Raw genomic sequence first — 54,887 nt, 5'->3', positions numbered from 1 at the left:
AAGACCCGGGAAGCGATGCTCCTCGTGTCGCGGGCGTGGGTCATCGCGTCCTTCCGATCGTCGGTGATCGCGGAGTCCGGGATACCGGTGGTGACCAATACGACCACAAATGGTGCTGCCGAGGGAAGTCCGCGACGGTGAGCTTACCGAAGGCGAGGGCGCCTGCGGGCATGAGACGACGACGTTCATGATCAAGGAGGAAAACATGGCCATCACGACAGGGTTCTCGCTTCCCGGTTTCCACTGGCGGCGGGGCAAGCAGGCCTGGGACAGGCACACCTGGCTGTACGTCTCGGTGATCATCGCCGTCGTGCTCGGCGCGGCGGTCGGCCTGATCTGGCCGGAGGTGGGCCAGAGCCTCGAGCCGATCGGCAAGGGCTTCGTGTCGCTCATCAAGATGATGATCGCGCCGATCATCTTCTGCACGATCGTGGTCGGCGTCGGCTCGATCGCGAAAGCGGCGACGGTCGGCAAGATCGGCGGCCTGGCGCTGCTCTACTTCATGGTCATGTCCACGTTCGCGCTCGCGATCGGCCTGGTCGTCGGCAACATCATCCACCCGGGTGCCGGCCTCGACATGGCGAACTCGAGCTACGACGCGACCGACACCGAGGCCAAGACCACCACGGAGTTCATCCTCGGGATCATCCCCACGACCTTCTTCTCGGCGTTCACGGGCGAGAGCGTCCTGCAGGTGCTGTTCATCGCCCTGCTGGTGGGCTTCGCGCTCCAGGGACTCGGGGAGAAGGGCGCCCCGATCATGGATGCCGTCAAGAACCTGCAGAAGCTCGTGTTCCGCATCCTCGGCATGATCCTGTGGCTCGCGCCCCTCGGCGCCTTCGGAGCGATCGCGGCGGTGGTGGGCAAGACCGGCATCGCGGCCATCTGGAGCCTCGGCGTGCTCATGATCGCGTTCTACATCACGTGCATCCTCTTCATCGTCGTGGTGTTGGGAACGCTTCTCTACGCCGTCACGCGGGTCAACATCTTCAGCCTGGTCAAATACCTCGCACGTGAGTACCTGTTGATCGTCGGCACCTCGTCGTCGGAGTCCGCGCTTCCGCGCCTCATCGCGAAGATGGAGCACATCGGCGTCTCCAAGCCGGTCGTCGGCATCACCGTGCCGACGGGGTACTCGTTCAACCTCGACGGAACCGCGATCTACCTGACCATGGCGTCGCTCTTCATCGCGACGGGAATGGGACAGCCGATGTCGATCGGTGAGCAGATCGGACTCCTGGTGTTCATGATCATCGCCAGCAAGGGTGCCGCCGGTGTCACCGGTGCGGGGCTCGCGACGCTCGCCGGTGGTCTGCAGGCCTACCGTCCTGATCTGGTCGACGGCGTCGGCGTGATCGTGGGCATCGACCGTTTCATGTCCGAAGGGCGCGCGCTCACCAACTTCACCGGCAACGCGGTCGCCACCCTCCTGATCGGCACGTGGACCCGTCAGATCGATCGCGACCGCGTGCAGCAGGTGCTCAGCGGTGCGCTGCCCTTCGAGGAGTCGCAGCTCGACGGCGTGGACGAGCACGGGATGGCCGACGAGCGGGATGCCGTCGACGTACAGGGCCTGAAGGAATCGGCCCTCGACGAGATGGCGGCGAAGGAGGAGCGGGCTCGGCTTCGCGCCACGCGGAACTGACCCTCAGCGGAAAGAGGGATGCGGGGGTCGACGTGTCGTCGGCTCCCGCATCCGTATGGTCAACCGCTCTTGCGTCGGAACTCGCGCCGCGTCTGCGGGGCCGGCGCGCCGTGGACAGCGGAGTCGCCGTCCAGGTGGGCCTCGCCCTGCCGGTGGTGCGCGTTCTTCTTCTCGAGCGCTTCCTTGAACTTGCGCTTCATCTCCTCGCTGGAGGAGGCGCCTTCTTCGGTGCTCATGTTCGCCAGCCTAGGGCACGCCTCTGATGGGTGGGGAGGATTACCGCCGTGCTCTGCGGAAGGCGAGATCGATCACCGCACCGAGACCGAGTGCGACCGCCACGGACACCCCGACGGCCACCACGGGGCCACCGGGAACGAGAGCGGCGACGACGGCGCCCACGGATGCCTGATACGTCGCCCACCCGAACGCCGCCACGGTCACCAGACTCAGATACCGACCGGGATGTATGCGCGACGCGCCGGCGACGAGGTTGATGGCCAGACGCGCGAAAGGAACGAAGCGGGCCGTGAACAGCACCGTGGCCGTTCCGCCGTCGAGTCGGCGTCGCGCCCAGGCGAGAGCCTGACGAACGCGAGTCGCCCGCATCCATCGCCAGCGTTCCGTCCCGACCGTGCGACCGATCAGATAGCAGGCGCTGTCGCCCGCCGCGGCCGCGACTCCGGCGCAGACGATCACCGCCCACAGGGGAGGCACGCCCGACGATGAGGAGACGGCGCCGAGCGCGGTGACGGCGATCTCACCCGGCACGACGACGAAGAACGCGTCACCGAGCACGAGGAGGCTCATGACGGCGAGGGCCCAGGGGCCGGTGAGCAGATCGGACACGGCTCCAGAGTGCTCGGCGCAGGTGAACGGGAACCAACGTCCGGATAGCCGGTGACGCGCGATCCAGCATCCGGTGAACTTCTGGTGATTCAGGTCACTTCGTGGCTTCGGCAGGCGTCGTCGACGGCATCCTGAGCATGTGAGAGTCGCGATCGTCACAGAGTCCTTCCTTCCGCACATGAACGGTGTCACCGGATCCGTCCTGCAGATCCTGAAGCACCTCGAGCGCACGGGCCATGAGGCGCACGTGATCGCACCCGATGCCGTCGGCATCCCCACCGAGATCAGCGGCGCGGCGATCGAACCCATCCCGAGCCTTGCGCTCCCCGGGTACCGCAACGTGCGGGTGGGGACCTCACCCGCCCACCGCGTCGCGGCATCCCTTCGTCACTTCCGACCCGACGTCGTGCACCTCGCGTCGCCCTTCGCGCTGGGCTGGCGAGGAACGCTCGCCGCAGAGCGTCTCGACGTCGCCGCGGTCGCCGCCTACCAGACCGATGTCGCCGCGTACACGGAGCGATACCGGGTCCCCGCGACGACCGGCATCGCGCATTCGCACATCGCGCGGCTCCACCGTCGGGCGACCCTCACGCTCGCGCCGTCGGCCGACTCCGCCGAGCGTCTCGCCTCCCTCGGGGTCGATCGGGTACGCCGGTGGGGCAGAGGGGTGGACGCCGAGCGGTTCCAGCCCTCTCGCCGCAGCGACGAGATGCGAGCGCAGTGGGGTGGTGATGTCGTCATCGGATACGTCGGCCGACTCGCGCCCGAGAAGCAGGTCGAGGACCTCGCCGCGCTGCAGAGCATCCCCGGGGCCAGAGTCGTGATCGTCGGGGACGGACCCAGCCGAGCGAGGCTCGAGTCGCTGATGCCGCACGCGATCTTCCTCGGTCACCTCGACGGGGGAGCGCTCGCCGCCGCGATGGCCTCGTTCGACGTGTTCGTGCACCCGGGAGAGAGCGAGACGTTCGGACAGACGCTGCAGGAGGCGCATGCGAGCGGGATCCCCGTCGTCGCCACCGGACGAGGCGGCCCCCTCGATCTCGTCAGGATGGGGATCGACGGATGGCTCTACCGCCCGGGTGACCTCGACGACCTGCGCATGAGGGTCGCCGACCTCGCCGGAGACGAGCGTAAGCGCAGAGCATTCGGTGCGGCCGGACATGAGGCCGTGCAGGGGCGCAGCTGGGCGAGCGTGTGCGACCAGCTGCTGGGGCACTTCGACGAAGCGAGGATGCTCCGCGCCGTGGACTCAGGGCTCCGTGCCCGTCGCCTGACCCGCCCGGAGATCACCGCCCCCGTCGAGGCCCGTCGCTGGCAGCGCTACGTCGCGATGGGGGACTCGCTCACCGAAGGCCTCTGCGACCCGGCGCCCGACGGCGCCCTGCGCGGATGGGCGGATCGCCTCGCACTCCTGCTCGCCGCCCGGGGCGGCCTGCACTACGCGAACCTCGCGATCAGGTCGAAGCGCGTCCGGGACGTCTGCGAGATCCAGCTCCCCCGTGCCCTCGAGCTCGAACCGGACCTCGTGTCGATCCTCATCGGCGCGAACGACCTGGTGAAGCCGACCGTCGACATCCCTGCGCTCGCCGCAGAGGTCGAGGGGGCGGTGAGGCGGCTCCGGGGCATCGGAGCGGATGTCGTCCTGGTCACGCCGTTCCTCCCTCGTCGACGGGCGGCGGCGATGTACTCCCGGCGCTTCGCGGCCTTCGCGACAGCGCTCGCGGGCATCGCCGCCCGCACAGGGGCGATCCTGATCGACACCGACCTGCATCCGACCCTTCCGGATCGGCCGAACTGGGGCGAGGACCTCGTGCACCTCAGCAGCCGCGGTCACCGCTTCCTCGCGTACCGAGTGGGCGAGGTGCTGGCCGTCCCGCACGCCGACGCTCTGGGCGCTCTGGACGCTGCACTGCACGAGCACGAGCCGATCGGCGCGGGGCTGTGGTGGCGCAGACACGCCCTGCCCTGGGTGTGGCGCCGGATGCACGGTCGTACCGCCGGTGACGGGCGCACGGCGAAGCACGACGACTACGTGTACCTGGGACGGTCGAACTCGCGCAGCGGTGTGCGGGTGGGCTGACGGGCCCGAGGCGAGCGCGCCTGTCGCTCGAGTGGCCGGGTCGGGCCGTGACGCATGGACCCGCGTGCGATCAGCGGCGCCCCATGCCGTGATAGGTCCATCCGGCAGCGCGCCAGGCGGCCGCGTCCAGACAGTTCCTGCCGTCGATCATGACTCGTCCCGCGACGAGGGATCCTGCGTGCTCGGGGGTCATCTCGCGGCGGTAGAGGTCCCACTCCGTGACGATCACGACGGCGTCCGCGTCTCGCAGCGCATCATCGCGCTCGGCGGCGTAGCCGAGCTGCGGGTGCGCGACCATCGCATTGTCGAGAGCGGCAGGGTCCGTGACGATCACGTCCGCGCCGAGACCGCGCAGTCGCACCGCCACATCGAGGGCGGGGGAGTCGCGGATGTCATCGCTGAAGGGCTTGAACGCGGCTCCGAGCACCGCGATCCGCCGTCCGAACACGAGCCCGCCCAGGGCGTCGACGACGAGCTGGACGGCTCTGTCACGTCGCCGGAGGTTGATCGAGTCGACCTCGCGCAGGAATCCGACGGCCTCGCCTCGCCCCAGCTCCTCGGCCCGTGCGGCGAAGGCGCGGATGTCCTTCGGAAGACAGCCGCCGCCGAACCCGATGCCCGAGCCCAGATATCTCCGTCCGATCCGGGTGTCGTGCCCGAGCGCGTCCGCGAGGAGGGCGACATCTGCACCCGCGGCCTCCGCGATCTCGGCCATCGCGTTGATGAACGAGATCTTGGTCGCGAGGAAGGCGTTCGCGGCGCCCTTGACGAGTTCGGCCGTCGCCAGATCGGTCACGAGGAACGGCGTCCCCGCCTCGACCGCGGGGCGATACGCCTCGCGGAGGAGGTCGGCGGCTCGTTCACCATCGTCCCCGGAGGGAACACCCACCACGAGGCGGTCGGGCGAGATCGTGTCGTGTACCGCCCAGCCCTCGCGGAGGAACTCGGGATTCCACACCAGGGTTGCGCCGGAGTCGGCGACCGCGGTGCTCAGGCGCTCGGCCGTGCCCACCGGCACCGTCGACTTGCCGGCCACCACGTCACCGCGCCGCAGATGGGGGAGCAGCGCGTCCACGGCGGCGTCGACGAAACGAAGGTCTGCCGCGTGCCCGCCCGAGATCTGTGGAGTGCCGACGGCGATGAAGTGGACGACTGCCCCGGACGCATCCGACATCTCGCTGCTGAATCGCAATCGACCTGAGGCGAGGCCCTCCTGCAGGAGCTCAGCGAGCTGCGGCTCGAAGAACGGCGCGGCGCCGCTCGCCAGCGCCGCGATCTTCTGCGCGTCGACGTCGATGCCGACGACGTCGTGTCCGAGAGAGGCCATCGCTGCGGCGTGCACGGCACCGAGGTACCCGCATCCGATCACTGACATGCGCATGATGTCAGGACAGCGGATGCCGCTCACGCGCCGGCATCCGATCGGTGAACACCGCATGGCCGTCGCGTGTCCGAACATCCGGATGGCGCAGTCGCGGGGGTTTCCGGGGTGCCGCTGATAGGCTGGACGAGGTCGACGTCTGTCGGCTGCACAACTTCATATCGACTCATGGAGCGATCGGCGGAGAGCTGGTCCCCTGTGGTGGGTTCCTCGGCGGTTCGTCGGGTGGCTTTCTACTGGTGGCCAGCGCAGGTGACATTCGCGGGATTGCCCGCGCGCCCGTATCCGGCTGCATCCGCTCCTTCATGACACACGCTCGCGCGTCATACGGATTCGCGAGTCTAAACAAAGAAGGAGAGACCTCTTGGAAGGTCCTGAAATCACCGCCACCGAGGCCGTTCTCGACAACGGCCGCTTCGGCACCCGCACCATCCGCTTCGAGACCGGCCGCCTCGCGCAGCAGGCTCAGGGCGCAGTCGCCGCCTACCTCGACGGCGAGACCATGCTCCTCTCGGCCACGAGCGCAGGAAAGCACCCGCGCGAAGGCTTCGACTTCTTCCCGCTGACGGTCGACGTCGAAGAGCGTTCGTACGCAGCCGGCAAGATCCCCGGCTCGTTCTTCCGTCGTGAGGGTCGCCCCTCGACCGAGGCGATCCTCGTCTGCCGTCTGATCGACCGCCCGCTGCGTCCGTCGTTCGTCGACGGTCTCCGCAACGAGGTCCAGATCGTCATCACCGTGCTCTCGATCGCTCCCGGCGAGTTCTACGACGCTCTCGCGATCAACGCGGCCTCCGCGTCGACGCAGATCTCGGGTCTCCCGTTCTCTGGCCCCGTCGCCGGTGTGCGCCTCGCGTTCATCCCGGGCCAGGGCGAGCACGCCGACCAGTGGGTCGCGTTCCCCACCGCCGAGCAGGTCAGCGAGGCAGTGTTCGACCTGATCGTCGCCGGTCGTGTCGTCACCAAGTCCGACGGCACCGAGGACGTCGCGATCATGATGGTCGAGGCTGAGGCCACCGAGGGCAGCTGGAACCTGATCAAGGCCGGGGCCACGAAGCCCGACGAGGCCGTCGTCGCGCAGGGCCTCGAGGCATCCAAGCCGTTCATCGCCCAGCTCGTCAAGGCTCAGGCCGAGCTCGCCGCCACCGCGGCGAAGGAGCCGGGCGTGTACCCGGTCTTCCCGCCGTACTCCAGCGAGGTCTACGACTTCGTGGCCGAGCGCTCCTACGACGACCTGGTGAACGTCTACCAGATCGCCGACAAGCAGGAGCGTCAGGGCAAGGACGACGAGGTCAAGGACCGCGTCAAGGCGCAGCTCATCGAAGCGGTCGAGGCCGGCAACCTGCCTGCGGGCGCTCCGCTCGAGTTCTCCGCGGCGTACAAGTCCGTCACGAAGAAGATCGTCCGCGGTCGCATCCTCACGGAGAGCGTGCGCATGGACGGCCGTGGCCTGGCGGACATCCGTCCGCTCGACGCCGAGGTGCAGGTCATCCCGCGCGTCCACGGCTCGGCGATCTTCCAGCGGGGCGAGACCCAGATCATGGGTGTCACCACGCTGAACATGCTCAAGATGGAGCAGCAGATCGACTCGCTGTCGCCCACGACGAGCAAGCGCTACATGCACCACTACAACTTCCCGCCCTACTCGACCGGTGAGACCGGCCGGGTCGGTTCGCCGAAGCGTCGCGAGATCGGGCACGGCTTCCTCGCCGAGCGCGCACTCGTGCCGGTGCTGCCGAGCCGCGAGGAGTTCCCCTACGCGATCCGTCAGGTCTCCGAGGCGCTGAGCTCCAACGGCTCGACGTCGATGGGCTCCGTCTGCGCGTCGACCCTGTCGCTCCTGAACGCGGGTGTGCCGCTGCGCGCAGCCGTCGCCGGTATCGCGATGGGTCTCGTCTCCGACGAGGTCAACGGTGAGACGCGCTACGCCGCACTCACCGACATCCTCGGTGCGGAGGACGCGCTCGGCGACATGGACTTCAAGGTCGCCGGCACCAGCGAGTTCGTCACGGCCATCCAGCTCGACACGAAGCTCGACGGCATCCCGTCGTCGGTGCTCGCCGGCGCGCTGACCCAGGCTCGCGACGCACGTCTGACGATCCTCAACGTCCTGAACGCCGCGATCGACGCTCCCGACGAGATGGCGCCGACCGCGCCGCGCGTCATCAGCGTGCAGATCCCGGTCGACAAGATCGGCGAGCTGATCGGCCCGAAGGGCAAGACGATCAACGCGATCCAGGACGAGACCGGTGCGCAGATCTCCATCGAGGAGGACGGCACCGTCTACATCGGCGCGACCGACGGCCCCTCGGCCGAGGCGGCCCGTGCCCAGGTCAACGCGATCGCCAACCCGACCAACCCCGAGGTGGGCGAGCAGTTCCTCGGAACCGTCGTCAAGATCGCGACGTTCGGTGCGTTCGTCTCGCTGCTCCCGGGCAAGGACGGCCTGCTGCACGTCACCGAGGTGCGCAAGCTCGCCGGTGGCAAGCGTGTCGAGAACGTCGACGACGTGCTGTCCGTCGGTCAGAAGATCCTCGTGAAGATCACGAAGATCGACGACCGCGGCAAGCTGTCGCTCGAGCCCGTGCTCGACGACGCTCCCGCAGCGGACGCAGCTCCTGCTGAAGAGGCCGCAGCCGAGTAATCGGAGCGCTTCGATACGAGGCCCGGGCTCGTCCTCACGGACGGCCCGGGCTTCGTCGTATCCGATGTGACCAAACCGTTATGGGAAGTTCTTGCGCCGTTCCCCGGATTGGTCGGCGAGTTCGCGGATGTCGCTTACTCTCGAAGTACGCACCGGGGGGTGCATTTCAGGCAGCGACGCAGGTCGGAACGCACCGACCGACGCGGGGGTGAGGATATGCGGTTGTTCAGCGTAGGCGCAGGCACGTCGGGCGAACGCGCGCAGCAGGGCGCGGCAGAACACCCGTCCGCGCCCATCCCGATCGTCGGGCCCGGGATAGGGGAGAGCATCCGCGTCCCACTCGGCGAGACCGGCCTCGACACTTTCCCGCTCATGCTCGGTGCGGCCGAATTCGGCTGGAACGTCGACCTCGAGACGAGCCACGGAATCCTCGACCGCTACGTCGAGTTCGGCGGCAACGCGATCCATACCGCAGACGGCTTCTCGGGCGGACGCAGCGAGCACATCATCGGACAGTGGCTGCGGTCGCGCGGTCAGCGTGAACGCGCGCTTCTGAGCGTGCGGATCGGCGCGCACGCCGACAACCCCGGTCTCGGATCCGTCAACCTGGTCCGAGCGGTCGAAGGATCCCTCACGCGTTTGGGCGTCGAGCGCATCGACGTGCTCTACCTCGATGCGACCCTCGACAAGACCACCAATCTTGAGGACACGCTCGCGACCGTCGAGTGGATGGTCGAAGCGGGCAAGATCGGTGCCCTCGGCGCCTTCGGATTCGCGCCGGAGCGACTCGTCGAGGCTCGCATCCTCGCCTCGGCGGGGTACCCGCGCATCGAGGTCATCGACTCGCCTTACAACCTCGTCCGCCGACAGCCGTTCGAGGGTGATCTGCGCCTCGTGGCGGGTGCGCAGGGCCTCGCCGTGACCCCGTCCCACGCCCTGGAGCACGGGTTCCTCTCCGGGAGGCATCGCAGCAAGGCGCTGACCTCGAGAGGAGTGCGTGGCGAGCAGCTCCGCGGTCATCTCAACCGTCGGGGGACCAAGATCCTGCGTGCGCTCGACCAGGTGGCCACCGAGCTCGATGTTCCGGTGGCGGCGATCTCGATCGCCTGGCTGCTGGCGCAGCGAACGATCGCGGCGCCGATCGTCAACACCTTCGCGACCGATCACGTCGACGAGCTGATGCAGGGCGCAGGGGTCACGCTGTCGCGTGCCCAGGTCGCTGAGCTCACCCGCGCCGGCAACTGAGCGTCGTAACGCCCCTGTCACAGACCTGGCATAGGGTGGAGTGAATCCCGGCAAGCGCTGTCGATGAAGCGAGCGAGTTTGTGACGCATTACATATATCTGGTCAGACATGGTGAACATCAGGACGCCGAGCACGGTCTCGCCGACGGGCCCCTGTCGCCACGAGGCCAGCGTCAGGCGGAGCTGATCGCAGATCGGCTCTCGGGGCTCCCGCTCGATGCCGTCTGGCACTCGCCGCTGCTGCGAGCCAACGAGACGGCTCGGGCGATCGCCGCCCGCCTGCCGTCCGTCGACCCCGAGCCGACCGCTCTGCTGTTCGACTGCGTGCCCACCGGCATGACCGAAGAGACGCCTGCAGCCTACGAACCGTTCTTCGGCTCGATCACCGAGGCCGAGCTCGAGGCCGGCCGGGCCCAGATGTTCGACGCGGTGAACGAGTTCCTGGTGCGCAAGCCGGGCGACGTGCACGAGGTGCTCATCACGCACAACTTCGTGATCTCGTGGTTCGTGCGCGAGGTCCTCGGCGCGCCCGAGTGGCGCTGGATGACCCTCAACCAGGCGCACTGCGGGCTGACCGTGATCGCTCAGAAGCAGGGGCGTCCGTGGACGCTGCTCACCCATAACGACACCGGGCACCTGCCGGTGGAGCTGCGAACGGGGATCCCCGACACGATGCCGGTCTGATTCGCCGTGCTCCGGCCCGCCTGGGCGGTCGGGGAGCACCCGAGAAATAGACTGAACGCATGACCACGCAGGTAGCACTCGTCGGCGGCACCGGAAAGCTCGGCTCGATCATCCATGCGGTGATCGACGAGCTCGAGGGCTTCGAGGTGAGTCGCGTGCTCACGTCTCGGAGCGACCTCGCCGATCTCGAGGGCGCGGGGCTGGTGATCGACGCGACGACACCTCAGGTGAGCGTCGACGTCGTCCGAGCGGCGGTCGAACGACAGATCAACGTTCTCGTGGCGACGTCGGGCTGGTCGAGCGAGCGGATCGCGCTCGTACGACCGCTCGTCGAGAACGCCGGCACCGGCGTCGTCTTCATCCCGAACTTCTCGCTCGGGTCCGTGCTCGGGTCGGCTCTCGCGGCGGCTGCGGCCCCGTTCTTCGGATCCGCGGAGATCATCGAGGCGCATCACGAGGCCAAGGTCGATTCTCCGAGCGGGACCGCGATCCGCACCGCCGAGCTGATCGCGGCCGCACGCGCCGAGCAGGGCCCCGTCAGCGCTCCGCATGCCGATCAGCGTGCGCGGGGGCAGCAGGTCGGCAGCGTGCCGATCCATTCGCTGCGTCGCCCCGGCGTCATCGCGAAGCAGGAGGTCATCCTCTCCGGGCCCGGAGAGTCGTTGACGTTCACCCACGACACCGTCGACCCCGCTCTCGCCTACGCTCCCGGCATCCGTCTCGCCGTCCCCTTCGCGGCTCAGGCGACCGGTGTGTTCGTCGGCCTCGAGAGCATGATCGACATCGGCATCCGCTCGTGATGTCGCGGATCGGCGTGGGCCTCATGGGTGCGGCCCTGCTCGTCTATCTCGCGGTCGCCGTCTGGCTCGCGGTGATGTTCTTCGCCGTCGGGACGCCCGTGTCGATCGGAATGGGGATCGCGCTCATCGTGCTCGCTCCGATCGGAGCCTGGGCGCTCGTGCGTGAGATGCAGTTCGGCTTCGGCGCAGATCGCCTCGGCCGGCAGTTGGACGCCGAGGGCGGGATGCCTGAGGCGGAGACCGAACTCACCCCCAGCGGACGGATCGCCCGCGCCGATGCCGACCCGCTGATCCAGCGGTACGTCGCGGACGCGGACGCGGCACCGGGGGACTGGCGGGCTCGCTATCGCCTGGGTGTGGTGCAGGATGCGGCGGGGCGTCGTAAAGACGCCCGCGCCAGCATCCGTGAGGCCATCCGCCTCGCCCGGGGCTGACCCGGTTCAGGCGAGTGTGGCCTCGAGTGTGATCTCGATTCCGGCGAGAGCCTGAGACACGGGGCAACCCACCTTGGCCTCGGCGGCGATCGTCTGGAACGCCTCGGGAGTGAGTCCAGGCACGACGGCGTTGACGTTGAGGTGGCTTCCGGTGATGCCGACCCCCGGCTTGAAAGTGACCGACGCGCTGGTGTTGACGCGCTCCGGTGGGGTGCCGTTCTCCGAGAGCGCGTGCGAGAGCGCCATGCTGAAGCAGGAGGCATGAGCCGCGGCGATCAGTTCCTCAGGAGTGGTGGTGGTGTCGCTGCCCTCGCTGCGGGCCTTCCAGTTGATCGGGAAGGTGCCGAGCTTCGACGACGAGAAAGCGACGGTGCCCGAGCCCTCCGCGAGGGATCCGGTCCAGGTGGTGGTGGCTTCGCTGGTGACGGGCATGATTCCTCCGGTTCTCGCGCCGCGGGATGTGCGCTCGCGTGTGAGGCCAGCCTATCGACCGGGTGCGCCCGGCGGAACCGTGCTCAGGCGGCGGAGGGCGCACGACCGAGGATGCCGGCTCGCTGCAGCAGCAGGTAGATCTGGCATCCGAGGCAGAACGAGAACGCGGCGTTGAGGAAGGCGGCGATGAACGCGGCGGCCGTCGCGATCGGCAGGGCCCACGGCACACCGACGAGGTGCAGGACGAGGCCGATCGTGACGACGAAGAGCCCGACGCCCTGCGCGAAGCGCGGAGGGCGAGGGTCCTCGAGCTCGGTGGGCGGCGCGAGTCGCGGGCGCACGAATCTGCGGAACACGACGCCCCAGGGTGCCGTCGCCGGGGAGAGCACGCTCCAGAGGAAGAGCAGGGCGATGACGACCGTGAGGAGGAAGCCGGGATCGATCGCCCGCTGGACGAGCGTGGCGGCGTTGACGGCCGAGATGCCGCCGTCCGTCCGCGCCGTCGAGATGCCGATGAGGCCGAGGAAGGTCGCGGCGAGCAGCAGCACGGTCGTGATCGTCGCGGCGAAGCGCGGTCCACGAGGGTCGATACCTGCGGGAGTGGTCATCTCTGCTCCAGTCGTTCCCGCCTCAGACGGCGGCGAGTGCTTCGGTGAGTGCGTGGCGATGCGGGACGCCGTGGAACCGTGCGCGGACGGCCCCGGAGCCGTCGACGATGAACGTCGTCGGGGTCTGCAGCACCTTGTATCGTGCCGAGAGATCGGGTCGATGCGTGAGGTCGACCTCGAGGTGGTGCAGGCCGTCGGTGTCTGCGACGTAGCTCGACAGCATCCTGCGCACCTGCGGACAGCGTGCGCACATCTCGGTGCTGAACTGCACGAGCGTGGCGTGCGCGCCGAGCCGACCGGCGTCCGCATCGGCCGGATCGAACAGGAGGTGCCCGCCTCCTCGACGTCGTCCGTCGAGCAGCCGCAGCACGATCCCGACGACGGCGGCGACCACGAGGAGCGCTCCGATCACGGTGAGGGCGATTCCGGGCGACATGGATAGAGAATAAGTGCCACTCGAACACGCAGGGGCCGATGTGTCGCATCGTGACGAACGAGCTCGCCGCCCCGGCGGGCGGGTAGTCTGGCAGACATGAGCGCAGCCGTCCCGACGCCGTATGAAGACCTGCTCCGCGACGTGCTGGAGTCCGGCACGCACAAGTCGGATCGCACCGGCACGGGGACCACGAGCGTCTTCGGCAGGCAGATCCGTTTCGACCTCTCGCAGGGATTCCCGCTGATCACGACGAAGCGCGTTCACTTCAAGTCGATCGCCTATGAGCTCCTCTGGTTCCTCAGGGGCGACTCCAACGTCAAGTGGTTGCAGGAGAACGGCGTCACGATCTGGGACGAGTGGGCCGATGCCTCGGGCGATCTCGGACCCGTCTACGGCGTTCAGTGGCGGTCGTGGCCCACGCCCGACGGACAGAGCATCGATCAGTTGAGCGACGTGATCGATCAGATCCGCAAGGCTCCCGATTCCCGCCGACTGATCGTCTCGGCGTGGAATCCGGCGGACATCCCCGACATGGCCCTCGCGCCGTGCCACGCGCTCTTCCAGTTCTACGTCGCGGACGGCAAGCTCTCCTGCCAGCTCTACCAGCGCAGTGCCGATCTGTTCCTCGGCGTCCCGTTCAACATCGCCTCGTACGCGCTGCTGACGCTGATGGTGGCGCAGCAGGTCGGTCTGGAACCGGGCGACTTCGTCTGGACCGGTGGTGACTGCCACATCTACGACAACCACCTCGAGCAGGTGCGCGAGCAGCTGAGTCGCGAGGCGTATCCCTACCCGTCGCTGCGCTTCGCCCGGAAGCCGGAGTCGATCTTCGACTACGCCTACGACGACTTCGTCGTCGAGGACTACCAGCACCACGCCCCGATCAGGGCGGCGGTGGCGGTGTGACGTGGGTCGGCCTGATCTGGGCCGAAGCGCAGGGCGGTGTCATCGGAGCCGAAGGCGGAATGCCGTGGAACGTCCCCGAAGATCTCGCGCACTTCAAAGAGAAGACCCTCGGGGCGCCCGTGATCATGGGGCGCAAGACCTGGGACTCGCTGCCTGAGCGGTTCCGCCCGCTCCCCGGACGCGAGAACATCGTCATCACGCGCCAGCAGGACTGGACCGAAGAGGGCGTGACCCGCGCAGCCACCGTCACCGATGCGGTGCGCGGGCACGAGAAGGTCTGGATCATCGGTGGAGCCGAGATCTTCCGACTTGTGATCGCCGACGCCGACCGTCTCGAGGTCACCGAGCTCGATCTCGCCGTCGCGGGCGACGCGTACGCCCCGTCGAAGGCCGGATGGCGTCTGGTCGACGAGGGGGAGTGGCAGACCTCGCGTTCGGGAGTCCGCTTCCGCTTCCTGGGATACGAGCGCTGATGCCCACCGCACTGATCACGGGAGCGAGCGCCGGGCTCGGCGTCGAGTTCGCCCGTCAGCTCGCCCGTCGTCGTGCCGATCTCGTGCTGGTGGCCCGCTCGGCGGATGCTCTCGAGAGCGTCGCGGCCGAACTGCGCAGCGAGTACGGCATCGCGGTCGAGATCATCGTCGCGGATCTCTCCGTCGCCGCCGATGTCGACAGGGTCGCCGACCGTCTCCGTGACGCCTCCGATCCGGTGGATCTGCTGATCAACAACGCCGGCTTCGGCCTGCCTCTGCAGTTCGCCGACAACGACATCGACGACGAGGTGCGGCATCTCCGCGTCCACGTCGAGGCGTCGATGCGTCTCATGCACGCGGCGCTCGGGTCGATGCGCGGCCGCGGTGGACGCATCATCAACGTCGCATCCGTCGCCGGATTCATCTCCCGCTCGACGTACTCGGCCTGCAAGAGCTGGCTCATCGGCTTCAGCCGCTGGGCGAACGCCGAGTACGCCGCCGACAGGGTCAGTGTGACCGCGGTCTGCCCCGGGTTCACGCACACGACCTTCCACGAGCGGATGGGGCTCGCGCCCGGGCACGAGGGTGTCCCGGCGTTCATGTGGCTGGATGCACGTGATGTCGTGCGCGAAGGCCTCCGAGATGCGGCGCGAGGCAAGGCCGTCTCGATCCCGTCGCTGCGCTACAAAGCGATCGTCGCGCTCGCTAGTCTGCTCCCGAGCTCGGTGACCTCCGGCGTCGCGCGACGGGGTCGCGTCTGACCTGAGCAGGCGGGCGAGCTCGTCGGGCTGGTGCTCCGGGACGAGGTCGCCATCGCCCGCGGCGATGTCATCCGCGCTGCCCGGTCTGCGTGAGCGTCACGCGAACCGATACGCTTGGGGGCATGACGCACTCGGGCAACCCTTTCGGACAGGTTCTCGTCGCGCTCGTCACTCCGATGACGGCCGACGGCGAAGTCGATTGGCCCGCCGTCGAGAAGCACATCGATGATGTCATCACCGCAGGTGCTGACGGAATCGTCGTGACGGGAACGACCGGCGAGACCTCGACCCTCACGGACCCCGAGAAGCTCAAGCTCGTCGAGATCGGCAAGTCGGTCTCCGCCGGCCGCGCCAAGATCATCACGGGTGGCGGATCCAACGAGACCGCCCACGCGATCGAGCTGTACAAGGCCAGCGAGAAGGCCGGCGCCGACGGCATCATGATCGTCACGCCGTACTACAACAAGCCCACGCAGGCCGGCATCCTGACCCACTTCCGTCTGGTGGCCGACGCCACCGACCTCCCGGTGATCCTCTACGACATCCCGGGCCGCACGGGCGTGCCGATCAAGTACGAGACCATCCTGCGACTCGCGAAGCACCCGAACATCCTCGCCGTGAAGGACGCCAAGGGCGACTTCTCCGAAGTGAGCCGCGTGCTCAACCAGACCGACCTCATGTACTTCTCGGGCGACGACGCGAACGTGCTTCCGCACCTCGCGATCGGCGCGACCGGTCTGATCGGCGTGACCGCGAACATCGCCGCGACTCCGTACCGCACCATCATCGACGCGGTGAACCGCGGCGACCTCACGACCGCGACCGCGGAGCACAAGCGCCTGGAGCCGCTGGTGCGCGCCGTCATGACGCACGTGCCGGGCACGGTCGCGGCGAAGTACATCCTGCACGGACTCGGCCGAATCTCGAGCCCGCGCGTCCGTCTGCCGCTCGTCGGTCCCGAAGAGTGGGAGGCCGCCCTCATCGAGGACGAGCTCGATCTCGTGAAGGACGTTCCGGGCGCAGACTTCTCCAACTTCCGCCCCGACCGCAACGCGGCCGCGGGCGGTGCCCTGCCGAAGGTGCACGGCACGACCCGCTGACATCGGGCGCGGTGAGCCGCGTCACAACGAACGAACGGACGCGTGGAGTGTCCGACTGAGGAGACAGCATGTCCACCCCGATCGCAGAACCCGCAGCACTCGACGAGGGGACGCTGCGGGTCACCCCGCTCGGCGGCCTCGGCGAGATCGGCCGCAACATGACGATCTTCGAGTTCGACGGCAAGATCCTGATCGTCGACTGCGGCGTGCTCTTCCCCGAGGAGCACCAGCCGGGCGTCGATCTGATCCTGCCGGACTTCGAGCCGATCAAGGGACGCCTCGACGACATCGTCGGAGTGGTCCTCACGCACGGTCACGAGGACCACATCGGCGCGGTTCCCTACCTGCTCCGCCTCAAGAGCGACATCCCCATCATCGGATCGGGTCTCACGCTCGCCCTCGTCGAGGCCAAGCTCAAGGAACACCGCATCAAGGCGTTCACCCTCACCGTGAAGGAAGGGCAGCGCGAGCAGGTCGGCCCGTTCGATCTCGAGTTCGTCGCGGTCAACCACTCGATCCCCGATGCGCTCGCGGTCGCGATCCGCACGCCCGCGGGCCTCGTGCTGGCGACCGGTGACTTCAAGATGGACCAGCTGCCGCTCGACGGTCGCATCACCGACCTCCGTGCGTTCGCGCGCCTCGGCGAGGAGGGCGTCGACCTGTTCCTGGTCGACTCCACGAACGCGGACGTGCCCGGCTTCACGCCGACCGAGCGCTCGATCGGACCGGTGCTCGACCAGGTGATCGGCAAGGCTCCGCGCCGCGTGATCGTCGCGAGCTTCTCCAGTCACGTGCACCGAGTGCAGCAGGTCCTCGACGCGGCCCACGCGCACGGACGCCGCGTCGCGCTGCTCGGGCGGAGCATGCTGCGCAACATGACGATCGCCGAGGACCTCGGCTATCTGAAGGTGCCGAGCGGTCTGCTGATCGACTACAAGAAAGCGCGCGATCTTCCCGACGACAAGATCGTCTACATGTCCACGGGGTCGCAGGGTGAGCCGATGGCGGTGCTCAGCCGGATGGCGAACCTCGACCACGCGATCGAGCCCGGCCCCGGCGACACCGTCATCCTGGCGTCCAGCCTGATCCCCGGTAACGAGAACGCCGTGTACCGCGTGATCGACGGCCTGACCAAGCTCGGCGCGAACGTGGTCCACAAGGCGAACGCGAAGGTCCATGTCTCGGGGCACGCGGCCGCAGGCGAGCTGATCTACTGCTACAACATCCTCAAGCCGAAGAACGTCCTCCCCGTGCACGGCGAGTACCGCCACCTCATCGCGAACGCGAAGCTCGCTCAGGACACCGGCGTCGAGGCCGAGCGGACGATCATCGCCTCGAACGGCACGGTGATCGATCTGAAGGACGGCGACGCTCGCGTGGTCGGTCAGCTCGACCTCGGTTTCGTCTACGTCGACGGCTCGACGGTGGGCGCCATCACCGACGCCGACCTCAAGGACCGCCGCATCCTGGCCGAAGAGGGCTTCGTCTCGGTGATCGTCGTGGTGGATGCCCAGACCGGGCGGATCATCTCGGGCCCGGAGATCCATGCACGGGGTATCGCCGAAGACGACTCCGTGTTCGATGACGTCACGCCGAAGATCATCGCCGCGCTCAAGGAGGCGTCCGGCAACGGCGTCCGGGACACGCATGCGCTCTCTCAGGTCATCCGCCGCACGATCGGACGCTGGGTCAACCAGAAGCTCCGCCGTCGTCCGATGATCGTCCCCCTCGTCATCGAAGCCTGATCACGCGGTCGCGCGTTCACAGTGGGACGACACCCGGCTGTAACGCGCGCACCGTAGGCTCTGTGCATGTCGGACTCCTTCTCGATCAGACCCGCCGCGCAGGCGGACGGGAGCTTTCTCGGCGACATGGTCGTCGAGGCGGCGAACTGGCGCTCGGGCGGAGCGCGGGCGCGCCATGAGATCCTGACCGCGGCCGAGCACCGACGTTACATCGCAGGGTGGATGCGGCCGGCGGACGCGGGTTTCGTGGCGATCGACACCGAGGGGCAGCCCATCGGTGCTGCCTGGTACCGGATGCTGTCGCAGGATGACCCGGGGTTCGGCTTCGTGGGAACGGCCGTGCCCGAACTCATCATCGGAGTTCAGCCGATCTGGCGTGCCCACGGCGTCGGCCGGACGCTGCTGCGCCGGTTGGTGGCCCACGCGGGGGAGCAGGGGCATCCGAGGATCAGCCTGAGCGTGGAACGCGACAACTTCGCGCGCACCCTCTATCGGTCGGAGGGGTTCGTCGTCACGGACGTCGGGGATGCCCGCGACACCATGGTGCACCGCGCGTCCTGAAGAGGGCCGCAGCACCCGCGCGAAGACGCCGGAATGCCGCGTCATTACGGGTAATGTCGGCCTCTGGTCGTAACGTGAGAGCATGGCCAGGAGTACCACGAAGTCAGCGCGCGCGTCCGAGAGCGCCACGCCTCGCCCCAAGAGGCAGGCCGCTCCGAAGGCTCAGGCTGCGCCGAAGAAGTACATCGACGAACTCGACAAGCCTCCCGTCGCCGTGCGCGCGTGGGGCGGTCTCGCCCACGGCGTCGGTGGACTCTTCCGTGCGTTCGGTCCTGAGACCCTCGAGAAGGACGACCGGCGTGACGGCTTCCCGTTCCTGCTCGTGCTGCTTGCGATCGCCGGCGCAGTCAACGAGTGGTTCTTCATCGGCAACGAGGTCGCGTCGAACATCAGCGCCTACTCGGTCGGTCTGCTGGTCGGCCGCGTCGCCTTCGTGATGCCGGTGCTGCTTCTGCTGCTGGCCGGTTGGCTGTTCCGTCATCCGTCCTCCGTCCACGACAACGGGCGCATCGGCATCGGGTTCGGCCTCTTCGTGCTCACCCTCGCGGGCTTCTGCCACATCGCCGCCGGCCGAGCCGACTCGGCAGGACTGCTGGTGCGTGCCCAGCCGAAAGACGGCATGCCGGCACTGAGCGAGGCCGGCGGTCTCTTCGGGTGGATGGTCGGCGAGCCCCTCTCGTACCTCACGCCCGTCGGCGCGTACATCGTGCTGGCGCTCCTCGCGGGGCTGAGCGTGCTGATCCTCACCAAGACGCCGCCGAACCGCATCGGTCAGCGACTCGGCGACCTGTACGCGTGGATGTTCGATGCCGAGCGCACCGAGAAGCCGTCGAAGGACGCGGTCGCGATCGACGACGCCGACAAGGTCGACGACCCGGATGTCCTGCCCTGGTGGCGGCGGAACAAGACGGGTCGTGAAGAGGACCCCGACGAGGGGACTCTCGGATCCGACGACATCACCGCTCTCCTCACCACCTCCGAGCCGACGCCCGCCTACGACCAGGCCGTCGTGGTCGAAGACCCGTACGATGCCGCGACCGAAGTGCTGTCCGAGGTGCGCTCCGTGACGGAGTCGTTGGCCGGTCAGCAGACCACCGCGCTGCTCGATGACGGGTCCGACACCGGCGAGGTTCCCGAGCTGCCGGGCCTCGACGGGTTCGGAACCCCCGGGCCGGGGGAGCGGGGCCCCCAGGCGCCCGTCGCTCCGTACATCCTGCCGTCTCCGGGGCTGCTCGTCGAAGGGCCGCCCCCTGTCGTCCGTTCCGAGGCGACCGACAAGGTGATCGAGCAGATCACGAGCGTGCTGAGCCAGTTCAAGGTCGATGCGAAGGTGACCGGCTTCTCGCGGGGCCCGACGGTCACGCAGTACGAGGTCGAGGTCGGCCACGGCGTCAAGGTCGAGAAGATCCTCCAGCTGAGCAACAACTTCGCGTACGCCGTCGCTTCCAACGACGTGCGCATCCTGTCGCCGATCCCGGGCAAGAGCGCCATCGGCATCGAGATCCCCAACGCCGACAAGGAGATGGTCGCGCTCGGCGACGTGCTGCGGTCCCCGGCCGCGCACAAGAGCACGCATCCGATGACCATCGGCGTCGGAAAGGACGTCGGCGGCAACATCGTCATCGCGAACCTCGCAAAGATGCCTCACCTCCTCGTCGCCGGTTCCACGGGTTCCGGTAAGTCGAGCTTCGTGAACTCCATGATCACGAGCCTGCTGATGCGCGCGCGTCCCTCGGACGTGCGGATGGTCCTCATCGACCCGAAGCGCGTCGAGCTCACCAGCTATGCGGGTGTTCCGCACCTGATCACGCCGATCATCACGAACCCCAAGAAGGCTGCCGAGGCACTCCAGTGGGTCGTGAAGGAGATGGACATGCGGTACGACGACCTCGCGTCGTTCGGATTCCGCCACATCGACGATTTCAACCGCGCAGTGCGTGCAGGCGAGGTCGAGCTGCCCGTGGGGAGCGAGCGGGTGCTCAAGCCGTACCCGTATCTCCTCGTGGTCGTCGACGAGCTCGCCGACCTGATGATGGTCGCTCCCCGTGACGTCGAGGACTCGATCGTCCGCATCACCCAGCTCGCTCGAGCCTCCGGGATCCACCTGGTGCTCGCGACGCAGCGACCGAGCGTCGACGTCGTCACAGGTCTGATCAAGGCCAATGTGCCCTCCCGACTCGCATTCGCCGTGACCAGCGTCACCGACAGCCGAGTGATCCTCGACAGCCCAGGTGCCGACAAGCTGATCGGGCAGGGTGACGCGCTCTTCTCACCGATGGGGTCGTCGAAGCCGTTCCGTCTGCAGGGTGCGTGGGTCGACGAGAAGGAGATCGACGCGGTCGTGAAGCACGTCACCCGCCAGGCTCGGCCGGACTACCGTGCCGACGTCCAGGAGGCGATGGAGCCGACCAAGAAGAAGGAGGTCGACGAGGACATCGGAGATGATCTCGAGCTGCTGCTCGCGGCGGCCGAGCTCATCGTGTCTTCGCAGTTCGGATCGACGTCGATGCTCCAGCGCAAGCTGCGCGTGGGCTTCGCGAAGGCCGGTCGCCTGATGGACCTTCTGGAGTCGCGCGAGATCGTCGGGCCCTCCGAGGGGTCCAAGGCACGCGATGTGCTGGCTACCGCCGAGCAGCTGCCGCAGGTCATGGCGAAGCTCCGAGGCGACGACGTGCCGGCCGCAGCACCCGCAGCACCCGCAGCGGCCCCGGCGACGGCCGCGGGTCTGCCGCATGACCCGGTCGAGGCCCAGTTCCAGGGGCTTCCGGTCGTCGAAGCCGATGACGATGGCGATGAAGACGCCTGGGGATTGACGGGACGCGACTGATGGCCATCCCTCGGCAGCTTCCCAACGCGATCACCATCGCTCGCATACCTCTCGCGGTCGTCTTCCTCGTCCTGCTCCTGATCGGTGGAACCTACGGCATCGGTGACATCACCGTGCGCTGGATCGCGGCTGTCCTCTTCATCGTGGCGATCTCGACGGACTGGGTCGACGGCTACCTCGCGCGCAAGTACGAGATCGTCAGCGACTTCGGCAAGCTCTGGGATCCGATCGCAGACAAGCTCCTCACGGGGGCGGGCTTCATCGGTCTCGCGCTGCTGGGCGAACTGAGCTGGTGGCTCGTCATCATCATCCTGATCCGCGAGTGGGGCATCACGATCCATCGCCTGATGGTCGCGAAGGAGCACGTCGTCGCTGCGGCGTGGATGGGCAAGATCAAGACAGCGGTGCAGGCAGTCGCCCTGTCCTGGGCGCTGCTCCCTCTCCACGTGGTGATCGGGCTCGAGCCGTGGGTGCTCGTGACGGCGATCCTGATGATCGTGGTCCTGATCCTCACTGTGGTGAGCGGCATCGACTACATCGTCGCGCAGGTCCGAGGGTCTCGGCAGCCGTCGTGACGACGGAATCGGAGGCACTGGATGCTCTCGTCGAACGCGGGTGGACGCTGGGCATCGCGGAGTCTCTGACAGGTGGTGCCCTCGCGGCGGAGATCGTGTCCGTCCCCGGGGCCTCGGTCGCGCTGCTGGGCGCCGTCGTCGCGTACGCGACGCCGGTGAAGCGCACGCTTCTCGGAGTGGACGCCGACCTCCTGGCCGCATATGGCCCCGTGCACCCCGAGGTCGCGCGGCAGATGGCAGACGGGGTGCGACGCGCGGTGACCGTGGACGGGCGCGCTGCGGACGTGGGGGTATCGACCACCGGCATCGCCGGGCCCGCGTCCCCCGACGGTCAGCCCGTCGGCACGGTGCACATCGCGGTCGTGACGCCGACCTCAGCCGTGAGCGAGTCCCACATCTTCCCCGGCGATCGCGCGGAGATCCGCGCGCAGACCGTCGATGCCGCGGTCTCTCTGCTGCGTCGAATCGTGCGGGAATAGGCGCGGCACGAGTTCCGTTGTCATCAATGTGCTCACACCGAAAGCACAGCGTGCGAAGGTAGATTTTGTGAAGGTCAGTAGGACTAGACTGGCGATCTCATCGGGGGAGACCTCGAGAAGACGATCTGGGAGGAGGTTCCGATGATTCTTGTACGACAGGAAATCGGCGATGTGCTGAGGGACTTCCGCCTGCAGAAGGGGCGTACGCTCCGGCAGGTTGCAAGCAAGGCATCCGTCGCCCTCGGCTACCTCAGTGAGGTGGAACGAGGTCAGAAAGAGGCATCGAGCGAGATCCTCGCCTCGGTGGCCGATGCGCTCGACGTTCCCATCTCGATCATCATGCGCGAGGTCGGAGACCGCATCTCCGTGCTCGAGGGCATTCAGGTGTTCCCGGACGTCGTCCCTGACGACCTGGTCGCCTCGATCGAGCCCGAGCTCTCGCTCCACTGAACCCTCCGGGCGCTTCCTCTCCATGAGACGCAGTGAATTCCTCCGCGCCGTCGACGCGGAGTTCGGCGGTCGTGGGCCGTCTCTCGTCAGCGACCTCGTCCTGACTCAGCTCTCCGGACGCACCGCCGATCAGGCGTTGGGCGACGGAGTTCCTCCTCGCGACATCTGGCTCGCACTCTGCGCAGAGACGGATGTGCCCGCCGAACGCCGCCATGGTGCCGGGCGCCTGGAGCCGCGCAAGAGGTGAGCTCTCCGCCGGCTCTACGTGTTCGACGCCTTCGATTCGCCTGACGTCGCGACACGCCAGCACGGCGTGTTGTCGAATATGTGTTCGAAACCGGCGTAGTCTTCTGCACAAGTGGTTCAGAGATCTTGTTCTCCCTGTTTCCCGGTGCCGGCGACTCAATGTCAGAGGCCCCTCGTACGGTGAGAAGCAAGCCGAAGAGCCATACGCCTTGTCGGAGAGTTCCGCCCAGCCGGGAGGACCGCGACAGCCTACAGGCGGCACCACGCGAGCATAAGGAGCCCGTCATGCCATCACCCGCTGACCGCGAGAAGTCCCTCGAGACCGCACTCGCACAGATCGATCGCCAGTTCGGAAAGGGCTCGGTCATGCGGCTGGGCAGCGACGAGCGTGCCCCCGTCGCCGTGATCCCGACCGGCTCCATCGCCCTCGACGTCGCTCTCGGCGTCGGAGGCCTTCCGCGTGGTCGAATCGTAGAGATCTACGGTCCAGAGTCGTCCGGTAAGACGACTCTCACGCTGCACGCGATCGCCAATGCTCAGCGTGCCGGCGGAATCGCGGCCTTCATCGATGCTGAGCACGCGCTCGACCCCGACTACGCGGCGAAGCTCGGCGTCGACATCGATGCCCTTCTCGTCTCGCAGCCTGACACGGGTGAGCAGGCTCTGGAGATCGCCGACATGCTCGTGCGTTCCGGGGCCATCGACCTCATCGTCATCGACTCCGTGGCGGCTCTCGTGCCGCGCGCCGAGATCGAGGGTGAGATGGGTGACTCGCACGTCGGTCTCCAGGCTCGACTGATGTCCCAGGCGCTGCGAAAGCTCACGGGTGGACTCAACCAGACGAACACGACGATGATCTTCATCAACCAGCTGCGTGAGAAGATCGGTGTCTTCTTCGGATCGCCCGAGACCACCGCGGGTGGAAAGGCGCTGAAGTTCTACGCGTCGGTTCGCATGGACATCCGCCGAATCGAGACGCTCAAGGACGGCACCGATGCGGTCGGAAACCGCACCAGGGTCAAGGTCGTGAAGAACAAGATGGCTCCGCCCTTCAAGCAGGCGGAGTTCGACATCCTCTACGGTGTCGGCATCTCGCGTGAGGGCAGCCTGATCGACTTCGGTGTCGAGCACGGCATCGTCAAGAAGTCGGGTTCCTGGTACACCTACGACGGTGATCAGCTCGGGCAGGGCAAGGAGAACGCGCGTACGTTCCTGCTCAAGAACCCAGACATCGCACTGGCGATCGAGACGCAGATCAAGCAGAAGCTCGGTATCGGCGGCGCCGTCGACGCACCGGCTGACGAGCTCGCCGAGCGTCGTCCGGCGTGATCGTGATGGTTCTGGGTTGTGTGGCAACCGGAGCGAACCATGAGTGAGGGCGGGGGCGAGCGGGATCAGCTCGCCCCCGTCATCCCGCTGTTCGGGCGGACTGCCGCGCGCTCGGGCTCCACCGACGACGGTTCAGGGGTCGGTGGGTCGGCTCGTGACGACCGCACCGGGTCTGGTCGAGCCGGAGCAGACGCCGAAGCCGGAACCGACGGGCTGGCCGAAGCCAACGGATCGTCTGACGCCGGTTCTCGATCCGGGGCGGATGTGGGTGAGAATTCTCGACCCGATGTCTCCACGTGGAACTCCACGTGGAGTGATCTCGGCTCGACGAGAGCCTCGACGCCCGATTCTCGAGATCCGAGCGACCGGCACCCCGCTCGCGGTGCCGCGGGACGGTCTGCACCGCGCTTGCGTGCACTGCAACCGCCGGGCGATCTCGGCGGCGAGTTCGGAGGCGTGGATCCTGCACGCGTGCGTGAAGCCGCGGAAGAGCTTCTCGTGCGCAAGCTGCGCTCTCGATCGCTCTCGATCTCCGAAGCGCGCATGGTGCTCAAAGGGTACGAACAAGACGGAACGCGGCTCGACTCGGGCGCGATCGACGACGTCCTCGACGACTTCTGTCGACGGGGGTATCTCGACGATGCTCTCCTCGCCGGTCAACTCGTCACCTCGGGGGTCGAGCGAAAGGGTCAGGGCCGCGTGGCGCTCTCGAGAGCTCTGGCCCAGCGCGGGATTCCTCGTGATGTGGTCGACGCGGCGCTCGACGAGCTGCCCGACGACGATGCCGAGCGGGCGCTCGAGTACGCGCGCACCAAGGCACGGGGCCTGTCTCGTCTCGACGGTGACACCGCGTTGCGGCGCCTGGTCGGTCAGCTCTCCCGCCGCGGGTACAACGGCTCGGTCGCGATGACCGCTGCGAAGAGGGCTCTCGCCGAGGCCTCTTTCGGCGGGTCGACATCAGGGGTCCGTTTCGTCGACTCCGACTGACGAGTCCGGCCTCGAGGGTGTCGGGTTCCGGGTCGGTACCGCTCGGGCGTCCGCTCGGGAAGCGCTCGTACAATGGGGGAATCATGACTATCCCGCGCAGTGAACCGACGATCATCAGCTCGTCGTCGGCAGCAATCGACTCCGACGGTCGCACCCGCTCGTACGAGGTGCGCACCTTCGGGTGCCAGATGAACGTCCACGACTCCGAGCGACTCTCGGGGTCTATGGAGAGCGCAGGATACGTCCGCGCCTCCGACGGCTCTGAGGCCGACGTCGTGATCATCAACACGTGCGCGGTCCGCGACAACGCCGCGGGGAAGCTCTACGGCACCCTGGGCCAGCTGGCGGCGGTCAAGCGTCGCAAGGACGGCATGCAGATCGCTGTCGGCGGATGCCTCGCGCAGATGGACAAGCAGGCAGTGCTCGACAAGGCTCCCTGGGTCGACGTCGTCTTCGGCACACACAACATGGGTTCACTCCCCGGACTGCTCGAGCGCGCGCGCCACAACGGCGACGCCGAGCTCGAGATCCTGGAGTCGCTCGAAGTCTTCCCGTCCACCCTCCCCACCAAGCGTGACTCCGCTCACAGCGGCTGGGTCTCGATCTCCGTCGGGTGCAACAACACGTGCACTTTCTGCATCGTTCCGAGCCTCCGCGGCAAGGAGAAGGACCGGCGCCCGGGAGACATCCTGAACGAGATCCGGCTCCTGGTCGAAGATGGCGCGATCGAGGTGACCCTGCTCGGACAGAACGTCAACTCCTACGGAGTCGAGTTCGGCGACCGTCAGGCGTTCGGCAAGCTGCTGCGCGCCGCGGGCGAGATCCAAGGACTCGAGCGCATCCGCTTCACGAGCCCCCACCCTGCCGCCTTCACGGACGACGTGATCGATGCGATGGCCGAGACGGCGAACGTCATGCCGCAGCTGCACATGCCGCTGCAGTCCGGCAGTGACAGGATCCTCAAGGCGATGCGGCGGTCGTACCGGAGCGAGAGGTTCCTCGGGATCCTCGACCGGGTACGGGACCGCATTCCGAACGCGGCGATCACGACCGACATCATCGTCGGATTCCCCGGTGAGACCGACGAGGACTTCGAAGACACGATGCGCGTGGTCGAGCAGGCCCGCTTCTCGAGCGCATTCACCTTCCAGTACTCGATCCGTGAGGGCACGCCCGCGGCGACCATGGAAGACCAGGTTCCCAAGGCCGTCGTGCAGGAGCGCTACAACCGCCTGATCGCGCTGCAGGAGCGCATCTCTCTGGAAGAGAACCAGAAGCAGGTGGGCCGCGAGGTCGAGGTGCTCGTGTCCACGGGCGAGGGCAAGAAGGATGCCGAGACGCACCGCCTCACCGGGCGAGGCGAGGACAACCGACTCGTGCACTTCGAGGTCACACCCGGATCCGCTGTGCCGCGGCCCGGCGACGTCGTCTCGGTGACCATCACGCATGCAGCGCCGTTCCATCTGCTCGCCGACGATCCCACCGGAGCACCGCTGCGCATCCGTCGCACCCGCGGCGGGGACGCATGGGATCGCGCGCAGGCGGACTCGTGCGCTGTTCCGGCGGCGGCCACGGGTGACGGACCCCGCGCAGTCTCACTCGGCGTGCCGACGCTTCGCGTCGGCGTGTGACCGCTCCCCGGCATATGACCGTTCCGGTCCCCCAGGGCGGGGCGCACTCACCGCGGCTGTGGGCGATCGTCGGAGCGACAGGCACGGGTAAGAGCGACCTCGCTCTTGACCTCGCCGAGATGCTCCGTCAGCGCGGCAATCCTGCCGAGATCGTCAACGCGGATGCCATGCAGCTCTACCGGGGTATGGACATCGGAACGGCGAAGCTCACTCCGAGTGAGCGTCGAGGTATCCCGCACCATCTCTTCGACGTCCGAGAACTCGACGAGGAGGCCGCGGTCGCCTGGTACCAGCCTCTTGCGCGTGCGGCCGTGACCGATATCCAGGAGCGCGGCGGCGATGCGATCCTCGTCGGCGGCTCCGGCTTGTATGTGTCGAGCGTCGTCTTCGACTTCGCCTTCCCCCCGCGCGACCCGGTGATCCGAGAGCGTCTCGAGAGCGAGCTCGCCGCTGATGGAGTCGGTGCGCTGCTCGAGCGGCTGCGCAACCTCGATCCGGCGACGGCGTCGAAAGTCGACCCCAAGAACAGTCGGCGCGTCATCCGTGCGCTGGAGGTCCTCGAGCAGGGGAGCTCCACGCACGGTGCGGCGCTCCCCGAGAAGCCCTCGCTCTGGCAGCCCGACACACGCCTGATCGGTCTGCACGTCGACCGTGGGACGCTGGTCGACAGGCTCGACGCGAGAGTCGACCGCATGTGGGAAGCCGGGCTCGTCGACGAGGTGCGGGGGCTCCGCGAGCACGGGCTCGAACGGGGCGTGACGGCCCAGCGAGCGATCGGCTACGCTCAGGCGCTCGGCGAGCTCGACGGACGGCTCTCCCGCGCCGAAGCGATCGCCGAGACGCAGGCGCTCACCCGTCGATACGCCCGTCGTCAGGTCTCCTGGTTCAAGCGGTACCCGGAACTGACCTGGCATGAACCGCCGGTCGACGCCGCCCCGCTCCTCGAACCGTGATGCGGATGTGCGTCGCGACCTGATGTCGGTGGTCGATGGAAAGCTGAGTACATGGCGACCCACTTCTACACCGCAAGCAGCCTCGACGGATTCATCGCGACCGACGAGCATTCTCTCGACTGGCTCCTGAAGCAGGACATCGACCAGGACGGTCCGATGTCGTACGCCGCCTTCGAGAAGACGATCGGCGCGCTCGCGATGGGAGCATCGACGTACGAGTGGGTCATGCGGCATGAAGAGGGGCGTTGGGGGTATACCCAGCCGACGTGGGTGTTCTCGCACCGGACGCTCGAGGTCCCCGAGGGCGCGGACATCCGCGTGACCCAGGGCAACGTCGCCGACGTCCATCCCGACATGCTCGACGCGGCGGCCGGCAAGGATCTGTGGGTCGTCGGTGGGGGAGACCTGGCAGGGCAGTTCGCCGATGCGGGCCTGCTCGACGAGGTGTGGGTGCAGTACGCACCGGTGACGCTCGGATCCGGGGCGCCGCTGCTGCCGAGGTCTCTCGACCTCGAACTCCTCGATGTCGCGCGCAACCGCAACTTCATGTGCGGTCGGTATCGGGTGGTTCGTGACTGATCCGGCGTCGAATCTAGACTGGGGGCATGGAGTGGGCAGTACGGGCGTTCGAGCGCGCCGACACGGAATCGGTGGTCGCGCTCTGGGATGAAGCGGGCCTGACCCGACCGTGGAACGACCCTCGGCTCGACATCGAACGCAAGCTCACGGTGCATCCCGAGCTCTTCCTCGTCGTCGAGGAGTCGGAGGGAGGGGGCTCGGAGCGAGAGTCCGACGAGCGGCTGATCGTCGGCTCCGTCATGGCCGGGTATGACGGCCACCGCGGGTGGCTCTACTATCTGGCCACAGCGGCATCGCATCGCCAGCGTGGGGTCGCCCGATCGCTCGTCCGAGAGGCTGAGCGTCGACTTCTCGCGATGGGATGCCCGAAGGTGCAGCTCATGGTCAGAGAGGGGAACGACGCGGTGCTGGGCTTCTACGACGCGCTCGGTTATGAGCGCTTCTCCGTGTCGAACACGGGCAAGCGTCTGATCGTCGACGCATAGCGGAGATCTCTAGACTGGTCGAATGGTCGCATTCACCAAAGGTCACGGCACCGGCAACGATTTCGTCATCATCGCCGACCCCGACGGGGCTCTCGATCTGAGTGCCGAGCAGGTCGCCGTGCTGTGCGACCGACACTTCGGCATCGGCGCAGACGGCATCCTCCGTGTCGTGCGCTCCGCCGCGATCGCCGAGGGACAGGCCGCGCTCGCTGAGGAACCCGACGCCGAGTGGTTCATGGACTACCGGAACGCCGACGGGTCGATCGCCGAGATGTGCGGCAACGGGATCCGGGTGTTCGCGCACTACCTCGTGCGCTCCGGCCTCGCGACCATCGAGCCGGGATCCACACTGCCGATCGGAACCCGCGCAGGCGTCCGCGACGTCACGCGGAGCGAGACCGGGTACCAGGTCGATCTCGGCCTCTGGAAGCTCTCGGGCGACGATCCGCTCGTCACTACCGACGGCCTTGCGGTGACGCGGCCCGGACTCGGAATCGACGTCGGGAACCCCCACGTGGTGGTCGCTCTCGCCTCCGAGGCCGAACTCGCCTCGTTGGAACTGCACCGCGCCCCCGCGCTCGATCCGGTGCTTCCGGCGGGAGCGAACGTCGAGTTCGTCGTCCCGGGTGAGCCGCTCGTGCGCGACGGAATCGGTCACGTCACCATGCGCGTGTCCGAGCGTGGAGTCGGCGAGACGCTCAGCTGCGGCACCGGTGTGGCAGCCACGGCTCTGGCCGTCCGTCACTGGGCGGGTGAGAAGGCTCCCCACAACTGGCGCGTCGAGGTGCCCGGCGGCACACTGGGCGTGCGTATGTTCCCTGCGGAGGACGGTGAGCATGTCGCTCTGTCCGGACCCGCTCAGCTGGTGTTCAGCGGTGAGGTCGACCTGATCTGATGCGGGCGATCGAGCCCGTCGACCTGGTCATCTTCGACTGCGACGGTGTTCTCGTGGACAGCGAGCGCCTCTCGATCGAGGTGGATCGTCGGGTCCTCGCCGATCTCGGGTGGACTCTCTCGCGGGAGGAGATCCTGCACCGCTTCGTCGGCCGTTCCTCCGCGCACTTCCGCTCCGAGATCGAAGCGCATCTCGGGCGCTCGCTCGCGGATGACTGGGAGACGCCCTACCAGCCCTGGTACGTCGACGCGTTCGAGCGCGAACTCACGGCAGTGCCCGGTATCGAGGCGGCGCTCGATGAGCTCTCGGTGACGACGTGCGTCGCATCGAGCGGGGCGCATGCGAAGATCCGACGGACACTGGGCTTGACCGGACTGCTCCCACGTTTCGAGGGGCGGATATTCAGCGCCGACGACGTCCAGAACGGCAAGCCGGCCCCTGATCTCTTCCTGCATGCGGCCGACCGTCTCGGAATCGTGCCGGATCGCTGCGCGGTGGTCGAGGACAGCCGTTTCGGAGTGCAGGCGGCTCGTGCTGCCGGGATGCGGGTCTTCGGCTACGCCGGGGGCCTCACCCCGGCCGAGTGGCTGGAACGCGAAGGAGCGACCGTGTTCACGGACATGCGCGGACTGCCCTCCCTGCTGGGGCGGTGAGCAGCGCGGGATCCGATCTCAGACGAGTGTGATGGGCTCGGTCGGAGGGGTGCCGTGCTTGCGGACCTTCAGCACCCGGTATCCCTTGGCGGTCGTCGTGCGGTAGACGCTGAAGCCGGGCTGGAACGTCGCGCCGATCCAGCGCTGCAGCGAATCCGCGCCCAGATTGCGCTGCACGACGAGCCAGGCGTCGCTGCGCTCATCGAGGCGGGGAATCCACTTCTCGAGGAGCCCGTGCAGCTCGTTCTTGCCTACGCGGATCGGCGGGTTGGAGCGGATGGAGCGGAACGTCACGTCGGAGGGAACATCCTGGGGCAGGGATGCGTTGACATTCTTGAGACCGAGAGCTGCTGCGTTGCGCCGAACCAGGTCGAGGGCTCGTTCGTTCACGTCCACGGCCCACACGGTCGCGTGCGGCGCGGCGAGAGCCATCGAGAAGGTGATCGGGCCCCACCCGCTTCCGAGGTCGAGAAGATGGCCTCCCGGCGGAACGGGAGGCATGTTCGAGAGAAGGACGGCAGTACCGGCATCCAGCCGATCCGGGCTGAAGACGCCACCAGCGGTGGTGAGGTCCAGCTCACGGCCTGCGAGCGTCACACGGATCGATCGCAGGTTCTCGGGGCTTGCCGGGGCCGCGGTGAAGTAATGGTCGGACCCCATACCGTGAGCGTAGCGGACAGCGCGGGCTAAGGTTAAGGCTCGCAACAAAACCCAGAGATCAGGGACGGATGACGGAGACCACGACACACTCCACAGGTGACGAAGCAGTCGATCGCGTGCTCGCGAATGCGGAGAAGCGCACAGAGGCGCGCGTGTTCGGCGCTGCGCAGGCGCTGCAGGACCGCGCCACGGCGTCGCATGCCTCATCGGACGGCGACCAGTGGGATCTCGAGGACCGTCATGCGCTGCGGCGCGTCGGCGGCCTCTCCACCGAGCTCGAAGACGTCACAGAGGTCGAGTACCGGCAGCTGCGGCTCGAGAACGTGGTGCTCGTCGGCGTGTACCCGCAGGGTGCTCAGGAGGATGCCGAGAACTCGCTCCGCGAGCTCGCAGCCCTCGCCGAGACCGCAGGTGCGGTCGTGCTCGACGGCGTGCTGCAGCGCCGCCCGCACCCGGACGCCGCGACCTACATCGGACGAGGCAAGGCTCAGGAGCTCAAGGACATCGTCGCCGCCACCGGCGCCGACACGGTGATCGCCGACACCGAACTCGCGCCCAGCCAGCGGCGTGCGCTCGAAGACGTCGTCAAGGTCAAGGTCATCGACCGGACCACCGTGATCCTCGACATCTTCAGCCAGCACGCCAAGAGCCGCGAGGGCAAGGCGCAGGTCGAGCTCGCGCAGCTCGAGTACCTGTTGCCGCGTCTGCGCGGCTGGGGTGACTCGATGAGCCGTCAGGCGGGTGGCCAGGTCGGTGCCGGCGGTGCAGGTATGGGCTCACGTGGCCCCGGTGAGACGAAGATCGAACTCGATCGACGTCGGATCCGCACGAAGATGGCGCTGCTTCGCCGCCAGATCCGTGACTTCGGTCCGGCGCGTGAGGCGAAGCGCGCTGAACGCAAGCGCAACACGATCCCGTCCGTCGCGATCGCGGGGTACACCAACGCGGGCAAGTCGAGTCTGCTCAACGCGCTCACCAGCGCCGGTGTGCTGGTCGAGAACGCTCTGTTCGCGACGCTGGATGCGACGGTGCGGCGTTCGGAGACCTCCGACGGTCGCGTCTACACGCTCACCGACACGGTCGGCTTCGTGCGCAATCTGCCGCATCAGCTCGTCGAGGCGTTCCGGTCGACGCTCGAAGAGGTCGGCGATGCGGACGTGGTGCTGCACGTGGTCGACGGCGCGCACCCCGATCCCGCGGGTCAGCTGCAGACCGTGCGCGACGTGATGGGCGACGTGGGCGTGCGCGACATGCCTGAGATCGTCGTGTTCAACAAGGCCGATCTCATCGATGACAGCGAGCGGCTCGTGCTTCGGGGGCTCGAGCCCAAGGCTCATTTCGTCTCGTCGCGGTCAGGCGAGGGGGTCGAGGAACTGCGAGCGGCCATCGAGGAGGCCCTGCCCAAGCCCGCGGTCGAGGTGCACGCGGTCGTCCCGTACGACCGGGGAGACCTTGTCGCCGCGATCCACGAGACCGGAATGCTTCTGTCGGTCGACCACCGCGAGGAGGGCACGGCCGTGCATGCGCGCGTGTCCGAGCGACTCGCTGCCGACCTCGCGCCCTTCGCAGCCGACGCCTGACGACGGATTCAGCGCGCGAGGAACCGCGCTTCGACCGTGGCGGAGATGACGATCTCGTCGGGTTCGTACTCCATCGACGAACTCCCGGCGTCGGCGGACGCGAGTGCGGCCCCGCGGGCCTTCGCCATGCCGGAGAACGGCTGAGCGGGCGTCGGAGCGATCAGTCCGACGTCGGCGATCTCGACGGGAACGACCTCGCCCAGCCCGAGGGCTGTGGCGTAGGCCTGTGCGCGTGCCACGGCCACGCCGACCGCCTCCGCTGCGACCTCGCGCTCGAGGCGCGCGTTCGTCTCAGGCGTGAGATGCCAGTTCACCCAGCCGACCTCGACACCGTCCCAGGGAGAGACGTCCGACACCCAGAGCGACAGCTCGGATGTGTCGGCGAATGTCGCGGTCAGATCGATGCTCGCGTAATAGACGGGAGCGAGTCGCTTGCCCTCGTTGTTCCACGGACGCTCGGCTCGCACCGAGAGCCGGGTGCTCGTCCAGTCGATCACGGTGCCCGAGTCCTTGCGGGCGGTGATGCTGTCGCGAACCGGCTCGGTGAGGCGCATCACCTGGTCGACCACGGAGGAACGCTCAGGTCCCTCTGCGCGCACGCTGACACGGACGGTGGCGCGCTCGGGCGCGACACGCGCTTCGTGCTCGCCGCGGACGGTGACGGTGACTTCGCTCATGGGGCGACTCTACGCCAGCCGCATGAACAGGCGAGGAATGGCGGAGACGGTGCGAACGTTGTAGTCTGTGATGCTCGGGTACTCCGGTTCCCGAGTTGGAAATTCCACAGTGTGACAGCGGCTCCTTCGAGAGAAGGACCACGGGGCTGATCGGTTTCGACAGCGCCTGTGAATCCACGAGAAGCGGGCCGAGGATGCAGAGTTATCTCGTAAACGCTCTCTGCAAAAAAATAGTTGCCGAAACCAAGCGCAACGACTTCGCCCTCGCTGCATAAGCGAGCCCGATAGTCCGTCAGGCCGTATGTGATTCCGATACGGATCCTGGCGTCATTTAGGAATCTTGCTGCGTGATGGCGTCTGGACGTCACGTGGGACTCTTCCCAGGCTGGGCTCGTCGACTTAGGTGTCTGTGACAAAGGTCGGAGCCGAGCAGAACGTCTGCACAGACTGCGCCCGGAGAAGGCGTGGAGACTCAGCGTTGGACGGGGGTTCGATTCCCCCCAGCTCCACCAGGTCGCTGTCACGAGCGAGAACCCCGAGGTGGGCGCACACGCGCCGACCTCGGGGTTCTCTCATGTCCGGCGCAGTCCTGATGCGTCCAAAGCGTCAGCGGCGGGCGAGGTCGTCGAGGGTCTTCTGCGCTGCCCGCACTTCGTCCTCGGTCTCGCTCACCCGCGTCGCGAGTCCGCGCTGCTCGCTCTCCGCGCGCTCCACGTCGGCGTGCGCCCGCTTCGCGTCGCTCCGGACCGCCGCCAATTCGGCTTGCAGGTCGCGCTCGCGCCGATCGAGTTCTTCAACGCGCAGCGAAGCGCCCCGCAGCGCGCGATCCGCCGAGGCGGCCTCCCGCACTGCGCGTTCGTGGGCCGTCTCGGCCTCTCGCAGCGCGCGCTCGGCGTCGCGACGTTCACGGCGGGCCTTGACCTCATCGGGAGGCGTGGTCGTGGTCTTCGGCGTCGACGGCTGCCCGCCGCCGACGAGGCTGTCCGCGATGTCGGCGAAGTCTCCTGAGGGCTCCAACTCACGGATGAGTCGCCCGGAAGCGACGGCCGCAGCCGCAGCAGGATCGAAGAAGGCCGCAGTGATCGTCTGTTCGACTGCGTCGCGGGTCGAGGGCGTGACCCGGGCACCGCGTGCTTGAGCCAGCTCGACTGCGCCGGCCGCAAGTCTGCTCGTGAGGGCGCGTCGGTCTCGTCCGAGTTGCGAGAGCGCTTTCGCGTCGAGATCCGCTTGCGCCTCCCGGAGCTCCTCGGCGAGCTGCAGCGCCTCACCGAGCTGCTCGGCGCGCTCCTGCGCGAAGACGTTGACGACCCACGCCGCCGTCGAGGGTTTCTTCAGGGCGCGGATCTGAGCGGCCACCGAAGGGTCTGCGGCCTGGGCGGCGTGAGCGTTGCGTTCCGACACGAAGTCCACCGGAGGTGCGGCGTAGAGCTCCACCGCGATGTCGGCGAGGGAGGGCTCCATGCGAGCGACGATACACCGGGTCGGATACGTGCGCCGGAGCGCTCGCGTGTCCTCCTCGCCCGCGGCGTCAGCCAGTATTCTGGGCAAATGGCGACGCTGTTCTACGGAGCATCCGATGTTCCGATCCATATCGACGATCGCGCGCTCGCGCACCTGAAGATCGTCATCGCGACGAAGCTCCGCAGGCAGGAGAGCTTCACCCTCTCCTGGCGTCACCCCGACGGTGAGCCCGGCGGCCGATCCACGATCTGGATCCACCCGTCCATCCCGCTCCGGTTCACCTTCGATGAGCCGGAGCAGCCTCAGCTGAACGCGAGATGGATCGAAGACCTCATGCAGTCGGTCAACTCCACGGGCGGAATCCAGCTGATCGACGAGGTCATCGACGCGCCCACGCCATGATCGCGCGGCCCCGTGATCGCTCGGCCACGCGATCAGCAGCGGTGCGCCGGAGATCCGTGGTTCCTGCTCAGCCGGCCCACTCGATCAGGATCAATCCCTGCCGGGTGTCGGCGAACTTCACCCAGCCGTCGCCGAAGAGGTAGGTCATGCCGTACCCGTCGTCATCGGTGCCCATCGAGTACTGCGGGTTCTCGGTGATGTAGATGCCGTCAGGGCCGTCTTCACGCGTCCACCCCTCCTTCAGCAGCGAGGACTGCGCGCTGCTCGCATCCTCAGCGGAGATCTCGGACCACCCGTAGAGCTGCCCGTGATCGGAGGCGACGGTGTAGTCGGCCCAGAAGCAGAGCAGCCCGTCGGGGAGGGTCACGTCACCGATGACGAACTCCTTCTCCTCGAAGGTCCATCCCTCGTCCGTGAGGACCTTCACCGTGCCCGCCGAGACGATGGTGTCGCACGTCGGTGCCACCGGTGTCGCGGGAGGCTGCGTCGCAACGGGCTCAGCGGTCGCCGTGGGGGACGGTTTCGGGGCGGCCGGCGTGGGGCTCGACTCCGTCTCCGGGGAGCCAGCGCAGGACGTCAGCGCTGCGGTCAGCAGCAGGGCCGCGAATGCGGCGGAGGATCTGCGGTTCATGATCGGGGCCTTCCTCAGCCGTGGAGCAGTTCGAGCAGTGCGCTGTGGAGCACGCCGTTGCTCGCGAGTGTCGAGCGGTCCGAGATCGTCTCGGTGCCGTCGAAACCGGTGAAGCGCCCTCCGGCTTCGCGCACGATCGGCACGGCGGCTGCGACGTCGTATTCCTTGACGCCGAACTCGGCGACCATGTCGATGCGTCCCTCGGCGAGCAGCATGTATGCGTAGACGTCGCCATATGCTCGATCACGCCACACGCGGTCGGCGAGCTTCAGGAGCTGCTCGAGGTGGCCGGACTCCGCCCACTGGGTGATGCTCTGGAAGCTCACGCTGGCGTCGTCGAGCGACGACACGGCGGATGCCCGGATGCGGCGGGGCTCGGCATCCGTCGCCGTCCACGCCCCTGCCCCTGCCGCCGCCCACCAGCGACGGCCGAGTGCCGGCATGCTGACGACCCCGACCTGCGGGACGCCGTCGATGGCGAGTGCGATCATGGTGCCCCACAGGGGCACCCCGCGGAGGAAGTTCGCCGTGCCGTCGATGGGGTCGATGATCCACTGGCGATGAGTGCTGCCCTGTGCGCCGAACTCCTCGCCGAAGATCCCGTCGTCGGGGCGCTCCGAGGCGAGGATCTCGCGGATCGCCCGCTCGGTGGCGAGGTCGGCGTCGGTGACATGCGAGTGGTCGGCCTTGGTCGAGACCTCGAGATCGGGGCTGTCGAAACGGGGCAGAGACTGCGCATCTGCGGCATCGGCGAGTCGAAGGGCCAGTTCGAGGTCGCGAGCGAGTTCTTCGGCGCTGGGGGAGGCGGTCACGCTCTTAGGATAACCGCCCGCGGTGAGGCCTCAGAGAAGGGCGGACACGGGGCGACACGCGCGGCGGACGCGATGTGCCCGCCTCGATTTCGCACCGGCGCCATCGGCTGGTAATGTAATTCCTCGGCCGGGGGTTTCCCGGGCCACGCACCTCTAGCTCAATCGGCAGAGCAACTGACTCTTAATCAGTGGGTTCTCGGTTCAAGTCCGAGGGGGTGCACGGATCAGCCTCGATGACTCTCGCCAGTCATCGGGGCTTTTTCGCATCCGCGGCGATGCCGCCGAGATCAGTATCCGTGCGCTAGCTTGATGCAAACGCTAAGGGGATGGCGATGCGGATACTGGTGGCGAGGTTCGTCGTCGTGGCGGTCGCGGCCGCTGTCGGGATCGGGGTCAGCGGCTGTTCGGCGGCCGCAGAGAAGACCGTAGATTACACGACGTCGTCCGTGAGTCTCGCGCCCGGCGAATCTCTCGTGGTCGACTTCGGCGAGGTGAATCACACGGTCGGTGACGAATGGGTGATCACCCAGGAGCCGGACCCGTCCGTCCTGGGGCCGGGAGACGAGCGCTCCCGCTACCTTGGAGAGAATGGCGAAGCGGGCGCTCCGAGCGAGCTTTCGTATCGCTTCGCTCCCGTCGGCACCGGCACGACGGTGATCCGGTTCGAATACGAGTTCCGCGGCTCGGTGCCTGAGGACGTGAATGATCGGGAGACCGCGGAGATCACCGTCACCGTGAAGTAGCCGATTCAGGCGACGGCGATGACCTCGCCACCGGTGAGCAGTCTCAGGCTGTCGAACGTCAGCGGCATGACCGTGTGCGGGTGGCCTGCGGCGGCCCAGATGACGTCGCACTCCCTGAGGTCTTCGTCGATGTAGGTGCGCAATCGCGACGGGTGGCCCACCGGCGCGACACCGCCGATCGCCTGTCCCGTTGCCTCGCGGACGACGGATGCCGGGGCCATGGCGACAGTGGCTGCGCCGATGCTTCGGGCGAGAGCCCCGAGATCCGCTCTGTGGCACCCACTCGTCATAACGAGTACCGGCGCCCCGTCAGCCACGAAGACGAGACTGTTCGCGATCGCCGCGACGTCGCATCCGATCGCGGCTGCGGCTTCGGGAGCCGTGCGGGCGGAGTCGGGGAGGACGCGGATCTCTGCCTCGACGCCCGCGTCCGCAAGGTGCCGCTGGACGAGTCTGCTGCGTTCGGGGAGGTCGCTCATGGCCCCACGGTACCGAACGCAGCAGACTCGCGGATCACGCGGCGTCGCCGAGCAGGATCGCTTCGGCGTCTTCGATCGCGGCATCCTCGGGCTCATCATCGATGTGCGAGAGGACCTTCCGGCCGAGGAAGACCGTGAGAGCCGCGATGAGGACGGCGACCGCCGCGACGACGTAGGGGATCGTGGCGTTGAATGCGTGCCAGAGGGCTGCGGCGAGGGGCGGAGCGATCGCGCCGCCGAGGAATCGCACCGAGGAGTATGCCGACGATGCGACCGAGCGAGGCAGGTCGGTGGCTTCCATGACCGCTTCCGTGAGGACGGTGTTCATGATGCCGAGGAGCAGCCCGCCGATGACGATGCAGACGACCAGGGCGGTCGCGGATTCGACCAGGATCCCGGCGACGATCAGATCGACCGCGAGCAACGGCAGCACGGTGAGGATGACGCTCGTGCGTGACATCCGACGCATCAGCAGCGGAGCGACCCACACGCTGGTGATGGCGAGAGCCAGGCCCCATCCGAAGAACGTGAATCCGATGCCCATCGCGCCGAAGCCGAGCGGGAACGGAGAGAAGGCCAGGAGGATGAAGAACCCGATGTTGTAGAAGAACGCGGCGATCGCGAGGATCGCGAGTGCGGGGCGACCGAGTGCCTTGAAGGGAGCCGAGAACGGCACGGGGGAGCGCTTCTCACCCGGACCACGCAGAAGCACGAGCACCGCGAGGAAGGCGATCGCCATCAGCACCACCACGCCGAAGAAGGGCGCACGCCAGCTCTGCTCGCCGAGGAGACCGCCGAGGAGCGGACCGATGGCGATGCCGAGGCCGAGGGCGGCCTCATAGAGGATGATCGCGGCAGAGCTGCCGCCCGACGCAGCCCCGACGATGGTGGCGAGGGCTGTGGAGATGAACAGGGCGTTGCCGAGCCCCCAGCCGGCGCGGAATCCGATCACGGCATCGACGCTGCCGCTGAGCGCGCAGAACAGAGCGAACACCACGATGAGCGCGAGCCCGATCAACAGCGTCTTCTTCGCCCCGATGCGCGATGAGATCCAGCTGGTGACGAGCATGGCGAGTCCGGTGACCGCGAGGTAGCTCGTGAACAGCAGTTCCGTCTCGAACGGGCTCGCCTGGAGCGACTCGGCGATGGCGGGAAGGATCGGATCGACCAGACCGATGCCCATGAAGGCGACGACGCACGCGAAGGCGACGGCCCACACTTGTGCCGGCTGTTTCCACACTGAGGTGGTGGGGGTGCTCACTCTGATGCTCCTGTCGAGTCGTTTTCGGTGTGCGCTGCGAGGATCTCCGCAGCGCGGGTGAGGATGCTCCACTCGTCATCGTCGAGGCCGGCGAAGCGGGGAGTCAGGATGTCGCGGAACTCCGCGCGCCAGGCCTTGAGCGCTGCGGAGCCGTCTGCGGTGATCGCCACGGCGATCGCTCGCGAATCCTCCGCGACGGGGGAGCGGAGCACGAGGCTCTCGCGCTCCAGGTTGCCGATCAACCGGGTCATGCCCGGCTGCGTGGTGCGCGCGGCGGCGGCGAGCTCGCCCACTCTCTTCGGACCCGACTGCTCGAGCAGATTCAACACCCGCCACTGCGCGGCGGGTGCGTCGTTTCCGGCATCCTGGGCGGCTATCCGCCCCAGGGCGTACCCGGAGAGTACGAGTGAGGGGATGACATCCTGACGTTGCATACCATCAAGTATATACCTGTTGGTATGTAGTGTCGTCGTCAGCGCCTGGCGCCGGCGATCCGTGCGGAGAGCTGGTGCGCGTGGGCCAGGAGAGTCCTCCCGAGGTCCGCGATCCGGTCGGGGCCGAATCGGAAGCCGACGCCCGTCAGGCTCAGCGCCCACTCGGGGCGGCCCGACCGGTCGAACACCGCTGCCCCCAGTCCCCAGCTGCCTTCGACGATGAGGCCGGGGTTGACGGCGTACCCTCGCTCTTTGGTCTCGGCGAGGCGGGCGCGCAGCGGGCGCTCTCCGTGGGGGCGACCCCAGGTGGCCTCGAGGTCCGGATGTCTCTCCAGATAGGCGTCCACATCGTGGTCAGGAAGGAAGGAGAGGATCGCGAGGCCGGCGCTCGCGACTCCGAGAGGGAACCGCACCCCCTCACTCAGGACGAAAGAGCGTATGGGGAACGAGCCCTCTTCGCGCAGCAGGCAGACGGTCTCATCCGCGCGTCGCACGGAGAGGAACGCGCTCTCCTCGGTCTTGACCGCGAGTGAGCGCACGATATCGCGGGCCAGTGCTGTCACGTCGTATCGCGCGGCTGCCACGGTGCCCATCAGGAAGAGTTCCGGCCCCGGCATCCACTTTGTGTTCTCGGCGTCGCGGTCGACGAGGCCCTCTGCTCGCAGTGCCGACAGGAGTCGATGGGTCGTCGATCGTGACAGATCCGCAGAACGGGCGAGGTCTTGCAGCGAGGCGCCGTCGGGGCCGCTCGCGGTCACCAGCCTCAGGAGCGAGGCGGCCCGCGCGATGGCCTGGGTGCCGGGGATGCTACGGGGGGCGGATTCCATAATGTGGACGCTACGTCGTGAAGCGTCCACATCGCAAGAGTTGCCTTCCGATGAGGGTCCGTGCGGGCGGATGCTGGAGCCAGGCACGTCTTCGAAGGGGCACGCGTGATCGACAAACAGTGGGAATCGGCAGCTGAGGCTGTCGCGGACATCGCGGACGGATCGTCTCTGGCGGTGGGCGGGTTCGGTCTCTCCGGCAACCCGATCGCGCTGATCGAGGCACTCCTCGCGCAGGGGACGCGCGACCTCAGCATCGTGAGCAACAACTGCGGGGTGGATGACTGGGGGCTGGGGGTTCTGCTCGCTGCCCGCCGCATCCGGAAGATGACGTCGTCGTACGTCGGCGAGAACAAGGAGTTCGAACGTCAGTTCCTGTCGGGGGAGCTCGAGCTGGAGCTCACGCCCCAGGGGACGCTGGCCGAGAAGCTCCGAGCCGGCGGATCGGGGATCGCCGCCTTCTTCACGCAGACCGGAGTGGGCACGCAGGTCGCCGAGGGCGGGCTTCCCCGACGCTACAACCCGGACGGCACGATCGCCGTGTCATCCCCTCCGAAAGACGTGCGGACCTTCGAGACCGACGGAGAGCCGCGTGACTACGTGCTCGAAGAGGCGATCACGACCGATTTCGCGCTCGTGCACGCTCTGGCCGGTGACAGGCACGGCAACCTCATCTTCAACAAGGCCGCCAGGAACTTCAACCCTCTGGCCGCCATGGCCGGACGGATCTGCATCGCGCAGGTCGAGCAGATGGTCGAACCCGGCGAGCTGGACCCGGATCGCGTGCACCTTCCGGGCGTCTTCGTGCACCGGATCGTCGAGGTGGGTGGCGATATCCCGAAGCGCATCGAGCGGCGCACGGTCGCAGCGGAAGGAGCCTGAGATGGCACTCACACGTGACGAGATGGCGGCCCGTGCGGCCGCCGAACTGCAGGACGGGTCGTACGTCAACCTCGGGATCGGACTGCCGACGCTCGTGCCGAATCACGTGCCGCCCGGTGTGACGGTGGTGCTCCAGTCGGAGAACGGGATCCTGGGTGTGGGGCCGTATCCTCACGAGGATGCCGTGGACCCCGACCTCATCAACGCGGGCAAGGAGACCGTCACCGTCCTTCCCGGAGCGGCGTTCTTCGATTCGGCACTGAGCTTCGGGATGATCCGCGGCGGCAAGATCGACGCCGCGATCCTCGGGGCCATGCAGGTGTCGGCGGCGGGCGACCTCGCGAACTGGATGATCCCGGGGAAGATGGTGAAAGGTCCCGGAGGCGCGATGGACCTCGTGCACGGCGCGGCCCGCGTGATCGTGCTCATGGAGCACGTGGCCAAGGACGGCTCGGCGAAGATCGTCGATGAGTGCTCCCTTCCGCTCACCGGGAGAGGAGTGGTGGATCGGATCATCACCGACATCGCGGTGATCGACGTCACGCCGGAAGGGCTGGTGCTCGTCGAGCTCGCACCGGGCGTGACCGTGGAGCAGGTCGTGGCAGCCACCGAACCGCCGCTCATCATCGCCGACGCGCTGCATCAGAGCTGAACGACAGGACAGGAACAGACATGACCGCACACGATCACAACGACCGCGAGGATGTCGTCATCGTCGCCGCCGCCCGCACTCCGCAGGGGCGGCTGAAGGGACAGCTCGCGAGCTTCACGGCGCCGCAGCTGGGCGCGTTCGCGATCCGCGGCGCCCTCGAGCAGGGGGGCGTCGACCCGGCCGATGTCGACGCGGTGATCGTCGGTCAGGTCCTCGCCGCGGGCTCGGGGCAGAACGCCGCACGCCAGGCGGCGATCGGTGCGGGGATCGGCTGGGAGGTGCCCGCTCACTCGGTGAACAAGGTCTGCCTCTCGGGGCTCACAGCGATCATCGACGCCGCGAGGATGATCCGCACGGGCGACGCGGAGGTCGTCGTCGCTGCAGGGATGGAGTCCATGACCCGCGCCCCTCACCTGCTGATGGGCTCTCGCGACGGCTGGACCTACGGATCCGTCGAGGTGCTCGACCACATGGCCTACGACGGCCTCACCGACGCGTACGACCGAGAGAGCATGGGTGCGTCCACGGAGCGCCACAACGCTCGGTATGAGCTGACCAGACAGGCGCAGGATGCCGTGGCGGCGCTGTCTCACCAGCGGGCGGCTGCCGCGCAGACGGCCGGGGTGTTCGACGACGAGATCGTCGCGGTCTCGGTGCCCCAGCGCAGAGGCGAAGACCTCAGGGTGACAGCCGACGAGGGAATCCGGCCTGACACGACGGTGGAATCACTGGGTGGGCTTCGAGCGGCGTTCGCCGAGGGAGGATCGATCACCGCAGGGAACTCGTCGCAGATCTCGGACGGCGCCTCGGCAGTCGTCGTCACGACCCGCGAGGTTGCGGAGATTAAGGGCTGGCCGGTGCTGGTGACCATCGGGGCGAGCGGTCAGACGGCGGGGCCGGACAACTCGTTGCAGGCGCAGCCCGCGCGAGCCATCGAACGCGCGTGCGAGAAACAGGGGATCACCCCTGCAGATCTGGACCTTGTCGAGATCAACGAGGCATTCGGTGCAGTGGTGGCTCGGTCGCAGGTCGAACTGGGGTTGTCGAGCGAGATCGTCAACATCCATGGCGGTGGCATCGCGATCGGTCACCCGATCGGAGCATCCGGCACCCGTCTCGTGGTCCATGCGGCACACGAGCTCGCGCGCCGGGGCAGGGGTACGGCCGCGGTCGGGCTGTGCGGCGGCGGCGGCCAAGGGGAGGCGCTGATTCTCACCCGCTGATCGCCGCGCCGGCGTCAGCGCTTCGAGGGCGTGAAGTCCCGGGGGTTCTTCTTCGCTTCCTTCTCGAAGGCCCTCTGCTGCTTCGCATAGACGGGGGAGTCGGGCGACACCGGGCGTCCCTGCCTGGCGCGCCGAGTGTCGATGACGGCGCCGATGGCGAGGGCGAGGCTGATGCCCCAGCTCAACCACGCGAGGGCGGATCGCCAGGTGATCTTCGTCTCGCGGGAACCGCGGAGCAGGGTGACCCCGGTCATGATCGCGCCGATGAGTCCGGTACCCGAGAGGTAGTTCATGCCCTCACGCTACCCGGCATCGGCCGTGCCGCGCCCAGCCTTGACAACCCGGTGCGGGTTCTGTCAGGAGCGGACATGGTGAGAGCCACGCGTCGCGCGCTCGTCCGACCGCGTCATGCACGACGGTCCGCAGATGCCCAGGCGTCGCCGGAGCCGGCGCGGTATCATGGGGGTGTCGCGGCTGGCCCGCGGCCGCAATCCGTGTATCTACCGGCCGCCGGCTTCCCGGCGGACAGCGGCGGCACCCGACCCGGCGCCCTCCGGGCGCGCGAGAGCCATGACGCACGCAACGACACCCACACCTCAGCACCATCCCCAGAATCCGACGCCGGAGGGGCCAGGTCTCCTCCGTATCGCGGGGCTACCGTATTTCCTCATCGCCTTCGTCGCCCGGCTCCCGTTCGCGATGATGGTCGTCGGCGTCCTGACGGTCGTCGTCTCGGCGCGAGGCTCTCTCTCGCTCGGAGGACTCACCTCCGCGGCCGTCGGCCTCGGAACAGCCTGCTTCGGGCCCCTGCTCGGCGCGGCTGCCGACCGCTTCGGACAGCGCACCGTTCTGCTGATCCTCGCGATCGCCAACGGCGCGATGCTCGTGCTGTTCACCGTCGTCGTCTACGCGGGTGCCGCTGACGCGCTCGTCCTCATCTCCGCCTTCGGCATCGGGGCCACCGCGCCTCAGGTCGCACCCATGTCGCGCTCCCGGCTCGTGACGATGATCACCGACCGGATGCCCGAGGCCGTGCGCAGCCGCACTCTCTCCGGCACCATGGCATACGAGTCGGCGGCCGATGAGACCGTGTTCGTCTTCGGACCCTTCATCGTGGGCATCCTGGCTTCCGCCCTGTCACCGTGGGCGCCTCTCGTGGGCGCAGCCGTGCTCACCGTCGTGTTCGTCGGCGCGTTCGCGCTGCACCCGAGCGCGCGTGCCGTCTCCGTGCATCGCGACAGCTCCGGTCGCGCACCGTCGTCGGTCTCCGAGCTGTTCGCGCCGAAGGTCCTGATCGTCGTCGTCGGCATCCTCGGCGTGGGGATGTTCTTCGGCACGATGCTGACCTCGCTGACGTCGTTCATGGCCGACCGCGGCGCACCCGAGCAGGCAGGCCTGCTGTACGGGGTGATGGGCGTCGGATCTGCGATCCTCGCGCTCGGCGTCGCGTGGCTTCCGGCGAGGTTCTCGCTGCGGGCGCGGTGGCTGGTGTTCTCCGGCATCCTGCTCTCCGGCAGCGTGCTGCTCCTGTTCGTCGACTCGCCGGCCATGATGATGGTGGCGCTGGCGATCATGGGCATCGGCATCGGACCGACCCTCGTCACGCAGTACAGCTTCGGCGCGGCTCGGAGCCCGCTCGGGCGCTCGGCGACAGTCATGACGATGCTCGGCTCGGGCATCGTCGTGGGACAGTCGCTCGGCGCGGCCGTCGCCGGAGAGCTCGCCGAGAACGTCGGAACGGGCAGCGCTCTGATCCTTCCGATCCTCGCCGCGGCGGTAGCGTTCGCCGCGGGGCTTGTCAACTGGCGACTGAGCATCCCCGGACGTCGCGTAGCCTCGACCTGAGCCTCTGTAGCCTGAGGAGCACCACCACTGCAGCGTCAGGAGCCCCCACCCATGTCAGACGCAGATTTCGTCGTCGTCGCCAATCGACTTCCCGTCGACCGCGTCGTGGGACCCGATGGCGGCGAAGAATGGCGCACGTCGCCCGGCGGTCTGGTCGCCGCCCTCGAGCCCATGATGCGCAGCGCGCGCGGTGCGTGGGTCGGGTGGCCCGGCCAGCCGGATGTGGAGCTCGACCCGTTCGAGATCAACGGCATCGATCTCGTTCCGGTGCCGCTCAGTGCCGAAGAGGTGGCCGACTACTACGAGGGCTTCGCCAACGACACGATCTGGCCGCTGTACCACGATGTGATCGCGCCGCCGCAGTACCACCGCGAGTGGTGGGAGGCGTACGTCAAGGTGAACCGACGCTTCGCCGAGGCCGCCGCGGCGGTCGCGGCGCCGAACGGCACGGTCTGGGTGCACGACTACCAGCTGCAGCTGGTGCCTCAGATGATCCGTGAGCTGCGGTCCGACGTGACGATCGGTTACTTCCACCACATCCCGTTCCCCGCACACGGACTGTACGCGCAGCTGCCCTGGCGCGATCAGGTGCTCCGAGGACTCCTGGGCGCCGACGTGATCGGATTCCAGCGCGCGCAGGATGCCACGTACTTCCTGACAGCCGTGCGCCGTCGGCTGCGTCATGACGTCAAGGGCTCGGCGGTCACGATCCCGACCGACGACGGCGGCACCCGCACCGCGGTGGCCCGCGCCTTCCCGATCTCGATCGACACGGCGCCGTACCTCGAGCTCGCTGCCCGCCCCGATGTGCGCGCGCGGGCGGCCGAGATCAGGGAGAGCCTCGGCAACCCGAAGAAGATCCTGCTCGGGGTCGACCGACTCGACTACACCAAGGGGATCCGGCATCGGATCAAGGCGTACGGCGAGCTGCTCGAGGACGGTCAGCTGAGCGTCGAGGACGTCACGTTCGTCCAGGTCGCGAGCCCCAGCCGTGAGCGCGTCGACGCGTATGTGCACCTCCGTGACGAGATCGAACTCGCCGTCGGGCGCATCAACGGCGACCACGACACGATGGGCCACACGGCGATCCGATACCTGCATCAGGGATACCCGCGCGAGGAGATGGTCGCGCTGTACCTCGCCGCCGACGTCATGCTGGTCACCGCGCTTCGCGACGGTATGAATCTCGTCGCGAAGGAGTACGTCGCCACTCGCGCCGACAACCGTGGAGTGCTCGTGCTGAGCGAGTTCACCGGCGCGGCGGACGAGCTGCGCCAGGCCGTGCGGGTGAATCCGCACGACATCGCCGGCCTGAAGGACGCCATCATGACGGCCGTGTCGATGACGCCTTCGGAGCAGGGGAAGCGGATGCGGTCGCTGCGACGCCGCGTGCTCGAGAACGACGTGAACGCGTGGTCGTCGTCATTCCTCCGAGCCCTCGACGAGGTCCGCAAGCGCTGATCACGGCGGTCATACTGGGAGGGAACCCGCCTCGATTGGAGACCCCGTGACCCGCACCTGGACCCCCGGAACCGCTGACGCGGCGCTGAGCGCCATCGCCGCGACCCCGAGACTGGTCGTCGCCCTCGACTTCGACGGCACGGCGTCGCCGCTCGTTCCGGACCCCATGGCCGCGCGCGCCCTTCCCGAGGTCGCGGCACAGGTCGCCCGCCTCGCGGCTCTTCCCGACACGGTCGTCGCGTACGTCTCAGGTCGGAGCATGCACGATCTCCGCGAGATCACCGAGCACACCGATGACTCGCCCATCGCCCTGGCCGGTTCGCACGGGGCCCAGTACTGGTACCCCGGCATCGGGGATGCGGACGCCACCGGAGCCGACACGGCCGAGGGCGACCGCGAAGAACTGTGGGCGGCGGCACGCCCGATCATCGATCGTCACGAGGGTGCGGAGTTCGAGCCGAAGACCTTCGGAATGGGCGTGCACACCCGCACGGCCACGCGCGAGGTCGAGAAGGAGGTCTTCGCCGAGATCGACGCTCTCGTGGCCGAGCGCTTCCCGCATTGGCGCCGGCGCGCAGGGCACCGCGTTCTCGAGTTCTCATCGAGGAACGAAGGCAAGGATGCGGCGATGGCTGCTCTTCGCGAGCACTTCGACGCCACCGGAATCCTGTTCGCCGGCGATGACGTCACGGATGAGGACGCGATGCGTGTTCTCGGCGACGACGATCTCGGGGTCCGAGTGGGCCCGGGGGAAAGCGCCGCCGTACTCCGTGTGGAGAATCCACAAGAGATGGCTCAGCTTCTGGAGGCGCTCGCGGACGAGCGCACCTCTCAGCGGGAATAGACTTCCGTCATGTCCTCGCATGATCCCTCCAGCAGAGCGCCCATCGACATCAAGCCCCGCAGCCGCGTCGTCACCGACGGCATCGAGGCTACGACCTCCCGAGGCATGCTCCGTGCCGTCGGCATGGGCGACGCTGACTGGGACAAGCCCCAGATCGGTATCGCGTCCAGCTGGAACGAGATCACGCCCTGCAACCTGAGCCTCGACCGCCTGGCGCAGGGCGCCAAGGAGGGCGTGCACTCGGGTGGCGGCTATCCGCTGCAGTTCGGCACGATCTCCGTCTCCGACGGCATCTCGATGGGTCACGAGGGGATGCACTTCTCTCTCGTGTCGCGCGAGGTCATCGCCGACTCGGTCGAGACCGTGATGATGGCTGAGCGCCTCGACGGATCCGTGCTGCTCGCCGGGTGCGACAAGTCGATCCCCGGAATGCTGATGGCCAGCGCGCGACTCGACCTGTCGAGCGTGTTCCTCTACGCCGGCTCCATCGCGCCGGGGTGGGTCAAGCTGTCGGACGGCACCGAGAAGGACGTCACGATCATCGACTCGTTCGAGGCGGTCGGCGCGTGCCGCGCCGGCCTCATGAGCGAAGAGGACCTCAAGCGCATCGAGTGCGCGATCGCTCCGGGCGAGGGCGCCTGCGGCGGCATGTACACCGCGAACACCATGGCGTCCGTCGCCGAGGCTCTCGGTCTGAGTCTTCCTGGCTCGGCCGCTCCGCCCGCAGCGGATCGTCGTCGCGACTACTTCGCGCACCGTTCGGGTGAGGCCGTCGTCAACCTGCTCCGTCAGGGCATCACGACGCGCGACATCCTGACCAAGGAGGCGTTCGAGAACGCGATCGCGCTCGCGATGGCGCTCGGCGGCTCGACGAACGTCGTGCTGCACCTCCTCGCCATCGCCCGCGAGGCCGATGTCGAGCTGAGCCTGCACGACTTCAACCGCATCGGTGACAAGGTCCCGCACGTCGCGGACATGAAGCCCTTCGGCAAGTACGTGATGAACGACGTCGACCGTCACGGCGGCATCCCGGTCATCATGAAGGCGATGCTCGACGAGGGCCTGCTGCACGGAGACGCGCTCACCGTGACCGGCAAGACGCTCGCCGAGAACCTCGCTGACCTCGACCCGCAGCCGATCGACGGCGAGGTCATCCACACGTTCGACAACCCGATCCACGCCACGGGCGGCCTGACGATCCTGCACGGATCGCTCGCCCCCGAGGGCGCCGTCGTGAAGACCGCGGGCTTCGACGCTGCGGTCTTCGAGGGCCCTGCCCGTGTGTTCGAGCGCGAGCGCGCGGCGATGGATGCGGTCGCCAACGGCGAGATCGAGGCCGGCACGGTCATCGTCATCCGCTACGAGGGCCCGAAGGGCGGACCCGGTATGCGCGAGATGCTCGCCATCACCGCGGCCATCAAGGGCGCGGGGCTCGGAAAAGATGTACTACTCTTGACTGACGGACGATTCTCAGGCGGCACAACCGGCCTGTGCATCGGCCACATAGCACCCGAAGCGGTGGACGCAGGTCCTATCGCCTTCGTGCGCGATGGTGATCTGATACGGGTCGATATCGCAGCTCGCTCTCTCGACCTACTCGTCGACGAGGCGGAGCTCGCCTCCCGCCGCTCTGGCTGGGAGCCGCTACCCCCGCGCTATACCCGTGGCGTTCTTGCCAAGTACTCGCGTCTCGTGCGGTCCGCCGCCGAGGGCGCGACGACCGGCTGATCAGCGTCGGCTCCGGCCCCGGCCTCCGACGTCGCCAACAGACCATCAGAAGGAATGTCATGACTGCTGACACCGTCTCGGCTGTGCCGAGGCCGCCCGCACCCAAGTCCGCCGCCCCTGAGATCTCCGGGGCCGAGGCCGTGGTCCGCACACTCGAGCTCCTCGGCGTGAAGGATGTCTTCGGCCTGCCCGGCGGCGCCATCCTCCCCGTCTACGACCCGCTCATGGATGCGTCGGAGCTCCGGCACATCCTGGTGCGTCACGAGCAGGGCGCCGGCCACGCCGCCGAGGGGTACGCCTCCTCGTCCGGCAAGGTCGGAGTCTGCATCGCGACGTCCGGTCCCGGCGCGACCAACCTCGTGACCGCGATCGCGGATGCCTACATGGACTCGGTGCCGCTGCTCGCGATCACCGGCCAGGTGTTCTCGACGCTCATGGGCACCGACGCGTTCCAGGAGGCCGACATCGTGGGCATCACGATGCCGGTCACGAAGCACTCCTTCCTCGTCAAGGATGCGTCCGAGATCCCCGGCGCCCTCGCGGCCGCCTACGAGATCGCCTCGACGGGTCGCCCGGGTCCTGTTCTCGTGGACATCACCAAGGACGCCCAGCAGGCGATGGCGCCGTTCATCTGGCCGGCCAAGATCGATCTGCCCGGCTACCGTCCGGTGACCAAGGCCCACGGCAAGCAGATCCAGGCGGCCGCCGCGCTTCTGGCCGAGGCCAAGAAGCCAGTGCTGTACGTCGGCGGTGGCGTCATCCGCGGTCGTGCATCGGCCGAGCTGCTCGCCCTGGCCGAGACCACCAATGCACCGGTGGTCACGACGCTGATGGCCCGTGGCGCGTTCCCCGACTCGCACCAGCAGCACCTCGGCATGCCGGGTATGCACGGCACCGTTCCTGCGGTGCTCGCGCTGCAGGAGGCCGACCTCATCGTGTCTCTCGGGGCCCGCTTCGACGACCGCGTGACCGGCAAGGCCGCGCTGTTCGCCCCGAACGCGAAGGTGGTGCACGTCGACATCGACCCCGCCGAGATCTCCAAGATCCGCACGGCGGACGTGCCGATCGTGGGCGATGTGCGCGATGTGCTCGTCGACCTCGAGTCGGCGTTCCGCAGTGCGACCGAGACGACCACTCCCGACACCGAGGAATGGTGGTCGTACCTCGACGGACTCCGCAACGAGTTCCCGCTCGGCTACGCGCCGACGACCGACGGTCTGCTCGCGCCGCAGTACGTGATCCAGCGGATCGGCGAGCTGACGGGCCCGGAGGGCATCTACGCCGCCGGTGTCGGGCAGCACCAGATGTGGGCCGCGCAGTTCATCAAGTACGAGCGCCCCAATGCCTGGCTGAACTCCGGGGGAGCGGGCACGATGGGTTACTCCGTCCCCGCCGCGATGGGTGCGAAGGTCGCCGAGCCCGACCGTGTGGTGTGGGCGATCGACGGCGACGGATGCTTCCAGATGACGAATCAGGAGCTCGCGACCTGCTCGATCAACAACATCCCGATCAAGGTCGCGATCATCAACAACTCCTCGCTCGGCATGGTGCGCCAGTGGCAGACGCTGTTCTATGACGGACGCCACTCGAACACCGACCTCAACACGGGGCACGGAACCGTGCGCATCCCGGACTTCGTGAAGCTGGCGGAGGCCTACGGCTGCCTCGCCATCCGCGTGGAGAAGGAAGAGGAGGTGGATGCCGCGATCAAGCTCGCTCTCGAGACGAACGACCGCCCCGTGGTCATCGACTTCGTCGTCAGCGCGGACTCCATGGTCTGGCCGATGGTTCCCCAGGGCGTGAGCAACAGCTACGTCCAGTACGCCCGCGAGCACGCGCCCGCATTCGACGAGGAGGACTGACCATGTCGACTCACGTGCTGAGCCTCCTCGTGGAGAACACCCCGGGTCTGCTGACCCGCGTCGCAGGGCTCTTCGCCCGCCGCGGCTTCAACATCGACTCGCTCGCGGTGGGCGTGACCGAGGTGCCCGGCATCTCGCGCATCACCGTGGTCGTCGACCTCGAGGACCTTCCCCTCGAGCAGGTGACGAAGCAGCTCAACAAGCTGATCAACGTCATCAAGATCGTCGAGCTGGACTTCCCGACGTCGGTGCAGCGCGAGCACATGCTCGTCAAGGTGCGCACCGACAACGCGACGCGCTCGAACGTGATCGAGGTCGCGAACCTGTTCCGCGCCTCCGTCGTCGACTATGCGTCGGACGCCCTCGTGATCGAGGTCACGGGCGACCGGGGCAAGGTCGACGCTCTGCTACGCGCCCTCGAGCCCTTCGGCATCAAGGAGATCGCGCAGTCGGGTCTGCTGGCCATCGGCCGCGGCGGCAAGAGCATCACCGAGCGCGTCCTGCGCGGCTGACCAGTCTTCACACACGTACACGAACACCAATCAAGGAGAGAAACCAGTGAGCACCGAGATCTTCTACGACGCAGACGCCGATCTGTCGATCATCCAGGGCAAGAAGGTCGCGATCGTCGGCTACGGCTCGCAGGGTCACGCGCACGCGCAGAACCTTCGCGACTCGGGCGTCGAGGTCGCGATCGCCCTCAAGGAGGGCTCGAAGTCGGCACCGAAGGCGGAGGAGGCCGGCTTCGCGGTCAAGACCGTCGCCGAGGCGACGCAGTGGGCCGACCTCATCATGATCCTCGCGCCGGACCAGCACCAGCGCACGATCTACAGCGAGTCGATCGCTCCGAACCTGACCGAGGGCAAGACGCTCGCCTTCGCACACGGCTTCAACATCCGCTTCGGCTACATCGACGCTCCCGAGGGCGTCGACGTCATCCTCGTCGCACCGAAGGCACCGGGTCACACCGTGCGCCGTGAGTTCGTCGCCGGCCGCGGCATCCCCGACATCATCGCCGTCGAGCGCGATGCATCGGGCAACGCCTGGGCGACCGCGCTCTCGTACGCGAAGGCCATCGGTGGCACCCGCGCCGGCGTCATCAAGACCACGTTCACCGAAGAGACCGAGACCGACCTGTTCGGCGAGCAGGCAGTGCTCTGCGGTGGCGTCAGCCACCTCGTGCAGGCCGGCTTCGAGACGCTCACCGAGGCGGGCTACCAGCCCCAGATCGCCTACTTCGAGGTTCTGCACGAGCTCAAGCTCATCGTGGACCTCATGTGGGAGGGCGGCATCGCCAAGCAGCGCTGGTCCGTCTCCGACACCGCTGAGTACGGCGACTACGTCTCGGGCCCCCGCGTCGTCACTCCCGAGGTCAAGGAGTCGATGAAGGCGATCCTCGCCGACATCCAGAACGGCGCCTTCGCGAAGCGCTTCATCGACGACCAGGACAACGGTGCCGAGGAGTTCCTCGCGCTGCGTGCCAAGGAGGAGACGCACCCCATCGAGGCCACCGGCAAGGAGCTGCGTTCGCTCTTCGCATGGAAGCAGCAGGATGAGGACTACGTCGACGGCAGCGCCGCTCGCTGACGCTGATCCGACACGAAGGGCCCGGTGCGATCCGCACCGGGCCCTTCGTCGTGCAGCGGGGGAGTCACTCCGCGGCGGGAGCATCCTCCACCACGGCGGGGGCGTCGTCCCCGTTCGCCCATACGGGTGCGGGCAGTACGGTGTCGACCTGGCCGCCCTGGATCTCACGCAGTGCCGCCTCGATGTCGTCCGCGTTGAGCGGTACGGCGAGACCGCACGTTTTCAGCTCCGATGCGAACTTGAGGGTGAGTCGGCTCTTGCCCGCCTCGACGGCCTCTGCGGTGGTTCCGGTGCGCTTCTCGCTGCCGGTCTGGATGTCGGAGACCTCGTCGCACACGTGATACACCGCTCCGCCGTCGACCCAGACGACCTCGTCCTTGCCGAGCAGCTGGATCACCGCGGACTGATCGGCGGTGTACTGCTCGACGGAGGGCGGGGTGAAGTCGACGCCGATGACCGTCGCGAGCACGGCGAGGACGATGCCGACGATGCCGGCGGTGGCCTTCTGGCCCTTGTCCATGTCCTTGTTGAGGAAGATGAGGATGATCAGGGGGAGGAACGCGACGATCGCGATGATCGCACCGAGCTGGTTCTGCACGAAGAACCGCAGCGTCTCGGACTTCCGTGCTGGATCCAGGCGGTTGGCCTTCTTCCACAGGATCGAGCCGGTGATCGCGAGCGCGGCGATGACGACGAGCAGCACGAGCAGCGTGACGAACGCCCACTGCGGGAACTGCGCGGTGACCCCATGCTCCTCGAGAAGACCGGTGTCGGGGTCTCGCAGGAGCGTGCCGTCCTCTCCGACGAACACGCGCTGACGGAGCAGCCAGAAGATGCCGACGGCCTCGGCGGCGATCGCGACGACCCACAGCGCGACAGCGATCCAGCGGAAGGTGGTCGCCTTCGATCTCGCCGCGGCGGTCGGCTTCCACCCCGCGGCGGGCTCGTCGACGGAGCCACTCGGTGCGCTCTGCTCGACGTTCTCGTTCTGCTCTGCCACGGTGATCCTCTCCAGACCGGGCACCTGCGGCCCAGATGCCCCCGAGCATAGTGGACGCCGTGTCCTACGCTGGAGACATGACTTCCGATTCCGACGACGCCCTGAGCTGGGACGGCGATGAGGGCGTCGGCGCCGCAGAGCAGGCCTCGAAGGCGCCCGCTCCGAAGCGGTCCGAGCCGCAGGCCGCGCCCGCCGAACACCCGACGAGCGACCCCTCGCTGCCCGACGGGTGGAACGCGGTGGGCACGGGGAGTGACACGGTCGGTCATCTCGAGACGGAAGAGGATCGGCAGCCGTTGAGCACGGCGATGCTCCTGATCCTCGGCGTCGTCGGAGGCATCTACCTTCTCTACAGCGTCGGCTGGGTCGTCGGAGGGCTGCGGCTCAAGCCGCTCGCGAACTTCTTCGTCATCGACGCGATGTTCCTGCCGTGGTTCGTCCTGGCCGTGGCTGCGCCCTTGCTGTGGTTCGTCGCGAGCTTGGTGCTCACTCGCGGCAAGGCGGGATGGATGCGGGTGGGTGCGTTGCTCCTCGGTGTCGTGCTTCTCGTGCCCTGGCCCTTCGTGACGATGGGAGCCGTCGGACTATGACCGGAACACAGATCTCACAGCCGGCTCCGGCGGCGTCGCCCCGCTGGTTGTCCGGGCTCGTGCTCGGCCTCGCCGGGCTCTTCTACGCGTATGCGATCTGGAATGCCGTCGCGCATCTGATCACCATGGCTCAGGTCGGATTGAGCGGCATCGGGTGGGCCACCCTGCTCTTCGGTGTCGTCTTTCCCGCGATCGTCTTCGTGTTCGCCTATCTCATCGGCAGGCGGAGGTCTGCGGGCGAGCTCGCTCTCGTGCTCCTGGCGGGCCTCGGCATCGTCGCGGTCTTCTGGCTGAGTCTGCTCGCATACAGCCTGACGCTCGCGGCGTCCTAGTCGGTCCGACGGACGCTCGGGCGTCACACGGCACGGAGCAGCAGGGCTGCT

At 67.7% G+C, this 54,887-nt stretch carries 58 protein-coding genes, 1 tRNA gene, 1 other RNA gene and 1 pseudogene (1 of these 61 cut by a window edge); 43 read left to right on the top strand and 18 right to left on the bottom strand.

What is annotated here, in order from left to right; all coding sequences use genetic code 11:
* Window positions 1-44: the 5' portion of an ATP-binding protein gene (locus ACTJKH_RS04925; protein ID WP_440735974.1), read on the bottom strand. The gene continues 1,237 nt to the left of window position 1, outside the view; 44 of the gene's 1,281 nt are visible here — the first part of the coding sequence; it begins with the start codon at window positions 42-44; the stop codon falls past the left edge of the window.
* Between the two features lie 161 nt (window positions 45-205).
* Between ACTJKH_RS04925 and ACTJKH_RS04920 the strand changes: the two genes are divergently transcribed.
* Window positions 206-1,645, top strand: coding sequence for a cation:dicarboxylate symporter family transporter (locus ACTJKH_RS04920; protein ID WP_210097709.1), 1,440 nt, complete (start codon window positions 206-208; stop codon window positions 1,643-1,645).
* Window positions 1,646-1,704: 59 nt separating this feature from the next.
* Here the strand turns inward: ACTJKH_RS04920 and ACTJKH_RS04915 are convergent, their stop codons facing one another.
* Both ACTJKH_RS04915 and ACTJKH_RS04910 read right to left on the bottom strand, forming a co-directional pair.
* Window positions 1,705-1,881, bottom strand: a complete 177-nt coding sequence (locus ACTJKH_RS04915) for a DUF5302 domain-containing protein (RefSeq protein ID WP_091232420.1) — start codon at window positions 1,879-1,881, stop codon at window positions 1,705-1,707.
* Window positions 1,882-1,921: 40 nt separating this feature from the next.
* Window positions 1,922-2,491: a DedA family protein gene (locus ACTJKH_RS04910; RefSeq protein WP_440735973.1), complete on the bottom strand. Its 570-nt coding sequence runs from the start codon at window positions 2,489-2,491 to the stop codon at window positions 1,922-1,924.
* A 139-nt stretch (window positions 2,492-2,630) separates the two neighbouring features.
* Here ACTJKH_RS04910 and ACTJKH_RS04905 point away from each other — a divergent pair, with 139 nt between their 5' ends.
* Window positions 2,631-4,571: a GDSL-type esterase/lipase family protein gene (locus tag ACTJKH_RS04905; protein ID WP_440735972.1), complete on the top strand. Its 1,941-nt coding sequence runs from the start codon at window positions 2,631-2,633 to the stop codon at window positions 4,569-4,571.
* A 70-nt stretch (window positions 4,572-4,641) separates the two neighbouring features.
* Here the strand turns inward: ACTJKH_RS04905 and ACTJKH_RS04900 are convergent, their stop codons facing one another.
* A complete protein-coding gene (locus ACTJKH_RS04900) occupies window positions 4,642-5,952 on the bottom strand; it encodes a UDP-glucose dehydrogenase family protein (protein ID WP_440735971.1) in 1,311 nt (436 codons plus the stop codon).
* Between the two features lie 364 nt (window positions 5,953-6,316).
* Here ACTJKH_RS04900 and ACTJKH_RS04895 point away from each other — a divergent pair, with 364 nt between their 5' ends.
* The 5 genes from ACTJKH_RS04895 to ACTJKH_RS04875 all read left to right on the top strand — a co-directional run bounded on the left by ACTJKH_RS04895 (window position 6,317) and on the right by ACTJKH_RS04875 (window position 11,755).
* Window positions 6,317-8,593 (top strand): polyribonucleotide nucleotidyltransferase, encoded by a 2,277-nt coding sequence (locus ACTJKH_RS04895; RefSeq protein ID WP_440735970.1) that lies wholly within the window; start codon window positions 6,317-6,319, stop codon window positions 8,591-8,593.
* 216 nt (window positions 8,594-8,809) lie between these two features.
* Window positions 8,810-9,838, top strand: coding sequence for an aldo/keto reductase (locus tag ACTJKH_RS04890; protein WP_440735969.1), 1,029 nt, complete (start codon window positions 8,810-8,812; stop codon window positions 9,836-9,838).
* A gap of 80 nt (window positions 9,839-9,918) precedes the next feature.
* Complete coding sequence (locus ACTJKH_RS04885; protein WP_210097714.1) at window positions 9,919-10,521, top strand: histidine phosphatase family protein; 603 nt, start codon at window positions 9,919-9,921, stop codon at window positions 10,519-10,521.
* 59 nt (window positions 10,522-10,580) lie between these two features.
* Complete coding sequence (dapB, locus tag ACTJKH_RS04880) at window positions 10,581-11,321, top strand: 4-hydroxy-tetrahydrodipicolinate reductase (protein ID WP_440735968.1); 741 nt, start codon at window positions 10,581-10,583, stop codon at window positions 11,319-11,321.
* Window positions 11,321-11,755, top strand: coding sequence for a hypothetical protein (locus tag ACTJKH_RS04875; protein ID WP_440735967.1), 435 nt, complete (start codon window positions 11,321-11,323; stop codon window positions 11,753-11,755). The genes dapB and ACTJKH_RS04875 overlap by 1 nt, the downstream gene beginning before the upstream one ends.
* A 6-nt stretch (window positions 11,756-11,761) precedes the next feature.
* On the opposite strand, the gene ACTJKH_RS04870 is transcribed toward ACTJKH_RS04875, so the two are convergent.
* From ACTJKH_RS04870 to ACTJKH_RS04860, 3 genes are all read right to left on the bottom strand, one after another.
* The gene (locus ACTJKH_RS04870; RefSeq protein WP_056509444.1) at window positions 11,762-12,187 is read right to left on the bottom strand and encodes an OsmC family peroxiredoxin; all 426 of its coding nucleotides are present in this window, start codon (window positions 12,185-12,187) and stop codon (window positions 11,762-11,764) included.
* Window positions 12,188-12,270: 83 nt separating this feature from the next.
* Complete coding sequence (locus ACTJKH_RS04865) at window positions 12,271-12,795, bottom strand: DUF4395 domain-containing protein (protein ID WP_440735966.1); 525 nt, start codon at window positions 12,793-12,795, stop codon at window positions 12,271-12,273.
* A gap of 22 nt (window positions 12,796-12,817) precedes the next feature.
* Window positions 12,818-13,231: a thioredoxin family protein gene (locus ACTJKH_RS04860; protein ID WP_210097718.1), complete on the bottom strand. Its 414-nt coding sequence runs from the start codon at window positions 13,229-13,231 to the stop codon at window positions 12,818-12,820.
* Between the two features lie 96 nt (window positions 13,232-13,327).
* Between ACTJKH_RS04860 and ACTJKH_RS04855 the strand changes: the two genes are divergently transcribed.
* From ACTJKH_RS04855 to ACTJKH_RS04765, 19 genes are all read left to right on the top strand, one after another.
* A complete protein-coding gene (locus ACTJKH_RS04855; protein ID WP_210097719.1) occupies window positions 13,328-14,137 on the top strand; it encodes a thymidylate synthase in 810 nt (269 codons plus the stop codon).
* Window positions 14,134-14,610, top strand: coding sequence for a dihydrofolate reductase (locus tag ACTJKH_RS04850; protein ID WP_440735965.1), 477 nt, complete (start codon window positions 14,134-14,136; stop codon window positions 14,608-14,610). Before ACTJKH_RS04855 ends, ACTJKH_RS04850 begins: the two co-directional genes overlap by 4 nt.
* The gene (locus ACTJKH_RS04845) at window positions 14,610-15,371 is read left to right on the top strand and encodes an SDR family NAD(P)-dependent oxidoreductase (RefSeq protein ID WP_210097721.1); all 762 of its coding nucleotides are present in this window, start codon (window positions 14,610-14,612) and stop codon (window positions 15,369-15,371) included. Before ACTJKH_RS04850 ends, ACTJKH_RS04845 begins: the two co-directional genes overlap by 1 nt.
* A gap of 122 nt (window positions 15,372-15,493) precedes the next feature.
* Window positions 15,494-16,471, top strand: a complete 978-nt coding sequence (gene dapA, locus ACTJKH_RS04840) for a 4-hydroxy-tetrahydrodipicolinate synthase (protein WP_056308113.1) — start codon at window positions 15,494-15,496, stop codon at window positions 16,469-16,471.
* A gap of 68 nt (window positions 16,472-16,539) precedes the next feature.
* Window positions 16,540-18,216 (top strand): ribonuclease J, encoded by a 1,677-nt coding sequence (locus tag ACTJKH_RS04835; protein ID WP_440735964.1) that lies wholly within the window; start codon window positions 16,540-16,542, stop codon window positions 18,214-18,216.
* Between the two features lie 66 nt (window positions 18,217-18,282).
* Window positions 18,283-18,777: an N-acetyltransferase family protein gene (locus ACTJKH_RS04830; RefSeq protein WP_440735963.1), complete on the top strand. Its 495-nt coding sequence runs from the start codon at window positions 18,283-18,285 to the stop codon at window positions 18,775-18,777.
* Between the two features lie 82 nt (window positions 18,778-18,859).
* On the top strand, window positions 18,860-21,604 hold the full coding sequence (locus tag ACTJKH_RS04825; RefSeq protein WP_440735962.1) for a DNA translocase FtsK: 2,745 nt from the start codon (window positions 18,860-18,862) through the stop codon (window positions 21,602-21,604).
* The gene (pgsA, locus tag ACTJKH_RS04820; RefSeq protein ID WP_440735961.1) at window positions 21,604-22,179 is read left to right on the top strand and encodes a CDP-diacylglycerol--glycerol-3-phosphate 3-phosphatidyltransferase; all 576 of its coding nucleotides are present in this window, start codon (window positions 21,604-21,606) and stop codon (window positions 22,177-22,179) included. Before ACTJKH_RS04825 ends, pgsA begins: the two co-directional genes overlap by 1 nt.
* Window positions 22,176-22,658, top strand: coding sequence for a CinA family protein (locus ACTJKH_RS04815; protein WP_440735960.1), 483 nt, complete (start codon window positions 22,176-22,178; stop codon window positions 22,656-22,658). The genes pgsA and ACTJKH_RS04815 overlap by 4 nt, the downstream gene beginning before the upstream one ends.
* Window positions 22,659-22,799: 141 nt before the next feature.
* Window positions 22,800-23,108: a helix-turn-helix domain-containing protein gene (locus ACTJKH_RS04810; RefSeq protein WP_056509484.1), complete on the top strand. Its 309-nt coding sequence runs from the start codon at window positions 22,800-22,802 to the stop codon at window positions 23,106-23,108.
* A gap of 22 nt (window positions 23,109-23,130) precedes the next feature.
* Complete coding sequence (locus tag ACTJKH_RS04805; RefSeq protein ID WP_440735959.1) at window positions 23,131-23,355, top strand: DUF3046 domain-containing protein; 225 nt, start codon at window positions 23,131-23,133, stop codon at window positions 23,353-23,355.
* A gap of 284 nt (window positions 23,356-23,639) precedes the next feature.
* Complete coding sequence (gene recA, locus ACTJKH_RS04800; RefSeq protein ID WP_440735958.1) at window positions 23,640-24,683, top strand: recombinase RecA; 1,044 nt, start codon at window positions 23,640-23,642, stop codon at window positions 24,681-24,683.
* Between the two features lie 471 nt (window positions 24,684-25,154).
* Window positions 25,155-25,670: a regulatory protein RecX gene (locus tag ACTJKH_RS04795; RefSeq protein ID WP_440735957.1), complete on the top strand. Its 516-nt coding sequence runs from the start codon at window positions 25,155-25,157 to the stop codon at window positions 25,668-25,670.
* 83 nt (window positions 25,671-25,753) lie between these two features.
* A complete protein-coding gene (gene miaB, locus ACTJKH_RS04790; protein WP_440735956.1) occupies window positions 25,754-27,301 on the top strand; it encodes a tRNA (N6-isopentenyl adenosine(37)-C2)-methylthiotransferase MiaB in 1,548 nt (515 codons plus the stop codon).
* A gap of 14 nt (window positions 27,302-27,315) precedes the next feature.
* A complete protein-coding gene (gene miaA / locus ACTJKH_RS04785) occupies window positions 27,316-28,254 on the top strand; it encodes a tRNA (adenosine(37)-N6)-dimethylallyltransferase MiaA (RefSeq protein WP_440736146.1) in 939 nt (312 codons plus the stop codon).
* A gap of 51 nt (window positions 28,255-28,305) precedes the next feature.
* On the top strand, window positions 28,306-28,833 hold the full coding sequence (locus ACTJKH_RS04780) for a dihydrofolate reductase family protein (protein WP_440735955.1): 528 nt from the start codon (window positions 28,306-28,308) through the stop codon (window positions 28,831-28,833).
* 26 nt (window positions 28,834-28,859) lie between these two features.
* Window positions 28,860-29,318, top strand: a complete 459-nt coding sequence (locus tag ACTJKH_RS04775; protein ID WP_440735954.1) for a GNAT family acetyltransferase — start codon at window positions 28,860-28,862, stop codon at window positions 29,316-29,318.
* A 22-nt stretch (window positions 29,319-29,340) separates the two neighbouring features.
* Window positions 29,341-30,213, top strand: a complete 873-nt coding sequence (gene dapF / locus ACTJKH_RS04770; RefSeq protein WP_210097733.1) for a diaminopimelate epimerase — start codon at window positions 29,341-29,343, stop codon at window positions 30,211-30,213.
* Window positions 30,213-30,866 (top strand): HAD family hydrolase, encoded by a 654-nt coding sequence (locus ACTJKH_RS04765; RefSeq protein ID WP_440735953.1) that lies wholly within the window; start codon window positions 30,213-30,215, stop codon window positions 30,864-30,866. Before dapF ends, ACTJKH_RS04765 begins: the two co-directional genes overlap by 1 nt.
* A gap of 18 nt (window positions 30,867-30,884) precedes the next feature.
* Here the strand turns inward: ACTJKH_RS04765 and ACTJKH_RS04760 are convergent, their stop codons facing one another.
* The gene (locus ACTJKH_RS04760; protein ID WP_440735952.1) at window positions 30,885-31,526 is read right to left on the bottom strand and encodes a class I SAM-dependent methyltransferase; all 642 of its coding nucleotides are present in this window, start codon (window positions 31,524-31,526) and stop codon (window positions 30,885-30,887) included.
* Window positions 31,527-31,594: 68 nt separating this feature from the next.
* On the opposite strand from ACTJKH_RS04760, the gene hflX reads away from it, so the two are divergent.
* Complete coding sequence (gene hflX, locus ACTJKH_RS04755) at window positions 31,595-33,106, top strand: GTPase HflX (protein WP_259159415.1); 1,512 nt, start codon at window positions 31,595-31,597, stop codon at window positions 33,104-33,106.
* 8 nt (window positions 33,107-33,114) lie between these two features.
* Here the strand turns inward: hflX and ACTJKH_RS04750 are convergent, their stop codons facing one another.
* A complete protein-coding gene (locus tag ACTJKH_RS04750; protein WP_440735951.1) occupies window positions 33,115-33,783 on the bottom strand; it encodes an SIMPL domain-containing protein in 669 nt (222 codons plus the stop codon).
* Between the two features lie 142 nt (window positions 33,784-33,925).
* Between ACTJKH_RS04750 and ssrA the strand changes: the two genes are divergently transcribed.
* Window positions 33,926-34,295: a transfer-messenger RNA gene (ssrA, locus tag ACTJKH_RS04745) on the top strand.
* Window positions 34,296-34,389: 94 nt separating this feature from the next.
* Here ssrA and ACTJKH_RS04740 read toward each other — a convergent pair.
* Window positions 34,390-35,244 (bottom strand): transposase, encoded by an 855-nt coding sequence (locus ACTJKH_RS04740; RefSeq protein ID WP_440735950.1) that lies wholly within the window; start codon window positions 35,242-35,244, stop codon window positions 34,390-34,392.
* A gap of 87 nt (window positions 35,245-35,331) precedes the next feature.
* Between ACTJKH_RS04740 and ACTJKH_RS04735 the strand changes: the two genes are divergently transcribed.
* Entirely contained in the window at window positions 35,332-35,646 is a 315-nt protein-coding gene (locus ACTJKH_RS04735; protein ID WP_210097739.1) for a DUF7882 family protein, read from the top strand.
* Between the two features lie 67 nt (window positions 35,647-35,713).
* On the opposite strand, the gene ACTJKH_RS04730 is transcribed toward ACTJKH_RS04735, so the two are convergent.
* Window positions 35,714-36,277 (bottom strand): hypothetical protein, encoded by a 564-nt coding sequence (locus tag ACTJKH_RS04730; RefSeq protein WP_440735949.1) that lies wholly within the window; start codon window positions 36,275-36,277, stop codon window positions 35,714-35,716.
* A gap of 14 nt (window positions 36,278-36,291) precedes the next feature.
* Window positions 36,292-37,089 carry a histidinol-phosphatase gene (hisN, locus tag ACTJKH_RS04725; RefSeq protein ID WP_440735948.1) on the bottom strand — a complete coding sequence of 266 codons (798 nt, stop codon included), beginning with the start codon at window positions 37,087-37,089 and terminating at the stop codon, window positions 36,292-36,294.
* A gap of 147 nt (window positions 37,090-37,236) precedes the next feature.
* On the opposite strand from hisN, the gene ACTJKH_RS04720 reads away from it, so the two are divergent.
* Together ACTJKH_RS04720 and ACTJKH_RS04715 are read left to right on the top strand one after the other, a co-directional pair.
* Window positions 37,237-37,309 (top strand) — tRNA-Lys (locus ACTJKH_RS04720).
* A 106-nt stretch (window positions 37,310-37,415) separates the two neighbouring features.
* Window positions 37,416-37,832, top strand: a complete 417-nt coding sequence (locus ACTJKH_RS04715) for a hypothetical protein (protein ID WP_440735947.1) — start codon at window positions 37,416-37,418, stop codon at window positions 37,830-37,832.
* A gap of 5 nt (window positions 37,833-37,837) precedes the next feature.
* Here ACTJKH_RS04715 and ACTJKH_RS04710 read toward each other — a convergent pair whose 3' ends face one another.
* Genes ACTJKH_RS04710 through ACTJKH_RS04695 form a run of 4 tightly spaced genes read right to left on the bottom strand, consistent with a single transcriptional unit; the run spans window position 37,838 to window position 40,833 of the window.
* Complete coding sequence (locus tag ACTJKH_RS04710) at window positions 37,838-38,311, bottom strand: YbaK/EbsC family protein (protein ID WP_440735946.1); 474 nt, start codon at window positions 38,309-38,311, stop codon at window positions 37,838-37,840.
* 34 nt (window positions 38,312-38,345) lie between these two features.
* Complete coding sequence (locus ACTJKH_RS04705) at window positions 38,346-39,572, bottom strand: MFS transporter (protein WP_440735945.1); 1,227 nt, start codon at window positions 39,570-39,572, stop codon at window positions 38,346-38,348.
* Window positions 39,569-40,006 (bottom strand): MarR family winged helix-turn-helix transcriptional regulator, encoded by a 438-nt coding sequence (locus ACTJKH_RS04700; protein WP_210097745.1) that lies wholly within the window; start codon window positions 40,004-40,006, stop codon window positions 39,569-39,571. The genes ACTJKH_RS04705 and ACTJKH_RS04700 overlap by 4 nt, the downstream gene beginning before the upstream one ends.
* 38 nt (window positions 40,007-40,044) lie before the next feature.
* Entirely contained in the window at window positions 40,045-40,833 is a 789-nt protein-coding gene (locus tag ACTJKH_RS04695; protein WP_440735944.1) for an IclR family transcriptional regulator, read from the bottom strand.
* Window positions 40,834-40,938: 105 nt separating this feature from the next.
* Here ACTJKH_RS04695 and ACTJKH_RS04690 point away from each other — a divergent pair, with 105 nt between their 5' ends.
* From ACTJKH_RS04690 to ACTJKH_RS04680, 3 genes are read left to right on the top strand one after another with little or no spacing between them, the layout of a single operon-like run.
* Window positions 40,939-41,712: a CoA transferase subunit A gene (locus ACTJKH_RS04690; RefSeq protein WP_440735943.1), complete on the top strand. Its 774-nt coding sequence runs from the start codon at window positions 40,939-40,941 to the stop codon at window positions 41,710-41,712.
* A gap of 1 nt (window position 41,713) precedes the next feature.
* Complete coding sequence (locus ACTJKH_RS04685) at window positions 41,714-42,364, top strand: CoA transferase subunit B (protein ID WP_440735942.1); 651 nt, start codon at window positions 41,714-41,716, stop codon at window positions 42,362-42,364.
* A 20-nt stretch (window positions 42,365-42,384) separates the two neighbouring features.
* A complete protein-coding gene (locus ACTJKH_RS04680; protein ID WP_440735941.1) occupies window positions 42,385-43,587 on the top strand; it encodes an acetyl-CoA C-acetyltransferase in 1,203 nt (400 codons plus the stop codon).
* Between the two features lie 14 nt (window positions 43,588-43,601).
* Here ACTJKH_RS04680 and ACTJKH_RS04675 read toward each other — a convergent pair whose 3' ends face one another.
* Window positions 43,602-43,880, bottom strand: coding sequence for a hypothetical protein (locus ACTJKH_RS04675; protein ID WP_440735940.1), 279 nt, complete (start codon window positions 43,878-43,880; stop codon window positions 43,602-43,604).
* A gap of 277 nt (window positions 43,881-44,157) precedes the next feature.
* Between ACTJKH_RS04675 and ACTJKH_RS04670 the strand changes: the two genes are divergently transcribed.
* From ACTJKH_RS04670 to ilvC, 7 genes and pseudogenes are all read left to right on the top strand, one after another.
* On the top strand, window positions 44,158-45,432 hold the full coding sequence (locus ACTJKH_RS04670; RefSeq protein ID WP_440735939.1) for an MFS transporter: 1,275 nt from the start codon (window positions 44,158-44,160) through the stop codon (window positions 45,430-45,432).
* A 51-nt stretch (window positions 45,433-45,483) separates the two neighbouring features.
* Complete coding sequence (locus tag ACTJKH_RS04665) at window positions 45,484-46,893, top strand: alpha,alpha-trehalose-phosphate synthase (UDP-forming) (RefSeq protein ID WP_210097752.1); 1,410 nt, start codon at window positions 45,484-45,486, stop codon at window positions 46,891-46,893.
* Window positions 46,894-46,939: 46 nt separating this feature from the next.
* A complete protein-coding gene (gene otsB / locus ACTJKH_RS04660) occupies window positions 46,940-47,737 on the top strand; it encodes a trehalose-phosphatase (protein WP_210097753.1) in 798 nt (265 codons plus the stop codon).
* Window positions 47,738-47,746: 9 nt separating this feature from the next.
* On the top strand, window positions 47,747-49,465 hold the full coding sequence (gene ilvD, locus ACTJKH_RS04655) for a dihydroxy-acid dehydratase (protein ID WP_440735938.1): 1,719 nt from the start codon (window positions 47,747-47,749) through the stop codon (window positions 49,463-49,465).
* 59 nt (window positions 49,466-49,524) lie between these two features.
* A complete protein-coding gene (locus tag ACTJKH_RS04650; RefSeq protein ID WP_210097755.1) occupies window positions 49,525-51,327 on the top strand; it encodes an acetolactate synthase large subunit in 1,803 nt (600 codons plus the stop codon).
* A gap of 2 nt (window positions 51,328-51,329) precedes the next feature.
* The gene (gene ilvN, locus ACTJKH_RS04645; RefSeq protein ID WP_210097756.1) at window positions 51,330-51,839 is read left to right on the top strand and encodes an acetolactate synthase small subunit; all 510 of its coding nucleotides are present in this window, start codon (window positions 51,330-51,332) and stop codon (window positions 51,837-51,839) included.
* Window positions 51,826-52,914 (top strand): annotated as a pseudogene (gene ilvC, locus ACTJKH_RS04640) (ketol-acid reductoisomerase); the annotation flags it as partial. The gene ilvN and the pseudogene ilvC, both read left to right, overlap by 14 nt.
* Window positions 52,915-52,978: 64 nt before the next feature.
* Here the strand turns inward: ilvC and ACTJKH_RS04635 are convergent.
* Entirely contained in the window at window positions 52,979-53,914 is a 936-nt protein-coding gene (locus tag ACTJKH_RS04635; protein ID WP_440735937.1) for a hypothetical protein, read from the bottom strand.
* 77 nt (window positions 53,915-53,991) lie between these two features.
* Between ACTJKH_RS04635 and ACTJKH_RS04630 the strand changes: the two genes are divergently transcribed.
* Complete coding sequence (locus ACTJKH_RS04630) at window positions 53,992-54,504, top strand: hypothetical protein (protein ID WP_440735936.1); 513 nt, start codon at window positions 53,992-53,994, stop codon at window positions 54,502-54,504.
* A complete protein-coding gene (locus ACTJKH_RS04625) occupies window positions 54,501-54,836 on the top strand; it encodes a hypothetical protein (RefSeq protein WP_440735935.1) in 336 nt (111 codons plus the stop codon). Before ACTJKH_RS04630 ends, ACTJKH_RS04625 begins: the two co-directional genes overlap by 4 nt.
* Window positions 54,837-54,887: the final 51 nt, after the last annotated feature.

The sequence above is a fragment of the Microbacterium sp. 22215 genome (assembly GCF_052045655.1).
GTDB classification, from domain to species: domain Bacteria; phylum Actinomycetota; class Actinomycetes; order Actinomycetales; family Microbacteriaceae; genus Microbacterium; species Microbacterium phyllosphaerae.
Note: the sequence above shows the minus strand (reverse complement) of the source record. Positions and strands in the feature narration are given on the sequence as shown.

Excerpts from the sequence above, each read along its gene's own strand:
- ACTJKH_RS04920 (WP_210097709.1), top strand. The coding sequence starts at position 206 with ATGGCCATCACGACAGGGTTCTCGCTTCCCGGTTTCCACTGGCGGCGG.
- ACTJKH_RS04915 (WP_091232420.1), bottom strand. The coding sequence starts at position 1,881 with ATGAGCACCGAAGAAGGCGCCTCCTCCAGCGAGGAGATGAAGCGCAAG.
- ACTJKH_RS04900 (WP_440735971.1), bottom strand. The coding sequence starts at position 5,952 with ATGCGCATGTCAGTGATCGGATGCGGGTACCTCGGTGCCGTGCACGCC.
- ACTJKH_RS04890 (WP_440735969.1), top strand. The coding sequence starts at position 8,810 with ATGCGGTTGTTCAGCGTAGGCGCAGGCACGTCGGGCGAACGCGCGCAG.
- dapB (WP_440735968.1), top strand. The coding sequence starts at position 10,581 with ATGACCACGCAGGTAGCACTCGTCGGCGGCACCGGAAAGCTCGGCTCG.
- ACTJKH_RS04875 (WP_440735967.1), top strand. The coding sequence starts at position 11,321 with ATGTCGCGGATCGGCGTGGGCCTCATGGGTGCGGCCCTGCTCGTCTAT.
- ACTJKH_RS04870 (WP_056509444.1), bottom strand. The coding sequence starts at position 12,187 with ATGCCCGTCACCAGCGAAGCCACCACCACCTGGACCGGATCCCTCGCG.
- ACTJKH_RS04865 (WP_440735966.1), bottom strand. The coding sequence starts at position 12,795 with ATGACCACTCCCGCAGGTATCGACCCTCGTGGACCGCGCTTCGCCGCG.
- ACTJKH_RS04860 (WP_210097718.1), bottom strand. The coding sequence starts at position 13,231 with ATGTCGCCCGGAATCGCCCTCACCGTGATCGGAGCGCTCCTCGTGGTC.
- ACTJKH_RS04855 (WP_210097719.1), top strand. The coding sequence starts at position 13,328 with ATGAGCGCAGCCGTCCCGACGCCGTATGAAGACCTGCTCCGCGACGTG.
- ACTJKH_RS04845 (WP_210097721.1), top strand. The coding sequence starts at position 14,610 with ATGCCCACCGCACTGATCACGGGAGCGAGCGCCGGGCTCGGCGTCGAG.
- dapA (WP_056308113.1), top strand. The coding sequence starts at position 15,494 with ATGACGCACTCGGGCAACCCTTTCGGACAGGTTCTCGTCGCGCTCGTC.
- ACTJKH_RS04835 (WP_440735964.1), top strand. The coding sequence starts at position 16,540 with ATGTCCACCCCGATCGCAGAACCCGCAGCACTCGACGAGGGGACGCTG.
- ACTJKH_RS04830 (WP_440735963.1), top strand. The coding sequence starts at position 18,283 with ATGTCGGACTCCTTCTCGATCAGACCCGCCGCGCAGGCGGACGGGAGC.
- ACTJKH_RS04825 (WP_440735962.1), top strand. The coding sequence starts at position 18,860 with ATGGCCAGGAGTACCACGAAGTCAGCGCGCGCGTCCGAGAGCGCCACG.
- pgsA (WP_440735961.1), top strand. The coding sequence starts at position 21,604 with ATGGCCATCCCTCGGCAGCTTCCCAACGCGATCACCATCGCTCGCATA.
- ACTJKH_RS04810 (WP_056509484.1), top strand. The coding sequence starts at position 22,800 with ATGATTCTTGTACGACAGGAAATCGGCGATGTGCTGAGGGACTTCCGC.
- ACTJKH_RS04805 (WP_440735959.1), top strand. The coding sequence starts at position 23,131 with ATGAGACGCAGTGAATTCCTCCGCGCCGTCGACGCGGAGTTCGGCGGT.
- recA (WP_440735958.1), top strand. The coding sequence starts at position 23,640 with ATGCCATCACCCGCTGACCGCGAGAAGTCCCTCGAGACCGCACTCGCA.
- miaB (WP_440735956.1), top strand. The coding sequence starts at position 25,754 with ATGACTATCCCGCGCAGTGAACCGACGATCATCAGCTCGTCGTCGGCA.
- miaA (WP_440736146.1), top strand. The coding sequence starts at position 27,316 with ATGACCGTTCCGGTCCCCCAGGGCGGGGCGCACTCACCGCGGCTGTGG.
- ACTJKH_RS04780 (WP_440735955.1), top strand. The coding sequence starts at position 28,306 with ATGGCGACCCACTTCTACACCGCAAGCAGCCTCGACGGATTCATCGCG.
- ACTJKH_RS04775 (WP_440735954.1), top strand. The coding sequence starts at position 28,860 with ATGGAGTGGGCAGTACGGGCGTTCGAGCGCGCCGACACGGAATCGGTG.
- dapF (WP_210097733.1), top strand. The coding sequence starts at position 29,341 with ATGGTCGCATTCACCAAAGGTCACGGCACCGGCAACGATTTCGTCATC.
- ACTJKH_RS04765 (WP_440735953.1), top strand. The coding sequence starts at position 30,213 with ATGCGGGCGATCGAGCCCGTCGACCTGGTCATCTTCGACTGCGACGGT.
- ACTJKH_RS04760 (WP_440735952.1), bottom strand. The coding sequence starts at position 31,526 with ATGGGGTCCGACCATTACTTCACCGCGGCCCCGGCAAGCCCCGAGAAC.
- hflX (WP_259159415.1), top strand. The coding sequence starts at position 31,595 with ATGACGGAGACCACGACACACTCCACAGGTGACGAAGCAGTCGATCGC.
- ACTJKH_RS04750 (WP_440735951.1), bottom strand. The coding sequence starts at position 33,783 with ATGAGCGAAGTCACCGTCACCGTCCGCGGCGAGCACGAAGCGCGTGTC.
- ACTJKH_RS04740 (WP_440735950.1), bottom strand. The coding sequence starts at position 35,244 with ATGGAGCCCTCCCTCGCCGACATCGCGGTGGAGCTCTACGCCGCACCT.
- ACTJKH_RS04735 (WP_210097739.1), top strand. The coding sequence starts at position 35,332 with ATGGCGACGCTGTTCTACGGAGCATCCGATGTTCCGATCCATATCGAC.
- ACTJKH_RS04730 (WP_440735949.1), bottom strand. The coding sequence starts at position 36,277 with ATGAACCGCAGATCCTCCGCCGCATTCGCGGCCCTGCTGCTGACCGCA.
- ACTJKH_RS04715 (WP_440735947.1), top strand. The coding sequence starts at position 37,416 with ATGGCGATGCGGATACTGGTGGCGAGGTTCGTCGTCGTGGCGGTCGCG.
- ACTJKH_RS04710 (WP_440735946.1), bottom strand. The coding sequence starts at position 38,311 with ATGAGCGACCTCCCCGAACGCAGCAGACTCGTCCAGCGGCACCTTGCG.
- ACTJKH_RS04700 (WP_210097745.1), bottom strand. The coding sequence starts at position 40,006 with ATGCAACGTCAGGATGTCATCCCCTCACTCGTACTCTCCGGGTACGCC.
- ACTJKH_RS04695 (WP_440735944.1), bottom strand. The coding sequence starts at position 40,833 with ATGGAATCCGCCCCCCGTAGCATCCCCGGCACCCAGGCCATCGCGCGG.
- ACTJKH_RS04685 (WP_440735942.1), top strand. The coding sequence starts at position 41,714 with ATGGCACTCACACGTGACGAGATGGCGGCCCGTGCGGCCGCCGAACTG.
- ACTJKH_RS04680 (WP_440735941.1), top strand. The coding sequence starts at position 42,385 with ATGACCGCACACGATCACAACGACCGCGAGGATGTCGTCATCGTCGCC.
- ACTJKH_RS04675 (WP_440735940.1), bottom strand. The coding sequence starts at position 43,880 with ATGAACTACCTCTCGGGTACCGGACTCATCGGCGCGATCATGACCGGG.
- ACTJKH_RS04670 (WP_440735939.1), top strand. The coding sequence starts at position 44,158 with ATGACGCACGCAACGACACCCACACCTCAGCACCATCCCCAGAATCCG.
- ACTJKH_RS04665 (WP_210097752.1), top strand. The coding sequence starts at position 45,484 with ATGTCAGACGCAGATTTCGTCGTCGTCGCCAATCGACTTCCCGTCGAC.
- ilvD (WP_440735938.1), top strand. The coding sequence starts at position 47,747 with ATGTCCTCGCATGATCCCTCCAGCAGAGCGCCCATCGACATCAAGCCC.
- ACTJKH_RS04650 (WP_210097755.1), top strand. The coding sequence starts at position 49,525 with ATGACTGCTGACACCGTCTCGGCTGTGCCGAGGCCGCCCGCACCCAAG.
- ilvN (WP_210097756.1), top strand. The coding sequence starts at position 51,330 with ATGTCGACTCACGTGCTGAGCCTCCTCGTGGAGAACACCCCGGGTCTG.
- ACTJKH_RS04630 (WP_440735936.1), top strand. The coding sequence starts at position 53,992 with ATGACTTCCGATTCCGACGACGCCCTGAGCTGGGACGGCGATGAGGGC.
- ACTJKH_RS04625 (WP_440735935.1), top strand. The coding sequence starts at position 54,501 with ATGACCGGAACACAGATCTCACAGCCGGCTCCGGCGGCGTCGCCCCGC.